Here is a 57,671-nt window from a genome sequence, read left to right as displayed (position 1 = left end):
TCATTACCCGTTGTTAGGTTATTATGACTTGAAGCAATTCCGGTGGGGACGGCTCTACCGGCGGCCCGAGCGGATCTCCGACCTCACTTACGACAACGACGATATTTTCTACCTGTTTCTGTTTCGGGTCCAGGCGTTTGCCGGAATCAGTTATGATCATCTGGTGGCAGACGGCGATGATAACAAAACAGAGTTCATAAATTTCGGAAATCTCACACACAATGTAACGAACACCGTTGTGACGCGACGGGGCGCTTCCTTATGGTTAGGTACGGCGTTGCAGTTCCGCCATCAGGGGAAGGATCGGTTGCAGCTACGGTTGTACTACGTACAGGGTCTCCGCAAGCTGGTGAACATCGACCTGGAGTACGACTGGGAAGGGCAGACCTACCGGCCGCAACTGGGTGTGCGCGGCTCGGCGTTCGGCATCGACGTGTCGTATCCCATTCGGCTGGCGCGCTTCTACCGCGACGGCCGGCCCCGGTAGCAGGCGTCAGCCCACTTCCGTCAGAGATTCGTCTTTGAAGTTAAAGCCCCAGCCGGGGCGGTCGTGCGGCGTCGCCATGCCGTCTTGTATGACCAGCGGATGGTCGATCAGCGGATCGATCCAGTCGAACGACTCGGCACCGACGCCATTGGGAATGGTACAGAGGAGCGGCACGTCGTAATCCTTGTAGAAATGGGGGAGGACCGGCACCTGGAAACTCTGGGCCAGCGCCGCGCTTTGCCGCCACGCTTCCACGCCACCGATCCGCAGCAGGTCGGGCTGCCAGATGTCGAGGGCGTTGCGTTGCACCAGTTCACGGAGGGGGAGGGGGCTGAATTCGCGTTCGCCCATCGCCAGCGAGACGCCCGCCTGCGCCTTCAGCGTCTGGTACCCCTGAAAATTCGTGTGGTCGATCGGCTCTTCGAACCAGCGGATCTGCAGGGACTGGGCCGCCTGCGCCAGTTGTAACGCAGTGGACACGTCCATGCCCTGGTTGGCATCCATCATGATGTCGACCCGAGGTCCCACCGCTTCCCGTACCTTGCGCAACCGCTCCAGGTCTTCGCGCCAGTCGGGTTTGCCGACTTTGATCTTCACCGCCCGGAAGCCACGCTTTCGGTAGCCGGTCACTTCCTCCAGCAACTCTTTCTCTGAATACGAAAGCCAGCCGCCGCTGCCGTAAATTGGCACCCGGTGCGCGTGCGTGCCCAACACTTTCCAGATCGGTTGGCCGAGCGTTTTGCACCACGCATCCCACTGCGCCACGTTAAAGGCGGCCTGCGCCCACCGGTTGAGGCCCTCTTGTCCGAAGTATTCCGTGTCGTGGTTGACGGTCTGGAACAACCGGCCGGTTTCGTGGACGGGTGTGCCGACCACCCGCGCGCCAGCGTCGTGCAACGCCCCGACAATGGCGCGGGGACTGTATTGAAAACTCAGCAGGTACGCTTCGCCTACCACGCCTCGGTCGGTGTGCAGGCGCACGACCAGAAACGAAATTTCGGTCAGCGTATGCGTGGCGTCGGAAAGGGGTTTTTCCAGGCGGGTCTGGGCCCGGTAGAGGGCGAACGATTGGATACGGGACATGGAATTAGTCGAACAGTTGATCGAGGGTTTCGGGACGGAGCGTGGCGGAAGCGTTCGGAATGGCGGCGGAAGGATCGACGAAGCCCAGCACCAGACACAGCCCCTTACTTAGCGAGAGGGTGTGGGTGCCCGCCGGATAGGTATAGCCGTGGAGCTGCACCGGGGGCATGCCTTTCGCCTCCAGGGCATTGGCGAGCAGAAGTTCGGCCTGGCCGCGGTCGTTGGCGTTTGCGTTGGTTTCCAGGTCGGGCGGGTGCACAAACGCTTTGTCGTTCGTGTCGAAATAGCCGACCAGCACCCGCATCGGCCGGGTCGTTTTGAACCGCAGCGTCGTGCCTTGTTTCTGTTGAGTTGAGCGCGACCAACGCACACCCTGCAACGCCTGCAACGCCGGCGCCACCTGTTGAATCGGCACGGCCTCGTCCTGAAAAAGCGATTGCCCCGCCTGAAGCGGATAAAGAGCGCCGTCAGAAGACAGGAGCTGTACCTTGACGGGCGATAGCGCCACCGGTGCGTCTGCGGTAGCTTCCTCTTGGGAAGGCGCTTGCAACTGTGCTACGTTTCGCTTGAAGTTCGCCAGTTCTTGCTGGTAGTGGGGCAGAAGTTCCGCCCAGGTTTTGTTGCTCCCGTCTTCGCCGCTGATCGGAATGCGCCGCTGTGCGGTCTGCATGCTGTTGGCGTACAGGTAGGTGTCTTTCGTGAGCCGGACCACGTCCTCGTACGCGCGGACGCTCGCTTCCAGCAGCGGAATCGCCGCTTCCAGGCAGCGGAGTTCCCGCGTATGGCCGTATTCCAGCACCAGCATCGCTGCCTTGACTTTGGCGTCGAAAAAGCGGGCCAGTGCTTCGTAGCAATGCATGTCGTTTTGCAGCCGGGCAAATTCTTCTTTCTGTTTCGTCACGGCGGGGGCAGCTCGGTCGATGGCCGCCACGGCCTGTTGCGCATGCGCCACCACTTCTTGCAGAATCTGCGGCGGCGTCTCGCCTACGTGGGGGGCGCCCTGCAATTCTTTCCGGACGTAGTCGGCCAACTTTTCGCCCTCCGGCCCGTCGGAGCTGTAGAGCAGTTCCCAGACGCGCCAGCGTTCCGGATTGACCAGTTGACTCATCGTCATGCCCAGCAGCAGGGTCTGGCGGTTGCCGTTCGTGATGCCGAACCGCCGCAGTAGCTTCGGCGCAATCTCCCCCGATTCCTCGTAGGCCGTCAGGATGTCATGCCCTTCCGGACCGCAGCCGTACAGCGTGCCCAGCTTGTCGCTCCAGTAGGCGATTTCCTGCGGCCGGTCACGGTGCACGTCCCAGGCGTAGCGCGCCCACGCTTCGTACCAGATCCAGTCACGGTCCAGTTGCCGCAGGCGCGGCGTGGCGGCATCGGCGGTGTAGGGCCAGTCCCAGTAGGAGGCCTGCGGGTAGAGGTGGAGGCCGTTCGCGCCGTGGACCTCGTGCATGGCTCGGACACTCTTCTGGATAAAATCGGGCGAGCCGTAGCGAAACGGTTCCAGGTTGGCCAGGATGTGGACGTTCTCGATGTGGGTCGAGCCCAGCTCGCTCAGCGCCCGGTGCACTTCCGCCCAGGGGCCGCGCGGCTGGTAAGTCGTCAGCGCTTCGCCGTTGTATTTGTGCATCGTGTACAGGTTTTTGTACAGCGGCAGCGCGGCTTCCATCACCGTTTCGGGATCGGTGTCGTGGCCGCGCAACACGATGGGCGGTTCGGTCGTCGTGCCCAGCGCCTGCAACCCATCCTGTACACCCGGAATGATCGTTTTCGTGAACCATTCCACGTCGTCGTCCCACGACATCGCCTCACCGAGGGTCATCAGCAGGCCGACGTTCGGGTATTTCTCGACAAAGGCGGCGATGGATTTGCGGGTGTAGTCGGCGATGACCGGCACGATGCGCCGCTCCCGGTCTTGTGTCTCCAACTGGTGATGCTCAGCGAAGGGCTTGGACACCAGAATGTTGTAGAACATCTGGATCACCCAGATGCCCCGCTTGTCGGCCTCTTCGGTCAGAAACCGAAACATCTCTTCGTTCTTCTGAAACGTCGCGTCGTCTACCTCCACGGCGTAAGGATAGTCCGCCAGCCGTACGAGCGAGGCGAACGGGTGGCCGTTCCACAGGTACAGCGAATTCATCCGGTTTGCGACCAACTGATCCAGGTACTGAATCCAGAGGGCTTTGTCGTAAAACCAGGGAAACGTCTCCGGCGTGTAGGGATATTCGTAGACCTTGCGGCCCGGCAGGTAGGTCGTCTTCTGCAAGCCGATGCACGCCCCGCGTAGCACCATTTCGGGTTGGTCCGTCACGTCCAATGTCTCCGGCAGGCCACCCGCCTGTTCGATCCGGTCGGCCAGTTCCAGGCAACCGTACAGCGTGCCCGAGGCGTCGGCTCCGGCGACCACCACCAGTCCGTCGGTGGCGTGCAGCACAAAGCCTTCCTTACCGGGTTTTGGGAATAGATTCGGTTGTGATGCCTGGAGCGCAGCGATACGGGGATCGTCCCAGGAACCGACTACGACACGGATTCCCTTTCGGGACAATTTCGCGTCGTGGCGGGGCTGTATCTTCAGGTCGGCCGCTTCGAGCGCGCGGGTGAGGCGGTCCAGCCCGAACTGCACACGGGGTGCGGGCGACGCCGGGGCGTACAGGCGAACGGTCGATTGGGCCTGAGTGGGGAAACCGGTCAGCATCCCGACCAGCAGAAAGACGAGCCCGATACGGAGGGAGAAACGATTCATGGCGAAAGACATTCAGTAGGAGAGTAGGGCGAAGGGGCGGCGTTATACTTGCCGATGGTATAAAAAATGGGGCCGGCAAAAACAGGTTTCTGCAACGGCCCCACGATCACGTAACCTATACGCGTGCGTTTATCCGGCGCTCTGGTTGTCCGGATTCTGAATCAGCTCGGCGTTGGAGTTCAGGTCGAACGTCGGGATTTTCCAGAGGAAATCTTTTTTCGGCACAAACTGCAGCGGAGTGTACAGAAACAGTTCGTTTGCCACGCCGTATTCCACTTCGGCCTTTACGCCATCGGCAATGCGGCCCGTGCGGATGCCGTCGTAGTACAACTGCCCTTCGCCGATAAATTCCCAGCCACGCTCCTGGTAGACCCACGCCGCGAACTCCTCTTGCGAGAGGCCGCTCTCCAGGTCGTCCAACTGGGCGCGGGTGCGCACCTGGTTGAGCTTTTCGTACGCGTCGGCCGTGGGGCCGTTCAGTTCGTTTTCGGCTTCGGCGTAGTTCAGCAGCACTTCCGCGTAGCGCATCACGTAAATGTTGGCGGCGGGTTCTTTGATGGTGGCTGATTCGGACGTGCGGTCAAAGTACTTCAGGTTGCCGGGGCAGGCCGAGTTCCAACCTTCCGAACCGGGGTAGGTGCCTTTGTCGGCTTCGACCCAGCGAATCGTGTTGCCGTTCGAAAGCGCCACTTCGGTCAGGAAGGTCCCTTCTTTCCGGGCGTCCTGGTCGCTGTACGAGTTGTAGGCCGTAAACGAAGGACCGTAGCGGTGGTACATGTACGAGCCCAGGTTTTCGTCCACTACGTTGATGCCCCCGTCGATGTGCAGCGTATTCGATTCGTTTTTGATGTGGGCCATCTGAATCTCAAAGATCGATTCCACGCCGTTTTTGGCGCTTGTGTTCCACCAGAACCAGAGGTTCTTGAAGTCTTCTTCCAGCGCGTATTCGCTGGAGGCGATCACCATGCCCGAATACTTCTTGCTCTCTTCGAAGTCGGCGCGGTTGCCCGTCATGCTGCCCCGGTACAGGTACACTTTGCCGAGCATCGCCTGCGCGGCGCCCTGGCTGGCACGCCACACATCATTGGCCGCATAGGTCGACCTGACCGGCAAATTTTCGGCCGCGTAGTGCAGGTCGGCAATCAGGTATTCATACACGTCGTCGACCGGCTTGCGCGGAATTTCCAGGCCGTCCAGCCCCTGCGTGAACGATTGCGGAATGGGCACGTCGCCGTAGAGCCGCACGAGGTGGAAGTAGGTCAGTCCGCGCAGGAAACGTGCTTCGGCAAACATGCGGGCTTTCAGCGTGGCGTCCATCTCGATCGATTCGCCCCGGCCCAGCACGACGTTGGCCGCGTTGATGATCTCGTAGCTGTCCTGCCACTTGTCGATGGTGTTGCTCGGGTTGTTCACATCACTCCACACGTTGTACAGGTGCGGGTTGTCTTTCGTGCGGTTGGGAGCGCCGAACTCAGAGAGGCACTCCAGCTTCAGAAAGTAGCCGCGTGCGTCGCGTCCGTAATGCTGCTGATAGCGGTCGTACACGCCGATCAGCGCTTTGTCCAGATCGTCGGCATTGCGGTAAAAGGTCTCGGGCGAAATGAACGTAAAGGTGTCTTCCGTCAGGTCGGTGCATTGCATCTGCAAGCCCCCGGCCAGGAGCAGAAACGCGAGGTATTTGAAGGAATGAAATTTCATGATCATGAGGTGGTGATGGTTAGAAACTGGCGTTGATGCCGAACATCAGGGTCTTGGCAAGCGGGTAGCGGTAGTCGCCGTTTTCGGGATTGTAGCCCCGGAAATTGGCGTGCGACAGGTAGTTCTGCGCGTTCACGTAGAGGTTGATTTTCTTGAACCAGCTGACATTGAGCAGCTCGGGATTCAGGTCGTAGCTCAGCTTGATGTTCTTGACCAGGAAGAAGTTCCGGCCGCCGTTCGTACGGTTCGAGAGGTACACTTCCTTGGCACCGGGGCGCGGAAACGTGCCGTCCGGGTTGTCTTCCCGCCACATGCGGTCGTAGGCATATTTGCTCGGGATGTAGTTCCGGTTCTGGATCTGATACTCGCCGTAGGTGAGGTAGTCGGTGTCGTTCAGGGCAATGCCGGTCGCGCCCTGACCGTACAGTTCCAGCCGGAAGTTTTTGAAGCCGAAACGGGTCGACAGGCCGTAGTAGAAATTCGGAGCGGTGGTGCCGATCAGCACGTAGTCGTCTTCGTTGATCGCCCCGTCGCCGTTCTGGTCGACGTAACGCTCCCCGCCGGGCTGCGCGAACGGCTGGATCGACTTCAGCGCGTCGGCTTCGGCCTCGGTTCGGATGATGCCGCCCGATTCCCGTGCCCAGAGGCCGTTGACGGGCTGCCCGACGATCAGGTATTGCGCCAACCCCTGTTCTTCGCTGAGTTTGATGCGGTCAACGTCGCCGTACAGTTCCACCACGCGGTTGCGGTTGCGCGTCAGGTTACCGCTCACGTCCCAGGTAAACGCGCCTTCGATCACGCGGGCGTTCAGGCCCAGCTCGACGCCCGTATTTTCCACTTCACCCACGTTCTGCAACATGCTCCGATAGCCCGAGTTGGTCGGAATCGGCACGTTGTAGAGCAGGTCGGTGGTGTTGCGCTTGTAATAGTCGACCGAAAAGTCGAGGCGGTTGTTCAGAATGCCGACGTCCAGCCCTACGTCCAGTTGGGCGGTGCGTTCCCACTTCAGGTTCGGGTTGCCGAGCGATTCGAGGAAGCCCAGCAGCAGCTGGTCGTTGAACACGTAGTAGGTTTCGGACAGGCGCGAGAGCGACTGGTAGTTGCCAATCTCCTGGTTGCCCGTTACGCCGTAGCTGGTCCGCAGCTTCAGGTTCGACAGTACGTTGGAGTTTTTCAGGAAATTCTCCTCGATGATCCGCCAGCCCAAACCGACCGACGGGAAAAAGCCCCATTTGTTCTGCGCCCCGAAGCGCGAGGAGCCGTCGTAGCGTCCCGTCAGGGTCACCAGGTACTTGTCGCGGAAGGCGTACGAAGCGCGGCTGGTCCACGACATCAGTTTACTCGAATACTTGTCCGACACGGGCTGCGTCAGGTTGGTCGCCAGTGCAATGTTGTTCACTTCCGTTAGGTCGGTCGGGAAGCCGCTGCCGCCGATGCTCAGGTTCTGGTAGGTATACTGTTGGTAAGAATACACGCCGTTGACCGTCAGGCGGTGGTCGTTCCACTGGTTGTCGTAGGTCAGCACGTTTTCGTTGATCAGCGTCTGCGCCTGGTTGTAGCCCTGCGACCCGACGCCACTGGAGCTACGTCCGGCGCTGTGCAGCGAGCTGGCGTAGTAAAAATCTTTGCCGTCCGACAGGTCGGCGCCCAGGTTGGTGCGGAACGTGAAGTTTTTCAGGAACTTGAACTGGGCATAGACGTCGCCCAGCACCCGGTTGGTGGCGTTCCGCTCTACCTTCTCGTTCGCGTCGGCCACCGGGTTCCACAGCCCTTCCACAAACCCGGCGTGTTGCGGATCGTCGGCCGCGAAGTAGTAGCTGCCGTCCGGGTTACGGACCGGCATGGTCGGCCAGCCGAAGCGGAAGATGTTGCTCGGCGAGCCTTCGTTGATGTTGCGGATGGAGCGGTTGCCCTGCAGGTGCGTGCCCACCGTCAGCCAGTCGGTAAACTGGTGTTCCAGGTTGGTGCGGAGTGTAAAGCGCTCGAAGCCCGAGGCGTCCAGGAGACCTTTCTGCGAGAAATAGCCGCCCGACAGCATGTAGCGGGTCGTTTGGTTGCCCCCGTCGAAGGTCACGGTGTAGTCCTGCATGGGGGAGCTGTTCATGATGATGGCGTCCTGCCAGTCGGTGTCGTAGTTGGGTGCGGGGCTGTCGGGTGTATAGACCGGTGCGCCGTTCTGGTTGAGGTAGGCGGCGTTGACAAAGTCGATGAACTCGTCGCGGTTCAGCATCTTGACCAGACGGGCCGGCGACTGCACCCCGTAATAGGACGAAAAGGTCAGGTTGTTCTGTCCCGAAGAACCCTTCTTGGTCGTGACCATCACCACCCCGTTGGCGCCGCGCGAGCCGTAAATGGCTGTCGCCGAGGCATCCTTCAGAATCTCGATCGATTCGATGTCGTTGGAGTTCAGGTCGTTCAGGTTGCCGTTCACGAGCGGAAAGCCGTCCACCACAATGAGCGGATCATTCCCCGCGTTGATCGAACCGGCTCCCCGGATGCGGATGGTCGGCTGGGCACCCGGCTGGTTGGCGTTCGAAACCGACACCCCGGACGAGCGTCCCTGAATGGCCTGCAGCGCATTGGGCGCGGCCACCACGCTCAACTCGTCCTGTTTGACCTGGCTCACCGCGCCGGTCAGGTCGCTTTTGCGCTTGGTGCCGTAGCCGACCACCACCACTTCCGACAGGGCCTGGACGTTCTCTTCCAGCGTGAGGTTAATCACCGACTGGTTGCCCACTGCAATTTCCTGCGGGTTGTAACCCACCGCGCTGAACACCAGCGTCGCGTCGTCGCTCACCGAGAGCGTAAAGCTGCCCTGTACGTCGGTGATGGTGCCGTTGCTGGTGCCCTTCTCCACGATGTTGACCCCTGGAATCCCTTCGCCGGCGGCGTCGATCACCCGACCGGAAATGGTGCGGGCCAGGGCCTGCCGCCTCGCCCGCTGGTTGGCGAGTTGCCGTGACAGCGGGGCCGGTGCGGGGGTGGCGGGTTGCTGCGCCAGCAGCGGCTCCGGCGCTTGGAGTGGTTGATAGATAACGTAATTGTGGTCGTCGAGGCGCTGGATCAGCAGACCGGTCTGTTGGGTAATCCGCCGCAGCTGTGCATCCAGGGTGCCTTGCAGGGGCTGCGGAATCGTGACTTTCTGGTCCGATAGTTCGGACGCAAACATAAAATGGACGCTGTATTTGGACTTGAGTTCCTGCAACACGTCCGGCAGGGTGCGGGCCGCTTCGGAGGCGGTCGACGACTCCTGGGCGGGCTGACGCAGCGAGACGAGCTGCTGGGCGCGGGCTTCCGGCGTCGCTCCGTGGAGCAACAGGTAAACCCCCAGGGTCCCCAGAAGTTGGCGGGTAGAATACTGCATAGGGTAGGTGTTTGTGATTTGAGGTAGTAAAATGAGGGATAAGTAAGGTTAATGGGACTGCTTGCGGATCAGGACCTGGTTTTGCCGGTGGGTGATGTCCAGGTGATAGGCCAGCGCGAGGGCCTGCAAAATGGCGTCGGCGCTGTCCATTTCCAGGCTGCCCGACAGGCGCAGGTTGGCTACCGAGGTGTCGGCAATGGTGACCTGCAACCCGTAGGTTTCTTCCAGGATTTCGGCGATTTCGGCGATGGTTTTGTTGTCCAGAATCAGTTCGTCGTCGGTCCAGGCGGTGTAGGCGCGTGGGTCGATGCGTTCTTTTACCAGCCGATCGGTGTAGTCCACCAATTCGCCCGGTTGCATCAGCATGACTTCCTGTGGCGTGGTGAGCCGTACTTTACCCGATTCCAGGACCACCCGCGTACGCGCCTCGCGGGCCGCCACGTTGAAGCGGGTGCCCAGCACTTCGACCGCCAGCTTCGGCGTGTGTACCACCAGTTTCACCCGGCCGGTGTCCGACGTGAGTGGTCGCACTGAGAAATAAGCTTCGCCTTCCAGATACACGTCCCGCTGACCGGTCCACCGGGCGGGGTAGCGCAGTTCGGAATTGGCGTTCAGCATCACCTCCGAGCTATCGGGCAACAGGAGCGACAGCCGCTCGCCGTTGCCGGTCGTGAAGGTCCGTTCCCGGTTCATCCAAAACAGGTAGCAGAGGGTTGAAAGCAATACCGTAACCGAGGCCGCGGCCATCCACCGCACGGGCGAGCGGCGCAGCGGGACGAGGCGGGCAGGCGTGGCGTCCGCCGGGGAGGTTTGCGCCTGTTGAATCGTGTGCCACATCCGTTCCAGTTGCGCGTCCGAGGGCGATTGCTGGTTCTGTTGCATCCACACCAGAAATTGCCGGGCTTCCTCCACCTCCGGCTGCTGTTCGGGGTGCGCGCGGAGCCACTGTTGCCAGAAGGCATCCGATTCCGGGTCGGGCGACCTCACCCAGCGACAGAAGCGCTCGTCCTGAAGAAAATCTTTCGAAGTGAAGTGCTGGTACGGCATAGCGGTGGAGAAATCTGCGGTTCATCTCTCCATAGGAACGCGGCCCCCTGTTTTTGACAGCCCACCCGAAAAAAAATGAAAAAGTTGTAAAAAGGCGCCTCAACTCATCCACAAGGCTGCCAGCAGCAGCGTTTGCAGCATCCGGTTTTTCTTCAGCGTGGCCAAGGCCCGGTCCAACAGGCGGTAGACCGTCCGGGCGCTGACCGACAGGATGTCGGCGATTTCGTCGGGCGTCAGTTCGTCGTGAAAGCGGAGCAGGAGCGCTTCTTTCTGCTGACTGGGCAGTCGTTCGATGATGCGCCGCAGGTGCGCGCTTTGTTCCTGGCGTTGCTCCTGGTCCTGACGATCCGCCTCGCCCGCAAGGGAAAGCAGAAACTCGTAGGTCGCCTCTTCCGAGCCGTAGGTAATCAGCCGCCGCGGTCGCCGAAACCGGCGCATCACCTCGCGGCGCAGTGCTTTGAACAGGTAGTGTTTGACCGAAGCCGTTGGCCCCACCTGCGTCCGGTGCTGCCACAGGTAGATGAACAACTCCTGGATACAGTCTTCCACCCACTCGGGCTCGTGCGGCGCAAACCGCACCGCGTAGCTGTACAGCGTGGGCGCAAACCGACGGTACAACTGCTCGTACGCGGCGGCGTCTCCCTGGCGGAACTGTTCCCAAAGTGCTATGTCGGTGGCGTTCGTAGGCATGGCTTCCAGCAACCGGAACGACGCACGCCGGCGGGCGGGGCATCTGTAGTCGTGTGGGGCGCGGGGGAATCCGCTCCGGTTAGCTACATAGAAGCCCGACGCCCCCCATCCATACCCGATGCTTCGTCGAAAAGTGGCGGGTGGCTGCCCGTGTGCTAGAATTTTTCGGCCGGAGGGGTAGGTCGGGCCCGGAAAAGGGTCTTCTCTGTAAACTCACCTGCCCTATGCTCATTTGCATTCCGCTCGTTAGGCACCGCTGGATCGGATTTGTGGCCGCCGGTGCGATGCTGTTGTGCCTGACGCAGTGCACCACGCCCGCGCCAGACCAGACCACGGACACGGCCAAGCCCCGTATCCTGATCAGCACCGACATCGGGGGCACCGATCCGGACGATTTCCAGTCGATGATCCATTTCCTGATGTACGCCGACCGTTTTCAGACCGAAGGGCTGTTGTCGTCGCCGTACGGTCCTGGCCGGAAGGAGGCCATTCTGGCGATGATCGACCTCTACGCACAGGACCTGCCGCGCCTGCAAGCGCACGCGGACGGTTTCCCCGCGCCGGACTCGCTGCGGAGCGTTACGAAACAGGGCGCGGTCGACGCCGCTCCCTACCCGGGCTGGTCGGTGCCTACGGAAGGTTCCGAGTGGATTGTGCGCTGTGCGCGGAAAACGAGCGACCAACCGTTGTGGGTGCTGGTTTGGGGCGGGCTGGAAGATCTGGCGCAGGCCGTGCACGACGCCCCCGACATCAAAGAGCACATCCGCGTCTACTGGATCGGCGGGCCCAACAAAAAATGGAGCGTCAACAGTTACGCCTACCTGGCCGAGCATCATCCCGACCTGTGGTTCATCGAGGCCAACGCCACGTACCGAGGCTGGTTCATGGACGAGGGCGCGCCGACAGAATTGAGCAACGACGGGTACTACGACCACGCGATCCGGGCGCGGGGCCACCTGGGTCGCAATTTCAAACAACATTACGGCGGGTCGGTTAAAATGGGCGATACCCCTTCGCTGGCCTACGTCATGCACGGCGATCCCCACGACCCGACCGGCGAAAGCTGGGGCGGCAGTTTTACACCCATCACCCACAGCGCCCGGCGCATCTTCGACCGCCCGTCGACCGAGCGGGACACTGTGCCGGTCTACGCCACGCTGGAATGGCGCTTCCCGGGTCCCGACCTGCCCGTGCCGCCCGATTCCGCTTGTTTTACGCTGGAAGTGAACCAGCAGACCTGGCCGGGCTATGCCCTCGGTGGTGGGCAATACGCCGTGCGCTATTCGTCCAAGCAGGAGGAAACCAGTACGTATCGGATCAGCAGCAACCTGCCCGGCTTCCCCACACAAACGGGCGCGTACGTCAGCCAAAACCCGTGGCCCGGCGCGGTGCACGCGCAGGACTATCCCCTCGGAAACCAGTGGTACAGCGACCGAACCGAACCTGAAGCGTTCATGGCGAAGCAGCAGGGGGCTCGGACCGTAGCCCAATGGCGAACCGAATTTCTGGAGGATTGGGCCACACGGTGGCAGTGGCTGGCCGACGCACCGGAGGAGTAGATGAAACAGAGCGGCGTAAGGGAGGCGTCCACCCACGAAACACACGAGAAGCTGCCGCCGTCTCGACGTACCACTTTTACGAAGGCGTCGTCAAAAGAAAAGTGGTACGTTTATCTCGTCTATCGATACGCTTTCAAAAAGATTCTCTCAAATAAAAAAAGCGGCCTAGAAAGCCGCTTTTGTATCAATTTCCCTATCAAAAACTAAGAGGCTAGCTGACGTAGCCCCACTTTTTCATGATCATCAGGTCTTCCTTCACACTATCCAGAGGGTCCATGCCCTGGTACGATTCTTGTTCGATGATGAAGTGCTTCGTGCCGCCCATCTTTTTGCCCATCGCGGCGATCTCTTTCGTGCCGACAATGCCCTTGCCTAGGATGGTGCTTTCGTAACCGCTGTGCTCTTCCTGGCTGGCGATCTCGTCTTTCACGTGCATGGACGGGAAACGGTCTGGGTATTTGCTCAGGATGGCCTGCGGGTCGCCCCCGCCGCCGATCATGTTGCCGATGTCCAGCTGTTGGATGACCAGCTTCGGATCGGTATGTGTCAGGATGAGGTCGTAGAGCGTCTGGCCGTTGAGCGACTCACTAAACTCGAAGTCGTGGTTGTGGTAGCCGAATTTCATGCCCGACTTTTTACACAGTTCACCGCTTTTGTTGAACACCTCCATAAACTGCAACAGGCCGTCGTACGACTTCCGGAGCGACTCGTCGAGCCAGGGGCTGATCACGTACTCCTGCCCCAGGACGGCGGCGTCTTCCACGGTGTATTTCCAGGCGTCGGTGAAGTCTTTTTTCGCGGCATCCCAGTGCTCGCCGCGCATCACCGTGTGGCCACTGGGCATTTTCAGGCCCAAATCGTCCAGCACCTTTTTAAATTCTTTCGGCGCGTAGCCGTAAAATTTCCGGTCGATGTAGTTGGCGTGTTCTACGTGCTGGTAGCCCATGTCGGCCAGCTTGGTGAGCGTGGCGAGCGGGTCGGCCTTCATGGCGTCGCGAATCGAGTAGAGCTGTACGCCCACCAGTTCTTTGGGTTTGCGGGCGGCCAGCAGCTTCGGCGGCAGGAGGGTGGCCCCGGCCGCGGCAAGCGCGCTGGTTTTGAGAAAAGATCTGCGAGAAAGGTGCATAGGAGTAGAGGTATACGTTTGGAGTTTGATGCAGAAAACGGCACGAAAAAAGGGCGGAAGTTCGTGGGTGCTGACGCACCCAAGTCGCCATCGCCTTGCTGACCGCTCCGTGCGGAGGGAAGGTAGCAAAAAATGCGGAGTTGCGTGAGGGTTGCCGGCCCGGCCATGCGTTTGCCGGAGCCCTGCCACGATAACATGCTGAGGCTCAGATAGAAATTAACGTTAATTTGTTGCGTTTATATCCAATTATTCCTAGCTTTAAACGCAATTCAATCGCCTTTTTACTCAGCCCCCAAAAGGCAGTTGCGGTCAGGAATGCCCCCCGGGCATTCGGGAGCCGTCCGTTCAGTTTCCGTACAGTGTTCGTTCCGGTGCCGACCGATTCCTCTTCGGCCAGAAGCCACGCACCGATTTTCGTCTCAGCCTTCTTTTCCGTTTTGGCTTATGGATTCAGCTCCGTATTCTCCTCCGCCTGAGGACATGCCCGTTTCGCCGCCCGCAGAAGATCCCGCCCGGTTGGGATTTACCCGCCGGCGCATGACCCGCTGGTTCGATTTCCGGCAACTGACGCGCACCGGCATCCAGACCGTGGTGTCGGACCTGTTTGGCTCGTACGCCGACCGGCGCGAGTTGCAGGCGTGTTTGTCGGACCCCGTTACGTTTCAATGCAAAGAGGCCGAACAGGAAGAACTTTGGATCGACTACGTGTCGGACCTCGGCGACGGCTTCAATCCCACCTACGCCCTGGCGTACCTGTTGGGTCATGAGACCCTGACGGTGGGCGGCCACGACACCCGGCGGGGCGATGTGCTGGTGATGGGGGGCGATCAGGTGTATCCGACGCCGCAGGCCGATGCGTACAACGACCGGCTGGTGGGCCCCTTTCGGGCAGCCCGCTCCTACATCCCCGAAGGAAAAGCTCCGAAACTGTACGCCATTCCCGGCAACCACGACTGGTACGACGGCCTCGGGGCATTTCTGAAACAGTTCTGCCAGCAGCGGTGGATCGGCGGGTGGAAAACGGAACAAAAGCGCAGCTATTTTGCCGTGAAGCTGGCGCACGGCTGGTGGCTCTGGGGCATCGACATCCAACTGTCGGCCGATATCGACCAGCCGCAACTCGACTATTTTCGGTGGGTGGCCCGGGAAGAAGCGCACCGTGGCGACCGGGTGATCCTCTGTACTTCCGAACCCGCCTGGGTTTATGCACAATACAAGAAAAGCGACCGCCCCCTCAAAAACCTGGAATACTTCTGCCGGGAGTGCATCGAGCACGAGGCGTTCGGCCTGCGCCGGGTGGTAACCCTGACGGGCGACCTGCACCATTACGTCAGCTACACGAACGAAGACCAGTCGGAATGGATGATTACGGCCGGAGGCGGCGGCGCATTTATGCACCCCACGCACCATGTGCCGAAACGGGCCGTAGTGGCCGATGCGCACGATAAACAGGCCACGCGTGCGTTCACACAGCGTCAGTGCTACCCAAATGCGTCGCAAAGCCGAGGGCAAGCCTGGAAAAACCTGTTGTTTCCCGTCTACAATCCGTCGTTCGCGGGGCTGATGGCCGTGGTCTATCTGCTGTTTGCCTGGGCCCTACGGACAGAAAGCCAACTCGCCATTCTGGGACTGATGCTTCTGGTCGGGGCGGGCATCTTCGCCTTTGCCGACACCAGCATGAAGCGTGCCGGCGGCATGCAGGTGATGGGCGCGCTGCACGGCCTGGCGCAGGCGAGTCTGATGTACATCGCCGCCCGTACCATCTCGGACGAATTGGTCCGCGCCCTTGAAATTGAAGGGCTTCCGCTGGGCCCGTGGGCCATTGCCCTGGGCGTGGGCGTGTTGGGAGGCGGCCTCAGCGCCACGCTGATGGGGCTCTACCTGTTGTGCTGCACGCTGCTGTTGGGCTCCCACGAAACCGAAGCGTATTCCTCGTTTCGCGGGCAGGACTTCAAGAACTTCCTGCGATTGCACCTGACGGCCGATGGCCTGACGATCTACCCCGTGGGCATTCGGCGGGTACCGCGTCGCTGGACGTATCAGGCCCATGCTGCCCACGGCGCGCCCTGGTACCAACCGGCGGAGCCCCTGACGCCGGACCTCATCGAGCCGCCGATCCACATTCCCACCTCCCTAGTGTCTAAATCCCACCTCCATGAAACGATTAGCGAGTCCGCTTAGCGCCCTCAAACCGCACTACGACGTCGTCGTGATCGGGTCCGGGTACGGGGGCAGCATTGCCGCCTCCCGCATGGCCCGCGCCGGACGGCAGGTTTGTCTGCTGGAACGCGGCAAGGAATTTCTGCCCGGCGAGTTTCCCGACCAACAGTGGGAAGCCGCCACCGAAATGCAACTCGACCTGCCCGACAAACACATTGGTCCGCGCACGGGCCTCTACAATTTCCACGTCAATCCCGACATCAACGTACTGGTCGGGTGCGGGCTGGGCGGCACCTCGCTGATCAACGCCAACGTATCGCTCAAACCCGAGCGCTGGGTGCTGGAGGCCGACGAGTGGCCCGCCGCGCTGCGCCACGACCAGGCCCAGCTGGACCAGGGGTTTGCGCGCGCCACCGAAATGCTCAAACCGGTGCCGTTTCCCGAAACGCTGACCACTCCCGCGAAACTGGCCGCCCTGCAGGCGGGTGCGGCGGGGTTCGGCGATAATGTGTTCTACCGGCCTCCCATCAACGTGAACTTCGAAGACAAGGTGAACCACGTGGGCGTACACCAGGAGGCGTGTCCGGGCTGTGGCGATTGTGTCAGTGGCTGCAACACCGGCGCGAAGAACACCACCGCCATGACGTACCTGCCCGATGCGAAAAACTTCGGGGCGGAGATTTTTACCGAGGTGGGCGTACAGTGGATCGAGCAGGTGGGCGACCGCTGGCGCGTATTTTACGAGCACCGCAGCGGCCGCAAACGCTTCAACGCACCCGAACTGTTCGTCAGTGCCGACTTGGTGGTGCTGGCGGCGGGCGCGCTGGGCAGCACCGAAATTCTGTTGCGGTCGCGGGCCAGGGGCTTGCACGTCTCCCCGAGACTGGGCGAAAGCTTTACCGGCAACGGCGATTTTCTGGGGTTCGCCTTCAACAACGACATCGCCATCAATGGCGTGGGCACCGGCCTGAAAGAGGTCAACGACGCGGACCGGTGTGGGCCCTGCATCACGGGCATCATCGACCTACGCAAAGCGCCCGCGCAGCAGGTAGAAGGCATGGTGATTGAAGAAGGAGTGATTCCCAGCGCGTTGGCCAAGTTCGTGCCGCAGGCGCTGCTGGCCGCCGCCGATCTCACCGGCAAGGACACCGACCGGGATTTTGCCGACAACCTGAAAGAGTGGACCCGCCGCCTCGGGTCGATGGTGAAAGGCGCCTACGACGGGGCTGTGAAAAACACGATGACCTATCTGGTGATGACCCACGACAACGCCAAAGGGCGGATGGAATTGGAGAAAGACCGGCTGCACATCGCCTGGCCGGGGGCCGGCACGCAAAAGATTTTCGAGAAAGTCAGCGAAAACCTGCGGAAGGTCACGCAAAAACTGGGCGGGACGTACATCAAGAACCCGACCTGGAACAAGGTGATGAAACACAACCTGACCACCGTCCACCCGCTGGGCGGCTGTGCGATGGGCGAAACGGTGCAGACGGGCGTGGTCAACCACAAAGGGCAGGTCTTTTCGGGCAAAGGCGACACGGCGGTGTACGAAGGGCTGTATGTGACCTGCGGCGCCATCGTGCCGCGTACGCTGGGCGTCAACCCGCTGTTGACCATCTCGGCCCTGGCCGAGCGCATCTGCCACTACATGGCGGCCGACCGGGGCTGGAGCATCTCCTACGATTTCCCCGCTCTAGGACCGGAGCCCGAAGAAGAAACCCGTCCCGGCATCAAGTTTACGGAGCGGATGAACGGCTTCTTTTCCCTCTACGAAAAAGAAGATTACGCCCGTGGCGAGCGGGTGGGCAAAGAAGAAAACTCACCGTTCTCGTTCATCCTGACCATCGAATCGCCCGACCTGGAGAAGATGATGGAAGATCCGCAGCACGAGGCCGCCATGTTCGGTACGGTCGAAGCGCCGGCTTTGTCGCCAGATCCGCTGATCGCGACCGAAGGTACGTTCAACCTGTTTGTGGCCGACGAGGAGCACCAGGAAGGGCGCTACATGCGCTACCGCATGCAACTGACGTCGGAAGAGGGCCATACGTACTTCTTCGAAGGGCACAAGGTGATCCGCGACGACCGGGGCTTCGACCTGTGGAAAGACACCACCACGCTGTTTGTCACCCTGTACGAAGGCGCGGACGAGCGCGCCCCGGTGCTGGGCAAAGGCATCCTGCACATCGACCCGGACGACTTCCGACGGCAGATGACCACCATCAAAGTACTGAATACCTCCAAACGGCTGGAGCGCCTGGCGACACAGGCGCGTTTTGCCAAGTTCTTTGCGGCGAACCTGATTGACGTCTATGCATGATGAAAGCACTGGAGGTTGATGCCCCGTTCGAAAAAACGCGGTACAAAGAACGACGGGTGCCGTTTCGGGCGGGCGATGGGGTGCGGGGGCAACTGACGCAACTGCAGGGCCCGCAGAAGCCGAGTCGCGGCCCCGTGATGCTGGTCCACGGCGCGGGGGTGCGGAGTAACATTTTCCGGCCGCCGGTTCGCCAGACGCTGGTCGACATGCTGGTGGCGCACGGCTACGACGTGTGGCTGGAAGACTGGCGCGCCAGCATCAACCTCCTGCCCACGCCCTGGACGCTCGACGAAGCGGCCCGGTACGATCATCCCGCCGCCGTCAAAAAAATTGTGGAAGAGACCGGCTGGTCGGAGGTGAAGGCCATCATCCACTGCCAGGGCTCCACGTCGTTCACCATGTCGGCACTGGCGGGGTTGGTCCCGGAGGTCAAAACCATCGTGAGCAACGCCGTTTCGCTGCATCCGGTGGTGCCGCACTGGTCGTCGTTCAAAATCAACTGGGCCATTCCGCTGGTCAAGCAGTTTTCCGCGTACCTCAATCCGCAGTGGGGACGCCACGCGCCCACGCCGTTTGCCAAAGCCATCAACGGCCTGGTGAAACTCACCCACCACGAGTGCACCAACAACGTGTGCCGGCAGGTAAGCTTCACCTACGGCAGCGGCACGCCGGCCCTGTGGCGGCACGAGAACCTGAACGACGCAACCCACACGTGGCTGGAAGACGAGTTTGCGGCCGTGCCCATCCGGTTCTACGAACAGATGCGAGCGTGCCTCCGGGCCGGGCACCTGGTGTCGTTAGGTGACGTGGAAGGGCTGCCCCACGATTTTACAACCACGCCTTTGCAGACCGACGCGCGCTTTGCGCTGTTTGCCGGGGCGCATAACCGCTGTTTTCTGCCGGAGAGCCAGGCGCGCACGTTCCACTTCCTGAACCGCCTCCGACCCGACTACCATACGTTCCACCTACTGCCGGACTACAGCCACCTGGACGTGTTTATGGGCAAGCATGCCTGGCGAGACGTGTTCCCGCTCATGTTACAGGAACTGGAAAAATAGGGCGAACGCGCGCGTGACGCTCCGGTTTTCGCTTCTTTAATCTGTTTCTTTCTATGCCAACTACCACCCGCATCCAGGCCTACGAAGGGCGCTACGCCCTGGTCGATGGCATTCCGTACCACCTGCCCGTTTACGCCCGCAATTCGCCCGCGCTGATGGCCGGTTTTCCAATCGACGCTACCCGCGCCGCCGCCCTGTTGCCTGGCAACGAGCTGCACCCTGTTACCCTGTGGGACGGACGTGGGTTACTGCTGGTGACGGTGATCAACTACCTGATTACCAGCATCGGGCGCTACATCGAATTCAGCATTGCTATCGCCTGCACGCACGGCCCGCGCCCCGCGCCGCCGCTGTTGCCGGGGATGCTGATCAAGCGGTTCGGAACGGGGCAGTTCATTCTCGATCTGCCCGTCAGTACCGAAGTGTCGGTCAAGGGCGGGAAGGGCATCTGGGGCATGCCCAAGCACCAGGCCAACCTGGCGTACCACATCACCGATACGGAAGTGATCAGCCACTACGAAAAAGACGGCCAGTTTGCGGTTCGCATCGAAATCGACAAGCCCAAAAAGATCGTGGTGCCGGTCAACGTGGGGGCCACCAACTACTGCCAGTTTCGGAACATGCTGATGGCTTCGAACATCTACTTCCGGGGGCGGGCGGGCATCGGACTGTTGCACCGCGCCAACGCCCGGCTGTACGTCGGCGATCATCCCAACGTGGCTGCCCTCAAAACGCTGGACATCGATCCGCAGGCGCTGTTCACCCTGTTCATTCCGGCGGCCAACGGCGTGCTCGACGATTACTTTCAATGCTGGTTCCTGACCTACGACACTCCCCCCGCCACGATGCCCGAGGGGCTGGAGAGCGTCGTGGACCTGGGACGGAGCGAAACGTGGCTGGCCCCGCCGCGCGAAGAAGACTATGCGCACTATCAAATCTGACCCGGCATGAAAAATCCGCTGTTTCTGCTGAACGCCTGTTTCCTGTTCCTGTGCGTCTCGATGTATCTGGGCACGGGCTGGTCGCTGTGGCTGTTTTCGTTCCCGATTGCTCCGCAACTCACGCCCGACAATTATTACAACCAGTTTGTGCCGCAGGTGACGGCGGCGACCAACTTCTTCCGCATTCAGACCATGCTGATGCTGCTCAGCGCGGGCCTCATGGTCGTGGACGAGTGGCGCTCCTGGCGGCGGTGGTTTCCCATCGGCGTGTTGATCGGAGTAATGGCCGCCACGGCCCTGACCATTCTCTACATTTTCCCTTACAACGCCAGCATGGCGGCGGGCATTCAGGACCAGGCCACCCTCGACGACGTCCTGACCAAATGGATGCGGCTGAACCGGATTCGTGTGAGCTTGTGGACGTTCCAGTGGCTCTGCATGATGGCCTACTTTGCCGTGCTGGTGTACCCTAAACCCCTTACCCGATGAACTTCAAAACCCTTTCGTGGATCGTGCGCGCCATCGCCTGGATCACCCTGGCCAGCGGCCTGACGCAAGTGGTGGCCCCGAGTTTGGTGCTGCAACTGATCGGGGCGGTCACTACCCCGACCAGCGCCCATTTTTTCAGCCTCGTCGGAATGTTCATGGCCCTATTCGGCGGGTTGGTGCTGCACGCCCTGCGCCAACCGGAAACGGCCCGCGTGCCCCTGTTCTGGGCTAGTTGTCAGAAAGCCGGGGCAGTGCTGGGCGTCGCGCTGGGCGTATACAAAGGCATTTTCGGCGCGCTGGCGCTGGGTGTGGCGGGTTTCGATGCGCTGTCGGCGCTCGTCATGTTTTACTTCTGGTCGCTGCTGGCACATGAACGCAACGCAATCGCATAGGGTGTGGGGCAGTCCTCCGGCTGGTGACCAGGGTCCGCGACGGGCCCTGGTGCTGGCGGGAGGGGGCATGCGCGTGGCCTATCAGGCAGGCGTATTGCAGGCCCTGGACGAAGCCGGACTTTGTTTTCATCACGCCGACGGCACCTCGGGTGGCACGCTCAACCTGGCGATGCTGTTTTCGGGGCTGACGCCCACCGCCATGGCCGACCGCTGGCAGACGCTCCCGGTGCGGAAGTTTGTCTCGCTGCTGCCGTTGCCGGAGTATTTGCGCGGACCGAACGTCCCGGCCCTGGGCGATGCCGACGGAATCGAACGGCACGTCTTGCCGCACCTGGGGATCGACGTCGCGAAAATCCGGGCGGCGACCGGCATGGTGGGCACGTTCAACGTCTGCAACTACGGCCGCAAGACCAACGAAGCCATTCCGCACGCCGACGTCGAATTGCCGCTGCTGGTGGCGGGCGTTTCGCTGCCGATGCTGATGCCCGCCGTGACGTGGCGCGGCGCGTCCTACGTGGATGCTGTCTGGATCAAAGACGCCAACCTGATGGAAGCGGTGAAACGCGGCGCGGAAGAGATCTGGCTGGTCTGGTGCATCGGCAACCATCCGCAGTACCTCGACGGGCCCTTCAACCAGTACGTGCACATGATCGAGATGAGCGCCAACGGCGTGTTGTTCGAAGAATTTGACCGCATCCGCGACCTGAACGAACGCATTGCGCGGGGCGAACCGGCCTACGGGCAAACCCGGCCGATCCGCCTGCACGTCATCCGACCCGCCGTTCCTCTGCCGCTCGATCCGGATTTCTACGTCAACCGCATCGACGCGGCCACGCTCATCAGCCTGGGTTATGCCGACGCAAAAACGTACCTGGAGACGCGCTCGGAAGCGGGCATTGCCTGGACGCCGGAAGCTACCGCCATGCAGGCGTTGCGACCGGGCATTGCGTTCCGGGAAACGATGGAAGGCTGGTTTCACCTGGGAAGCACCGAGCCGCACGAAGGGGCTGCGCGGGGCAAAGCCGCCGGGACGAAGCTGGCACTCCACGCCGCGATTTACCTCCACGATCTGGACGCTTTTGTGGAAGACGCCGACCACGCAGGCCACCTGACGGGGCGCGTCGCGGTGCCGGGGTGGGGCGAGGCCCTGCCGGGGTGGCGGGGCAAGTTCAACCTGTTTACGCCGACGAACGACCCGACGCACAAACGCATGGTGTACGAGCTGGCCTTCGTCCACGACGGACAACCGTACTACCTGGCCGGGCACAAAGACGTGCGCGACGACCCCGGCTTCGATCTCCTGTCCGACACCACGACGCTGTACATCACGCTGCACCGCGGAACCGACGCCACCGGGCCGGTCGTCGGGGCGGGCATCCTGAAACTGTCGCTGGGCGAACTCACGCGTTTGCTGCGTTCGCTCCACGCCATCAACGGCGAACACCTGGGGCAATCGGCCGCGTTGCTGGCGCGCTTCGGGCAATTTTTCGCCGGCGCCCTCTGGGAACAGTACGTGGCCTGACCGTGAAGGGGGAAAGAGCGGAAACTGGTAAAAATCAAATTTTCTGCTCTACTTTACAGCCTTCTTCACACAATCTCTATCCAAATTTATGATCAACCGAAGAGTTTTCTTGAAAAACTCCCTCAAAACATCGGCCGTCCTGGGCATGGGGAGTTTAATCTTGCCGGCCTGTTCCGACGGCAGTAAATCCACCGACGCCACCGCCACCGATTCGACCACGGCCCCTGCCACTGCCGCGTCGAACGCCATGCCCGCTTCGCTGGCCGCCATTGGCTTGCAACTGTACACCGTCCGTGAGCAGATGGATCAGGATACCAAAGGCACCCTGCAAAAAGTCGCCGACATCGGCTACAAAAACATGGAGATCGCCGCCGGTAGCAAAGGTCACTATTACGGCATGAAGCCGGCCGAACTGGCGTCGATGATGAAAGACCTGGGCCTGACCCTCCGCAGCGGCCACGTGCTGGCGGGCGGACAAACGCAACAGGAAGCACCTCTTCCGGCCAGCATGCTGACCCTAACCAACGGCACCCAGCAACTGGTCGACATGGCCGCCGAAGCCGGGCAAGAGTACCTGGTGTGCGCCTACATGTTCCCGAGCGAGTACAACACGCTTGATGGCCTGAAGCGCACGATGGAGACGCTGAGCAAAGCCGGTGAGGCCTGCCAGAAGGCGGGTGTCCAGTTCTGTTACCACAACCACGACTTCGAATTCAGTCAGCAGTACGACGGCAAAACGATGTACGAGATGATGCTGGAACAACTGGACCCGGAGCAGGTCAAATACGAACTGGACCTCTACTGGGTGAGCAAAAGCAATCAGGACCCGGTGGCCTGGTTCGAGAAATACCCCGGTCGTTTCCCGCTCTGGCACGTGAAAGACATGGATAACACCGAAAAGAAATTCTTTACGGAAGTGGGCAACGGTACGATCGACTTCAAGCGGATCTTCGAAAACGCCGACAAGTCGGGCATGAAGTACTACTTCGTGGAGCAGGATCAGACGCCGGGCAATCCGCTGGAAAGCATCGCGACCAGCTACCAGAACCTGACGCAACTGCTGGCATAAGCGGCCCCATGCACCAAGGATGCCTGAACGTACCTGCGAAGGGAACGGTACCTTCAGGCACCCTTACCGCGTGCATCACCGGCCTAAAACGGTAGGTCTGTCGAAAAGTTTGATTTTTTTAGGCGAGAAAGGATATATGCTCGACTAAATTTGAATTGATCTTTTCAAAGGGGGAGGCGTAGTTCGTATCTTTAGACTTGGTTAGGGAACCTCCGTTTCGTCACCTAGATTCCTTTGCGCTTGTGTAAGTCACGTACTTTTACGGGAAAGTGCTTACCGTTCCTATGGCTGATGTTTGTGCTGTGGGGCGGGAAGATCGCGAGCAGCCAGGCGCAACCTACCGCCGTTACCTTTACGCATCTGTCGGTCGAACAGGGGCTGTCCAGCACTTCGGTTTACTGCCTGGCCCAAACGGACGAAGGGTTCCTGTGGGTGGGCACCCAAAACGGCCTGCACCGCTTCGACGGCTACGCCTTCGACCTCTTCGATTTTTTACCCGGCGACTCCACTTCTCTGTCGAACAACTGGGTCAAAGCCCTGGCGACCGACTCGGCCGGGCGACTCTGGGTGGCAACCAACTGGGGACTGAACCGCTACGACCGGCTGCACGAAAATTTCCGGGCCTACTTGGCCGATCACAACGATCCACATTCTCTGGGGGATAACAACCTCTGGTGCCTGTTCACCGACTCGCAGGGCGTCGTTTGGGTGGGAACCAACAACGGCCTCAGCCGCTACGACGCGCAGCGCGACCAGTTTACCACCTTTCGGATTCCGACCGACGAAGGCCCCGTTAGCAATGCCATCAACACCATTGTGGAAGACGACGAAGGGTATCTCTGGGTCGGGACGTGGGGCAGCGGCATCTACCGGTTCGACCGCCGGGAAGAATCGTTCGCTTCGTTTGTCACGCTAACGGGCCAGCAAACTGCCCGGCGGCAGTACGTCAAAGTGATGCGCTTCGACCGGGCGGGCGTGCTGTGGATCGGTACCCAGGGCAATGGCCTGCACCGCTACGACCCCCGTTCGCACCAGTACGACATTTACCGGCACGATCCGCAGGACCCGCATTCGCTGGGCGACAATGCCGTGTTGTCTCTGCAAATTGACCGGCAGCAAAACGTTTGGGTGGGGACCTACAACGGCGGCATTTCGTTGTGGAACGACGGACATTTTCTGCGCTACCAGTCGGATTACCTGGACCCGAAATCCTTGCAGGGAAGCTGGATTACCAGTCTGCTGGAAGACCGCTCGGGCATCATCTGGGCGGGTCACGACAACGGCCTCAGCAAGTTCGACCCGCGGGGGCAGCGCTTTTTGTTATACCAGAACAATCCGCTGGACAAAAACACCGTTCCCGAAGGCAACATCAACGTGATGTACGAGGGAAGCGATGGGCTGGTCTGGATCGGTACCTGGGGGGAGGGACTGTGCAGTTTCGATCCGAAAACGCAGAAATTTACGCGCTATCATCATCAGGACAGCCGCCAGGAGAGCCTGGCCGACAACCGCGTGTGGGGCATTCGCGAAGACGCCACGGGGAAGCTGTGGGTAGCCACCAGCAGCGGCCTGGAACTGCTCGACAAGCACACCGGCATTTTTCAGCACTTGGAAGCGCTGCCCGACGGCGACACGCTGGTATCGATCAACGAAGCGCCGTTCTCTTCGCTAACCCTGGGGCCGGACGGCAAGTTCTGGATCGGGACGTGGGGCAACGGCCTGTACGTGTACGACTCCGTGCAGCAGACCACCCGGCACCTGTACTACGATCCGGAGAATCCCAAATCGCTATCGCACGATCAGATCAAATCCATTTTTGTGGACCGGAGCGGCACCGGATGGGTGTGCACGTCGGAGGGCGGCCTGAACCGCGTACAGTTCGACGAGGCGGGCGAACTTCGGCTCACCCGCTTTATGTACAACTCGCGCAGCCCCGAAAGTCTGGGCAGCAACAGCCCCAACGTGGTGTTTGAAGACAGCCGCCAGCGCATTTGGATAGGTACCGACGGCAGTGGCCTGAGCTGGTTCGACGGAGAAACGGGCACTTTCCACCGGGTGCTGCCCCCGGGGGCTGGGGCGGCGCTCAACAGCGTGATGGGCATTTTGGAAGACCGGAACGGCAACCTCTGGCTCAGCACGAACCGGGGCATTGTGAAGTATCACCCCAATACCGAAGCCTTCAAGCAGTTCGACGTCACCGACGGCTTGCAGGGTACGGCCTTTATGGCAAGCCATTGCAAATTGCAAAACGGCATGATGATGTTCGGGGGGCACAATGGCTTCAACATGTTTATGCCCGAGCAGATTCAGGACAGTCCTTTTCAGGCCCCCGTGCTGATCAACGAATTCAAACTTTTTAACGAGTCGGTGGCCATCGGCGAAGGACGAACTGAGCGCGGCAAGCCCTTGCTGACGCAGCCGCTGTATCTGACGCCGGAACTGGTGCTTTCGTACCAGGACTACGTGCTGTCGTTCGGCTTTGCCGCGCTCGATTTTACGGCTCCGCATAAAAATTACTACGCGTACATGCTGGAGGGTTTCGACGACAAGTGGAACTACACCGATGCCAGCCAACGCTTGGCGACCTACACCAACCTGGAGCCCGGCGAGTATACTTTCCGCGTGCGGGGCACGAACAGCGACGGCGTCTGGAGTCAGCATACCGCCTCGCTGCACGTCGTCGTGACGCCGCCCTTCTGGCAAACGTGGTGGGCCTACGCACTTTACGTGGTGGTGGCGGTGCTGGTGCTCTGGCAGTGGCGGCAGTACGTGGTGCGGCGGGAGCGCCTGCGGAACGAGCTGCGCCTGAAACGCCTCGAATCGGAAAAACTGATGGAGGTCGACCACATGAAGACCCGCTTCTTCACCAACATCTCGCACGAGTTCCGCACGCCGCTGACGCTCATTCTGGGGCCGTTGCAAAAGAAGCTGGCGCAGATGACTCCCGACCATGCCGACCGGAACGAAGTGCAGATGATGCACCGCAACGCCCAGCGGCTGCTGCAATTGATCAACCAACTCCTCGACATTTCCAAGCTGGAAGCCGGCAACGTCAAACTCGAACCGACCGAAGGCGATTTGCTCGGATTCCTGAAATCGATCGTCTATTCGTTCTCGTCCCTGGCCGAAGGGAAGCGCGTGGAGCTTTTGTTCGAGTCGACCCGCGAGCAACTGTACGCCTACTTCGACCGCGACAAGGTGGAGAAAATCGTGTCGAACCTCGTTTCCAACGCATTTAAATTCACGCCCGAAGGCGGACGGGTCGAAATCCGCGTGCGTACCGTAGGGCAAACCCTCAACGATCGGGAAATGGTCGAAATCGTGGTGGCCGATACGGGGATCGGCATTCCGGCCGACCGCGTCGAGAAGATTTTCGACCGTTTTTACCAGGTGGACGGCTCGCACACCCGCGAACAGGAGGGCACCGGCATCGGGTTAGCCCTCACCCGCGAACTGGTGGCCCTGCACGGGGGCGTGATTTCGGCCGATAGTGAACTGGGCAAGGGCTCGCGCTTCACGGTGCGGCTGCCGTTGCAACTGCAGGAGCGACTCCTGCCCGCCGAAGAGTCGATGGTGGCGCCGCCCCGGAAACCGAGCATCGTGTTTGAGACGGAAGACGCCTTCCCGACACCGCTGACCACCGACGACGAGCAAGTGCCTCTGCTCCTGATTGTGGAAGACAACACGGAGGTGCGGCGCTACATTCGCGAAAGCTTCGACACGCTCTACCGCGTGGAGGAGGCAGTGCACGGACAGGAAGGGCTCAACAAAGCCATTCAACTGGTGCCCGACCTGATCATTTCCGATCTGATGATGCCCCGGATGGACGGCATTGAGCTGTGTCGCCGTTTGAAAACCGACGAGCGAACCAGCCACATTCCGGTGGTGCTGCTGACCGCCCGTGCCTCGGTCGAAAGCCGCCTCGATGGCCTGGAAACCGGTGCCGACGACTACATCACCAAGCCCTTCCATCCGCAGGAACTGCGCGTGCGCGTGCGCAATCTGGTCGAGAGCCGCCGGAAGCTGCGCGAACGGTTCGGTAAGGAGGTGGTGAAGCGGGAAGTGAAACTGGAGCCTTCGGAGATTGCCGTGACTTCGTCGGACGAGCGTTTCCTGCAAAACGCCATTGGGGTGGTCGAAAAACACATGGGTAATCCGGACTTTGCGGTCGACACCTTCGAGCAGGAAATGGCGCTGAGCAAGATGCAGCTCTACCGCAAACTAAAAGCGCTTACCAACCAGTCGCCGAACGAGTTTATCCGTACGCTGCGGCTGAAGCGGGCCGCCACGTTGCTCGGCGCGCAAAGCGGCACCGTCTCCGAAATCGCCTACGAAGTAGGGTTCAACAACCTGTCCTACTTCTCCAAATGCTTTAAAGAACTCTTCGACGTTACGCCGTCCGAATACGCCAGCCAGTCCGATTCCAAAAGTGTGGTAGGATAGCCCGCGGCCGACGGAGCCAGTCGTGTGTCAGGCCCACGCGCCGCCCCGGCGTTTTCGGTATGCGCACGTTCGGCCTGGGGAAGGCAGAAACCGACCTGGCGTACATTCCTATCGCGGATCGGTTGACAATCAGCGGGTTAATTGCGTACTTACTTCGCGCTTAACCCGTCATGCATGTTCAGTCTCCACACGCTGGAAGTTGTCACCGGACTCATTTTTATCTACCTGTTGCTGAGCCTGCTGGCGACCAACCTTAACGAAATTATCACCAACGCCCTGAGTTTGCGTGGGAAAACCCTGCACCGGGCCATTTCGGTGATGCTGGACGATCCCGGCTTTTCGGAGCTGAGTGCCGCCTTCTATCGCCTTCCCCTCATCAAGCGGTTTGCCGACCGAGGCGACCGGGGCAAACCCGAGTACATCACAAAAAACAACTTTTCGCGTGCGCTCCTGCATCTGTTGCAGGAACGCGAACCCGGCAAAGACCTGCGTAAGGCCTTGCAGAACCTGCCCGACGGCGAAACAAAACAGTTGCTCCTGTCTTTCTATGAGGAGGTGCAGGGCGATTACGACGCGTTCCGGGCGTCGCTCGAAATCTGGTTCGACGAGATGATGGATCGCACTTCGGGTTGGTACAAACGCAAGGTGCAGGTGATCCTGTTCAGCATCGGGATGGGCATTGCCTTGGTGTTCAACGCCGATACGTTGCAAATGACCCGTACGCTTTCGTCCGATCCGGAGGCGTTGCGGCAGATCATGATCATGGCTGAAACGTTCCGGCAGGACCCGCCCCCCACGTTGCGCAAAGCCGCAGTGGACAGCACTAACCTGCTGGTTTACCAGAAAGCCCAGGAACTGCTGCACGAGCAGGTAGAACCCGTCCGCAACATGCTCGGTATGGGCTGGACCGCCGAGCGTTGGGCGTTTTGGCAGAAGGGCAAAATCGATAAAATCCTGTTGCAACTGCTGGGCTGGATGGTAACGGCCCTGGCCATTTCGCTGGGTGCACCCTTCTGGTTCGACCTTCTGAAACGCATCATGACGCTGCGCGGCTCCGGAACGCCCCCCGCCGAAAAACGCCCTCCCGACGTCGCCACGCCCGCGTCGCCCGCTTCCCGCCCCAAACGCTAGAGCGGGGCAAGCAAAGGCCCTAGGTGTAGGAGCCGGTATCCATTCAGTAGCTTCCTGTCATCTCGAACCGAAAAGCGGATGGTGCTTGGTCTGGAAGGGCTGTTGCAGAAGTCAAAAGATTGCGCACACGGCGGCGGATCGCTTTCTGCGCAACGATAACGGACTACGGTTTCATCCTTGGCATCCTACTGCCTCAAGAGAACGCCCGATCAGGCGCGACTTTCGATAGAAATATCTTCCCATGACGGAGCTGCACATGGAATGGGGTCAAGAAAGCTTTTTGTAACATAGAGCATTCTCTTTCACGTTTTGTCAGTCTATGAGTCAACTTTCCATTCCCAACCTCTCCGAACTGCTGGCGACGCTGGCCGGGCAAAAACTGGGTGATCAGGATGTACACTTGAACGTCCTCGACGGGCGGTACGCCCCGCCCATTCAATTGCAGGAAGAGAATACCACTTTTGCGCTGGGCATCGGCGGCAACTTCGAAATCAGGGTCTTCAACTCGGACGACGATGTGGACGAAGACGGCGTGCTGGTCGGAGCCGGGGCGGAAGGGCCACAGGCCGTGCTTCGCTTTCAGGGCGGGCGCGTCTGGTGCAAATACAGACTGCAAGTCGGGGCGGATCTGTCGCTGGGCAGCGTGTACAAACGGCTGGGCCTGCAACTGACGGGCAACCAGGCGGTGGTGTTCAGCACCTACCGCGTCCATGCTCCACACGAGCGCGTTAGTGAAGTCATTGCGCAGGATCTGGCGCAGTTGCCGCTGGTGTTCAGCCTGCCGCCCGAGAATCGGTTCCAGCCGCAGGAAGCCATCGCGTTGCAGGTGCAGAATTCGCTGGCGGTGCAGGCCACGGTCCAGTGGGTCGACCTGCTGGCGGGGGCGTTTCCGCTCATTCAGCGGACGCTGGCGCTGCAAAAGGTGACGGGCGTGGTGCTGGGCAGTAACCTTTCGGCCAGTTTTAGCCTGAGTCTGGCGGACCAGTTTCGGCTGGTGGTGGTGCGCGACCGTGCCACGACCTACCGCGTATCGTACCAGAAGGCGCGCTCCCGGAGTGTGGGGGGCACGGTGCAGGCCGGTGTGCAGGTGGCGCTGAGTACGCTCGACGTGTTGACGGGCCTGGTGAACGAACTGATGACGCAACTGACGGGACTAGGCCGGCAGAAACTCGAGCAGGTGGTAGGCGTCGACGGCGTGCAGAAGCTCGGCGACGTAGACCGGAAGCTGGTACAACAGGCTGCCGACCGTCTTTTTCCCGAAGGTTGGAACGAGAACCTGCAACAGTTGCAGCATCGCTGGCAGGAGACCCACGCCCAACTGAAGGGGATTCTGACCAAAGCTGCCATTGCCCGCGCACAGGCCGGTTTTTCGTACGAATACAGCCGGGTACGCACCAACGAGCTGGTGCTGGACCTGAGCATGCCCCGCCCGACGCTCGACAAGCATTTTGCTGCGTTGCGCAATTTCCAGGCCGATGCCTTGCTGCACAGCCGCGATCCGTTTCAGGTGCATACCTTTCTGAAACAAAATACCCTGGAGATCAAACAGGCGTGGGGTTTTTCGCTGGGGCTGGGACCGTGGACGGTGAGCGGCAAAGACCAGAAGCAATTTCGGGCGATAGAGCAACTGAACGAACGGGACCAGAAAAAAGTGAGCGTGCTGGGTGTGCGGGTGTACGAGGCGGGCAGCGGCGGCTGGAAACGGGGCGAAACGACGCGCTACGGCGTCGATTTCAACGCGGCGATGGACGCGTTTGTCGACTCCCCGCGCGCGTCCGATTTCCGGTACGGCCTGTTTTTGTCGTGGGAAGAAGAACACCGCACTGTGCGCAAACCACTCTCTGAAGAGACCCTGTCGGAATGGATCGACCTGGCGACGCTGTGGCGGGCCATGGCCCCAAGTGCCACGGAGGGCCTGGTTCAGACGTTGCAAACGACGCTGGCCGGGGCCGAAGAGGTACGGTTTAGTTGTCAGCTCAAAATCGAGCCCGAACAGTTCGAACGCTTGCTGCCGGAGCTGACCCAACCCCAACCGGACGCTTGGTACCGGGCGCTCGGCGCAGCGCTCCCGTACTGGCACGACTACCCCGGCCGCACCACCGTGGCCGAACGGGAGCGTCTGTATGCCAACCTTTGGAAATACTACGCGGAGCATCCGCAAACCTCGCCGCAGCATCTGGCCCGCATCGCCGCCGACACGCTGCAAAAAGCGGGTTTCCAGGCGTTAGCGCAGCGCGAAGGCGAGTACGCCCGCAACCGCAACGCCGCCGGAGAGCCGTACTTGTTCGGAGGCATTGCGCGCCTCCATCCGCAGGTGTTCCGCGACTGGGAACAGTTCAACCTGGGCTTGCAGGAATTGCAGACGGGCATCGCGCAACGTCGCCCTTACGAGAGTGTGTTGCGGCGCAGTTTCGAGAAGATGGAGGAGTTTTGGGAACAGGCGCTGTACGTCCGAACGCTGGGTTTCTATCTGCTCGAACGCGCTGAAACCCTGCCGTTCTACGCGCTGTTGCAGCGCACCGTGCAAATTACCTATCGCCAGGGCGGTGCCGAAAAAACGTGGCTGTACGGAGCGTAACCTAACCCGAATGCTGAGCCATCTTTGCGCCGAAGGAGCTAAGGGCTTTCTGAAATCTGCAACCGGTCTTGTGGGATCAAGAGAAGGGTAAACCGTTGTGATTATGCGGTGTAATTGTATTTTTGTGCAAACAAAAGGTTGTTTGGTTTAGATTAACGAGCGGAAAATAATAACTTGCCTAAGAGGAGTTACGAAAGGGTGACGCCGCAACCAACAGACCGAGCCATGATGTGGGCATCGCTCCGTCTCTCCCGGTTCGCACAGGCCATCAACACTGCGCACCCCGTTTAGAGACCATACATCAAGGGTTATGTTTATGCGAGAACAAGTCCGATTGGAAGAGCTGCTGGCTTACAAAATACTGGATACCTCTCCTGAGAAAGAGTTGGACGAACTGGCGGAGATTGCGTCTGCGGTTTGTGGTACGCCCATTTCCTTGATTTCCTTTCTGGACGATACCCGGCAGTGGTTCAAAGCCCGGAGAGGCATCGACGTTTCCGAAACACCCCGGTCGGTGTCGTTTTGCCAACATGCCCTGCACCAGGCGAAAGAGGTCTTGGTCATCGACGACCCGCTCAACGACGAACGTTTCAAAGCCAATCCGTTTGTGCAGGGCGCGCCTTACATCCGCTTTTACGCGGGTGCGCCGTTGGAAACGCCGAACGGAAATGTGCTCGGAACTTTGTGTGTGATCGATACAAAACCACGCAAGATTACCGGCGATCAGAAAAAGGCCCTCATGCTTCTGGCCAAAAAAGCGATGGACCACCTGGAAACCCGGCGATTGTTGATCGAACAGGCCAACAAAATCGAGTCAAACGCGGCCCGCCTCCGCAAACTGACCGACTGCGCACCGGGAGCCATTTACCAGTTCGAAATGCGGCCGGACGGTTCCATGGCGTTTCCGTTCATCAGCAAGGGCATGGCGGCGCTGCACCCGCACCTGGACCTCGACGAACTGAAAGCCAACCCCGGCGTGGCGTTTGCTTCCATGCACCCCGACGACATCGTGCCGGTGCAGGAGAGCATCCAGGAGTCGTTCCGAAACCTGACCCGCTGGAACATGGAATACCGGGTGATCACCACCGACGGACAAACGCTCTGGCACTGGGCCAACGCCAACCCGGAGCGGAAACCCGACGGGACGGTCGTTTGGTACGGCACGTTTCAGGACATTACGGAACGGAAAGAATACATTAAAACGCTGGAACAGATCCTGTTCGACATCTCGCACAAAATGCGCGGACCAGTGGCCACCATGTTGGGACTGATGGACGTCATCAACCAGTGTGCGTTGGATGAGCACAACCTGCGCGAGTACGCCGGCTACATCAAACGGGTGTCGGAAGAGATGGACAGCCGGTTGCGGAAACTACACGAGGCGTATTACCAGATCAACCTGAAAAACCAGGGCCTGACCGAAGTGTAAGGCCCGCCGCCCTGGACGGTGACCTGACGATTGACTCTTGCAGTAGGGTGACTATCGGTCGTGCAGCCCCTTTCCCCGGAGAATGTGCGAACGGTATTTTTCGACCCGTGCGGCCCGGGTTTTCGCTTGTTTCGGTTGAGCGAAGTGGAGCAGGTAGCCGCGTTGCCGCCCGGGCGTCAGGCGTTCGAAGGCGGCTTGTAACGCCGGATCCTGATCCAGCTGCTGTTGAAACTCGGCCGGCACGGCAAACTCCGACGTCTTTTTCATTACGACTTTCAGGCCCGCTCGTTCCACCTCGATGGCTTCGTAAACATAGGCGCGGAGGGTGGCTTCCCGGGCCGTGACTTCCCGCGCGTGCGTGAACCGGATCTGGCGCCCGGCCTGTACGTTTTCGGTTTGCTGGACGAGCAGACCTTCCGGATCGTGCAACAGCGCTCCCTGAAAAAAGTTAAGCGCAAAGTAGTCCTTAAACGCATGGATCATCACCAGATTCCGACTCTGAAACGTGTAGCACGGCACGCCCCACTTCAGCGTTTCGGTCAGCCCGCAGTCGAGCAGGAGGGCGCGCAACTGCGCTAACGCCGCCGACCAAGCGTGGATTTTGCAGTCGGGCGTGCCGCCAAGGGGACACCGCCCGCAGCCTTCGGCAAGGTAGTGATCGACTTTCGGATTCATGCCTGTCGGGGTTGAAGATGGACCGACGCAACCTTCCGGTTCGCGGGCCGGAAGTACCACGAAACCACGGTCAGCACCAGCAGCAACAGCGAAGGCGCCAGGGCCGCGAACGAATCGCCCGCCGCAATTCTGGAAAACGTCGCCCCTGACATCGCGAAGAAAAAGCCCGCGTAGGCCCACTCTTTGAGTAGAGGAAACTTCGGCAGCAGCACCGCCACGACGCCCAGAATTTTCCAGAAGCCGAGCAAGGTCAGGAAATAGGGGGGATAGCCCAACTGCGTGATGTTTTCAACTTCTGCCGGCTGGTGGAGGATCTGAACCGCGCCGGTCGACCCCATTCCCAGGGCCAGCCAGAGCGTGGCAATCCAATAGATGATCTGATTTCGCTTCGCCATGTGACTAGGAGGGATGAGGGTAAAGGTCAGTAGCTCAATGAGTTGCTCACGACTTCCTGCAGCCGATCGTGGGCCATGTTGAGGCCGTACGCAAAGGGAAGGCGCAGCAGTTGATCGCGGTCGGCGACGGATCTGAACACGATGTGCATACGGAGTTGGCTGCTGTCGTCGGTGAGGCGCTCAAACTCCAGAAATTCGAGTTGCGGGGGAAAACCGGCATTCGACATTTCGAACGTGCGGACGATTTGCTGGTTCGGGACAAACGTATGGACGACGCCGTGCGCCTGAAACACTACATTCCCCTGCGCATCGGTGGTTTCGAACCGCCAGCCGCCGTGGGGCTTGTTATCCAGTTTCAGCACCTTCGTGCTCATCCATTGCTCGACCAGGTCGGGCTCGGCATACGCCTTGAACAACAGGTCGACCGGCAACGCAAACACGCGGGTGATTTCAAGTTCCTGCTTGCCTTCTTCGGCCGTGAGGTGGGTTTTTCGTTCCATGGCTAGGGTTGGGAGGGGTAAGATTTCATCAGCGATTCCAGTTTGTTGAACCGGTCGTCCCACAATTGCCGGAAGGGTTCGAGGAAATCTGCGATCTCCTTCATCTTCAGTGGGTTGAGGTGGTAGTACATCTCCCGGCCACTTGGTTCCTGGGCCAGTAGCTCGCACTCGGTGAGGATTTGCAGGTGCTTCGACACGGTGGGGCGGGCCGTGTCGAAGTGAGTGGCGATGGTGCCCGCCGTCATGGATTGCGAAGCGACCAGTAGCAGGATGGCACGGCGGGTCGGGTCGGCGATAGCTTGGAAAACGTCTCGTCTCAGGCGCATTGTGTAGTTATTTGACTACAAATATATGCGTAGTTATTTGGCTACGCAATGGTTGGAAGGAAATCCCACTGGATTTTCCGGAAAGGTGGTTGGCGGTGGGGAATGGGGCACCAGTTGCGTGTGAAACCATGCTTCGGCCTGCGCTAATAGGCTATTTACACGAGACCGTTGTCAGAAGTAACAGAAAGAATACTGATCCGCATAGTGTGTAAAGCGACAAAAGGTTTTACGCTGTGCGGGGGGCTTTGCTAGCGTAAGGATCTCAACGACAAAAGGCTAAGATGGTACAAGGGCAGGTGGAAAGGTAAAAGTTTCGTTGCCTAACGCTCTACCGCTACAAAGGGGTTGAAGATAGGTACAGACAAGTTAACTGTGAGGCCTTTCGATTGCGCACTTTCATGTTGTTTTTGCTAAAAACCACCCCTGCAATAGCTCCTAAGTCATGCTGCATTACGGAAATGGCACATGGCTATAGAAATAATATTTTGCACAAAAATAATGATAGAAATATCTTACCGAACATTTCAAAGAAACATTATGAATAATTTTACGAAACTAGCTGGCTACGCTTTGGTATTTATCGGAACGTTCAGTCTAACGGCTTTCTCCTGTGAGGATCTGACGGACGATCTAACCATTAAAGTACCTACTGAGATTGTAAAAACTATCAGAGTTTCATCGGAAGATGCCGGGACGTTCTCTGTGGAAGAAATTATCGACCTGGCCTCCGAAGAGTATAAGGCAAACAAAGAGAACATCAAAGATGCCACAATAGAGAAAATTACGTTCGAGGTAATGGATAATCTTTCGGGTGAGAGTGCAACCCCTACCAATACAGAAATTACGATCTATAATGACGTGCACTATCGACTTTCTTTCAAGCCTTCCGCTGGAACACTGCAAGAGCAATTAGATCAGTTTGTCGTAGTCCAAGATAAGGCGTTGAAAGATTATATTCATACAAACTTTATGGAAGATCCCAGTAATTCAGGCAATCCGGTACTACATATTGTCTTTGATGGAACTGTAGACAAACCTATGGATTATACGGTTACTTTTACCGCCAAGTGTACATTTGAGGCAACCGCTAAATAACCTTAACTAAAAAAGCATGTAAACCTGTTTGCTTCAGCAGACAGGTTTTTTTGTGCCCTTTCCGCTGTGAACGGTAGTATCAATTTGATAGTAGGTCCAAAAGAGTTGTTGGCTACAGCCTTAAGCTTGAACGCCGCTGTGCCCAATTGCGTCACTTCGTCATAGGTAGGATTGTGTCTGGCGACAGGTACGACCGTAGCGCTTCGCCAATACCAACTTGGTTCGACCTACTACCCACGCAGCGATGGCCTACTGTGGGTCATTTTTTTCACTCTACCCCATCCCTCCCTGGCAAAAAGTGCTGGAGCAAGGCAGAGTCTCTAAAGTCCGAAGCGTCACCTGGGGACATAGGGGAACGGTAGGCAGTTCTGTCGTTGAAAACCGCGCTGGTGCGTTCCTGCGCTTCGTGGGGGCGGGCGTTTGCAAATCCCCGGGCTTGCCGTACTTTTGAACACAGGCTGATGGGCTTGGGGGAACCGTTCGGCGGCCCCTTGAAGACCGATCAGCCTTTTTGCGCACCACCACGTTTTTCAAATCCCGTCAACCCCCACGCATTCGTCTTCGTTTCCCACTGATCTGGTGTAATTTACGCGTATGGCCATTAAAGTAGCGCTCCGTCATAAAACTGTTTATAAGTACGACCGGCTGACCACCCTCAGTCCCCACGTGTTTCGCCTGCGGCCCGCTCCGCACTCGCGCACGCCCATCGAATCGTACACGTTCAAGCTTTCGCCGTCCAACCATTTCATCAACTGGCAGCAGGACCCCTTCGGTAATTACCAGGCGCGGGTGGTGTTCCCGGAGCAGACGCGGGAACTGAGCATCGACGTGGAAGTGGTGGCGCGGCTGGAGGTGATCAACCCCTTCGATTTTTTCGTGGAGGAGTATGCCGAACAGTATCCGTTCCGCTACGAGAAGCAACTGCGCAAAGAGCTGGTGCCTTACCTGGAAATCAACGAAGAGGGGCAGCGCCTGAGTGCCCTGGCGAAAGAGATGCGGCCGCAGCACGACGACCGTCCGGCCATCGTCGATTTTCTGGTGAAGCTCAACCAGAAGGTAAACCAACTGGTGGGATATACTATCCGGATGGAACCGGGTGTGCAGGCCTGCGAAGAGACGCTGACCAGGCGCATGGGGTCGTGTCGCGATTCGGCGTGGCTCCTTGTGCAACTGCTGCGGCACCTGGGCATTGCGGCGCGCTTTGTGTCGGGCTACCTGGTGCAGCTCACCGCCGACGTGAAGTCGCTCGACGGGCCTTCGGGACCGGAGGCCGACTTTACCGACCTCCACGCCTGGGCGGAGGCCTACATTCCGGGAGCGGGCTGGATCGGGCTGGACGCCACGTCGGGTCTGTTTGCGGGCGAGGGACACATTCCGCTGTCGTGCACGCCGCACTACAAAAGCGCTGCGCCCGTAACGGGCCTGACCAGCATCGCCGAAGTGGAGTTTGAGTTCGAAAACTCGGTCCGGCGCATTTTCGAAGATCCGCGCGTCACCAAACCCTACACCGAACAGCAGTGGGCGAAGGTGCTGGCCGTGGGCGAAAAGGTGGAGCAGGACCTGATTGACGGCGACGTACGGATGACGATGGGCGGAGAGCCTACCTTCGTCTCGGTCGACGACATGGAAGCGCCCGAATGGAACACCCGCGCCGACGGCCCCCACAAGCGCAAACTGGCCTACGATCTGTTGCTGCGCCTCAAAGAAAAATTCGGACACCAGGGCCTGCCCCACTACGGGCAGGGCAAGTGGTATCCGGGCGAGCCGTTCCCGCGCTGGCAATACTCGCTCTACTGGCGGAAAGACGGCGTACCCATGTGGCACGACATGCGTCTGCTGGCCTCGCCTTACGAGGACCAGGGCCACACCACCCACGATGCCGAGCGGTTCATGCAGGAACTGGCACGCCACCTGGGGGTCAGCGCTGCCTATGCTCTGCCTGCCTACGAAGATCCGGTCTACTGGCTGTTAAAAGAGTCGGAAGTGCCGGTCAACCTCGATCCCCTCGACGTGGACCTGAGCGACCCGGTCGAGCGCCGCAAACTGGCCGAAAACCTGGCGCATGGCCTCAACCAGCCGGTGGGCTACGTGCTGCCGCTGACCTGGAGCTACGACTTCCAGACCTGGGCGAGCGGACGCTGGCAGTTCCGGCGGAAACACCTGCTCCTGATTCCGGGCAACTCGCCGGTCGGGTTGCGATTGCCGCTCGAGTCGCTGGCCTACGTACCTGACGAATTGGTGGACGATCCGGTCGAGCGCAGCCTGTTCGAAGACTTGCCCGAGTTTGAGGCCTCGTACCAACCGGCCATCGATGCGCGCTACGGAAGCGAGCACGAAGCGCAGTTGCGCCCCCGGACGTGGGTGGACGACTCCGAGGAAAAAACCGACAAGCGCCGGTCGAACGGTGCTCCCGAGAAGAAAAAGCCACTCTATGCCATCAACGTGGTGCGCACGGCCCTGGGCATCGAATGCCGCAACGGCGTGCTGTTCCTCTTTCTGCCCCCGGTCGATTACTTCGAGCATTACCTGGACCTGATCGCTTCGATCGAAGCTACCGCCGCCAGGCTGAACCTGCCGGTCTGCATCGAAGGGTATGCGCCGCCGTCCGATTACCGCATTCAGAAGCTGATGATTACGCCCGACCCCGGCGTGGTCGAGGTCAACATCCACCCGCAAAGCAGCTGGCAGGAGTTGGTGCAGACCACCGATACGCTCTACGAAGAGGCGTTTCAGGCCCGCCTGGGCACCGAGAAATTCATGGTCGACGGTCGCCATACGGGCACCGGCGGCGGCAACCACGTCACCATCGGCGGGGCTACGCCGTCGGACAGCCCGCTGCTGCGCCGCCCGGATGTGCTGCGGAGCCTGATTACTTACTGGCAGCACCACCCCGCGCTGTCGTACCTGTTTTCCGGCGCGTTTGTGGGACCGACCAGCCAGGCGCCCCGCGTGGACGAGGGCCGCGACGAGCGCCTCTACGAACTGGAAATTGCGTTCGAACAGATTCCCGACGGGGGAGAGGTGCCGTTCTGGATCGTGGACCGCGTGTTCCGAAATCTGCTGACCGACATTACGGGCAATACCCACCGCACCGAATTCTGCATCGACAAGCTGTACTCGCCCGATTCGTCGGCGGGGCGGCTGGGGCTGCTCGAGTTCCGCGGGTTCGACATGCCCCCGCACAAGCACATGAGCCTCGTGCAAATGCTGCTGATCCGCGCGCTGGTGGCTAAGTTCTGGAAGCAACCCTACAAGCACAAGCTGATCCGCTGGGGAACCGAGTTGCACGACCGCTTCATGCTGCCGCACTTTACCTACCTCGACATGCTCGACGTGGTGCAGGACCTCAAAGAGGCCGGCTACGACTTCGACATCAGTTGGTTCGATCCGTTCATGGAGTTCCGTTTCCCGCGTTTCGGGACCGTTACGATGGACAACATTCAACTCGAACTGCGCTTCGGCATTGAGCCGTGGCACGTGCTGGGCGAGGAGATCACCAACACCGGCACGGCCCGCTTTGTCGATTCGTCGGTCGAGCGCGTACAGGTCAAAGTCAACGGGTTTGTCGAGCATCGCCACATCCTGCTCTGCAACGGTTGCCGGGTACCGCTCCGGGCCACGGGCACCAAGGGCGAATACGTGGCGGGCGTGCGCTACAAAGCCTGGAATCCGCCGTCGGCGCTGCACCCGACCATCGGGGTCGATACGCCGCTCGTGTTCGACGTGGTCGATTCCTGGAACAACAAAGTGCTGGGCGGCTGCACCTATTTTGTGTCGCATCCCGGTGGCCGCAATTACGATACCTACCCGATCAACGCCTACGAGGCGGAGTCGCGTCGCATCAGTCGTTTCTGGGATTTTGGTCACACGCCCGAGGCCATCGCGAATGTGCAGGTGGCGTTCAACAACACCGCGCAACCCTCCCGGTTTATGGCCGAAACCAAACGCGACGTCCGCTACGATGCGCCTATCGAACTGGTGAATACCGAATTTCCCAGTACCTTAGACCTTCGACGTTTTTGGAGAAGAAGAACATGAGTTTGATCGAGCAGGAATCGCCTTCCCTGGCTGAACTGTACCGAAGTCTGGTGGTATCGTACGACGAAACTCTGGAGAAATCCGGGGAGTTTAAGCCGGCGTGGGCGCAACTGCTCACCAACCTGCAACGCCTGGGCCTGCCGCAACTGGAGGCGCGTCACCAGGAAATTATTCGGCAACTGAAGGAAAACGGCGTTACCTACAACGTATACGACGACCCGCAGGGACTGAGCCGCGCGTGGCAGATCGACCCCATTCCGCTGCTGATCGAAGAGCAGGAGTGGCAAACGATTTCGGCCGGCCTGAAACAGCGCGCCGAACTGCTCAACCTGATGCTCCTCGACCTGTTCGGCGAGCGACGACTGATCCGCGACAAGGTGCTGCCGCCGGAACTGATCTACCGCCACAGCGGCTTTCTGCGCGAATGTCAGCAGCTGCGCATTCCCGGCGACTACCAGCTGGTGATCCACGCGGCCGATCTGGCGCGCGGGCCGGACGGGCGCATCTGGGTCCTGAGCGACCGGACGCAGGCCCCATCGGGGATGGGCTACGCGCTGGAAAACCGCAGCGTGGTGAGCAACATCCTGCCCGACCTCTACGAGCACATCCACGTGCTGCCCGTTGCCGAATTTCTGTCGCACTTTCACGAGTCGATCCTGAAAATTCTGCCCCACGCCAAAGAAGATCCGTTCATCGTCTACCTGACGCCGGGGCCCAACAACGAAACTTACTTCGAGCATTCGTACCTCTCGTCGTACCTGGGCTACACGCTGGTGCAGGGCAGCGATCTGGTGGCGCGCGACGGTTACGTGTGGCTGCGCTGCATCGACCGGCTGCAAAAAGTGGACGTGATCATCCGCCGCATCGACGACCTCTACTGCGATCCGCTGGAGTTCAACGAAACCAGCATGCTGGGCGTAGCCGGGCTGATCGACGTGATGCGCCGCGGTAACGTGACGGTGGTCAACCCGCCCGGTTGCAGCCTGTTGGAAAACCGGGGGCTGTTTGCGTTCATGAACGCCGCCTCCCAATACCTGTTGCAGGAAGATCTGAAACTGCCCACGATGGCCACGTGGTGGTGTGGCCAGCCGAAAGAGCTCAGCTTCGTGCTCGACAACCTCGACAAGCTGGTGATCAAGAAGATCGACCGATCCGACCATTTCAAGCGCGTTTACGGCAAAGAACTTTCGAAAAAGGCGCTCGACGAACTGAAACGGCAGATCAAAGCCACGCCGTTCGAGTTCGTGGGGCACGAAGACGTCAGCTTTTCGGCGGTCCCGTCTCTGACGGAAAACGGCATCGATTCGCGGATGGCGGCGGTGCGCTGCTTTGCGATGGCCGGCAAAGGAGGGTATCAGGTGATGCCGGGAGGGCTGTCGCGTCGGTCGGTCGACAAGGAAAGCTTTTCGGTTTCGAACCGCTACGGTGGCATTTCGAAAGACACGTGGGTGGTATCGGGGCACGATCCGGAGCGGCATTCGCTGTCGCTGTCGACCAGCATGTTCAGCAACAAAGAAGTGTCGTTGCCGAGCCGCAGTGCCGAAAACCTGTTCTGGCTGGCCCGCATGACCGACCGGGGCATTGCCACGGCCAACTTCATCCACATTGTGCTGGAGGTGATGAACGAATATTCGCGGACGGCGGTCGCCGAAGAAGATCCCGCGTTGCAGGAATTGCTGAAAGCCCTGACGCACCTGACGGGCAGCTACCCCGGTTTTCTGGACGATGACGACGAAGCGCCGGTGCTCCATCCGCTCGACGAAATCCGGGCGCTGGTCGGCGACCCCCGCAAGCTGGGTTCGATCACCTTCAGCCTGGGCGCGTTGTTCAATTCCGCCATTTCGGTGCGCGATCACCTCTCGCTGGAATCGTGGCGGGTGATGGACCTGATCAAAGAGGCGCAGGAGCAGTTGCAGGTAGCCATCGATGCGGAATCGCTGATTTTCAACATCCAGCAGAAATTACGCGAGATCATCACGCTGCTGTTCACCTTCTACGGGACAGTGACCGAAACCATGCCGCAGCACGCCGGGAAACTGCTGTTTAAAATCGGGAAAATCATCGAGCGGATTCTCAACTCCATCGCCATTATCCGGTCGGTCCTGACGTTCCAGCAGCCGGGCACGGCGCAGCACACCCTGTTCGAAGCGGCGCTTGTGTATCACAACAGCCTGACCAACTACCGTCTACGCTACCGCTCGTCGATGGAACTCCGGTACGTGCTCGACACGCTACTGTTCTCCTCGTCGTTGCCGTATTCGCTGTCGTACCAGCTTCAGAAACTCAGCAAGCACCTGGACGCGCTGCCCAGCCCGCTGAAAAAAGGCCGCCTGAACGCTGCCCAGAAGCTGGTGCTGTCGTCCATCACGACGCTCCAGTTGTCGGACCTGGAAAACCTGACGGAGAAAAACCGGGAGACGGGCTTTTACGAAAACCTCGACGCGATGCTGCACACGCTCGGCGAAAGCATTTCGCAGCTGTCGATCACGTTGACGGAGATGTATTTCAACCACACCCTCGAACAACACTCTTTTTCGCAGTTGTTCAACGACCCACCGCGGAAATGAAATACGAACTGACCCACAAGACGATCTACCGCTACCACGCCAAAACCAGCACGTGCCAGAGCCGGGCCTGGCTGATTCCGAAGGTATTGGAGACGCAGCAGCCCGAAGAAATCGAGATCGAGATTACGCCCACGCCCCGTGAGCTGATCTATGCCGACGACTTTTTCGGCAACAAAACGTTTTATTTTGCGCTGAACACGCCCCACCACGAAATGACGGTGACGGTACGCAGCCTCATCGACAAGCAACCGGCCGATACGGAAGCGCAGCTTTTCGACGACGCGTACAGTTGGGAAGAAGCGCGGGAGCGGATCTACCAGCACGAATCGTACGGCCTGGACCTCTGCCCGTTTATTCTGCCGTCGCCGTTCGTACGCTGGAACGCGGACATGGCCGCCTACGCTGCGCAGGTGTTCCGCAAAGACCGCAGCCTGTTCGACGCGACCCGGGCGCTGGTTGCCCGCATTTTCAAGGATTTCAAGTTTGTGTCTGGTGCTACCACCCTCCACACCCCCGTCGAAACGGTGTTCAAAGAGCGAAAGGGCGTCTGTCAGGACTTTTCTCACCTCGCCATTGCCTGTCTGCGGAGCCTCGGCCTGCCTGCCCGCTACGTAAGCGGCTACCTGGAAACGCTGCCGCCCCCCGGCAAGAAGAAACTGCAGGGTGCTGACGCCTCTCACGCGTGGATTTCGGTCTACATGCCCGACCGCGGCTGGGTTGACTTCGACCCGACAAACAACCTGATCCCGAACGAGCGCCACCTCGTGCTGGCCTGGGGCCGCGACTACGGCGACGTAACGCCCATCAAGGGCATTTTCCAGAGCAGCGGCAAACAAACGCTCAAGGTCGAAGTCGACGTGATTCCCCTCAAAGAATCCGCTCACTTTGACGCACACGGCAGGGCCGAACCAACGTAAGGAGCTGGGGGATGAAGATGGGCTGCTCCGACTCCTCAAAAGAAATTTAGTACGCTGGTATGGACCCTTGACGATGAACGGGGGGCGGTGCAGAGATAAGAAGAATGGAAGATGGATGAGCGGAGTCCGCAAAAGGATTTTAGGTTCTCGATAAGCGGAAGCACCATCGGTTTTTGAATGCCACCGATGTGGTGAGCCGCTACTTCAAAAAAGAAGATTTTCCGTTTCAGATTCCCTTCAACTGCGTTGTGAAGAGTGATGCGCACGAAAACAGCCACTCATTCCCCAACCGCTTCTTCACTCAATCGCTTCCTCACTCCTTCACCACCTGCACGCCCAAAATCTGAATGGCGGCAGGGGAGAGGCGCGCCAGGGTTTCTGGCCGAATGTACCGTTGCTGGTCGATTTGTTGGGGCTGGTCACCGCGGCAGAAGTAGCTGTGAATGGCCCGTCGTGCCGCTGCCGTCTGGTTTGTGGTGCCGCCGTGCCACGTGTGCGAGTTGAAGATAAACACCGATCCGGCGGGTGCTTCGATCAACACTTCGTCGGGATGCGGTTGCATCGGATCGGCGAGGATCTCCTGCGGCAGTTCCCCCGACCGGTGCGTACCCGGGACGAGCCGCGTGGCCCCGTTTTCCCGCGTAAAGTCGTCCAGCAGCCAGATCGAGTTGCACACCTTGAAGTCGTGAGGAGCGACCACCTCGTGCCAGTCAACGTGGAGTTTCTGGAGACCCATCCCCGGTTTGGCCGCCCGGTAGTTGAGCGATGAAAGTTTAAGATAAGGCCCCAGCACGTGCGCCACCGCCGCCAGCACACGCGGATGCGTGTAAAACAGATCGAAGGTTGCACCTTTGTTGACCAGATCGGCCAGCCGGTCGGCCCCCGCCTCTTTCGGATGGCGGATGTAAGGCGAGTCCATCAGTTCGGCCCCCGCGCGTTCGCCTTCGCGGGCCAGTAGCGTCGCCAGCGTTTGGCGAATCGCCTCCAGTTGCTCATCCGACAAAAGCTTGCCCAGCCCGAGGTAGCCGTGTTGGTCCAGAAAAGCCTTTTCTTCTTCCGTCAGGGTATCGGCGCGGACGCCCAGTTGCGCCAGGGTGTTTTCGTGCATGGGACATGAAGGGTTGTGCGAGGAAAGAGCACGTGTCGCGAAATCTATACTGAGCAGCGCGCTCGAGGCGCATTTTCCAGGAAGGTTTCATTGGACCCTCTGGTGACTCGCAAGATTTCTCTTGACTCATCGGCGAGGTGATGAGTGGAAAATCGCTTCCGTCGCTCCTCCAGTGCTTCCTCGGTCAAGCCGGGCTGAAACGCCCGCGTGTAGGTGCCACCGTCTTCGTCCGTGAAGGTAGAAGCGCGAAGCCTGGCGATGATTTTGAGATTGGTCAATAGGGATCAGATACGTTGCGCCAGAAGTACTACGTTTACGAAAGCAGCGAATGGCGAAACGTGCTGTTTCTCGTGGGGCTCTAACAAAGTCGCACTACTTCATACTGACCTTCTGTTCGCCGCCTTTCAACTTCTTTTCTTCGCCGTTCCAGACCAGCACACCGGTGACGCCTTCGGGGAGCGAAACGGTGCCTGTCAGGCGTCCCTGCGCATCTTTTTGAAACTGAACCGCGACTTCGCCCTGCGGATGGGGCACGACGCCTTCCACCTGCCGGAGCGGTCCCAGCGCCGGGGCAATGCGGACGGTCCGGAATCCCGGCGACGTGGAACGGATGCCACAAACGGTGGCGAGCAGATCGAAGTTGGGTGAGGCGCTCCAGGCGTGGCAGTCGGAGCGGGTCGGGTCGGGTTGTTCGGCGAAAGTGGTGAGGCCCAGCTCCAGCATCGCACGCCAGGGGGCGAGTTGCTCCACGTACAGGTCGCCAAGCCCCGCTTTGTAGAGGGCTTGCATCAGGTAAAAGCGGTAGTAGAACGTGGTCTGCGTCAGTTCGGCGTCTTCGAGCAGGCGGCGCATCACGCGGGGTTGGTCCTCCAGCGGAATCACGTTTGTCAGGACGCCCATGGCGTTGGTGTGTTGCGAGTAGGCTTCGTGTTCGGGCGTATCGGCCAGCAGACCCCGGTTGTTGCTGTAACAGCGTCGGTAGATCGTGTTTTTGAGATTGATGGCCTCCCGTCCGTAGCGTTCGGCCTCTTCCGCCAGTCCGAAGTCGGCCATGATGCCGGCGGCGTATTGCAGCGCGTAGAGGTACTGCAACGAAATCAGCGCGGAGCCGCCTTCGTCCACCCCCGGTGGAATGCCGTGCGGAAAGGCCCAGTCGGCGAAATTCCACCACGGCAGCGGTCCCAGCATGCCGGTCCGGTCGACGCGTCGGCCGTACCAGTCCAGCACCGTACGAATGCCCGGCAGCAGCGAGCGCACCAGGTCGGAGTCGTTACGGTGGCGGTGGTAGTCGTGGATCATCGCGATCCAGAACAGCGAGAACGGCGGAATGAGCTGGCGCAGGTGCGACGGGTAGCGACTCTGCGTGATGCCTTCCGGAATCCGCGAATGATCCAACTGAAGAAGCGCCTGTCGCATCAGCCGGGCGTCGCCCGCCACGTAGAGTGAGATCAGCGCCTGAATGCGTGTGTCGCCCACATATTGCAATTGTTCGTAGTAGGGACAATCGAAATACGTTTCTCCGGCGCAGAGGCGGGCCGTTCGCCACCCTACCGACCAGATGGCGTCGAGCGAAGCATCATCGCTGGCAAACCGGGCGCGCTCCTCGAGCGGGTAGGCCGTGAACACGTTGTAGTAATCCTGAAGGGTCAGCGGGGCGTTCCCGGTCGTGATGTCGAGCTGTACGTAGCGGAACGTCCGGACCCACAGCGGTTTGAACAGGCGGTCGGGGCCGCCGTCGGGCAAAAACGAGTCGTGGTAGCCGAAAATTTTCCGGCCCTCCGTCGCGTCTCGATTGCCCTTTTGCAACCGGTCGTCGAATAAGGCTTCGGCGTAAGTTACCCGCACCCGGCTGCCCTGCCCGCCGCTAACCCGCAATTCCGGATAGCCTACCGTCAGCACCTCATTGTCCAGCAGCAGCGAAGCCTGCGTATTCGGCGGGATGGTGATCGGTTGGTTGCCCGCCAGAAACGCTGGAGCGACGGTGAGGCCCTCGGTCCGCTCCACACGGGGCAAGCGCATGGGCGTTTCTTCCAACGGCGGAATGGCGCGGGGCACGAGCAGCCACTTCGCATCGGTGACGAACCCCGGTCCAATCCCCTGCTGAATCCGCCGGGCGTCGGCCCACGCGGCATCATCGAAGTCCGGCCGTTGCCAGCCCCAGGGGTACCGTGCCCCCGCCACCGAATCGGCTACGCCGATGGCCACGTACGCGTGCAGGGCGGGCGTCGTGATCGGAATCGGCTGGTAGGCCTCGTTCTGAAGCGTTTTCCAGCCTGGCGTCCCTGTGTTGATCGTGGTGTGATAGGCCGTATCGGCCGCTTGTAGAATAAACCCCGTCTGTACCGAATGTTGCGCTACCGGCCGGTCAGGTCCGAAATTTACCAGCTCTACGGCAATCACATTTTTTCCTCGTTGCAGGTGCGGCGCGAGGTCGAGCGAATCGTACGGCCAGTGAAATGCATCGTCGCGTGCCGGGCCGAAGCCCACGTAGTGGCCGTTCACGTAGAGCCGGTAGCGGTTGTCGCCCGATACATACACCGGCAGCGAGGCCGGCACCGAGGACAACCCGAACGATTTCCGCAGGTGATACACCCCGTAGGCGTACGGGTCGATGTCGGGCGGGGCAATCCATTGTGCGTACCAACTGTGCCAGTTCCAGCGGTCGTCGGTCCGGTAAGGGCGTTCCTGGGCCTGCAGGGTAGAGAGCGAAACGAAGAAGAGGAGGAGGAAAACGAGGCGTTTGCAGATCATACGCCAAAGTAAATAATCCTGCTTGAATTGCGTTACTCTCTGAAAATGAACCGGTTTCATTGTTTTCTTACATCGGCGGCCGGTGGCTGACGGCAACGGTTGTCCCACCTGCTGATTTTAGTAATTTCACGCGCCATGTCCGTAGTCGTTGATCAACTGGTAAAAACATACGGCAGCCAGCACGCTGTCGATCACATTTCGTTTCGGGTCGAAACCGGCGATATCCTGGGATTCCTGGGACCGAACGGGGCGGGGAAATCTACGACCATGAAAATCGCCACCTGTTACCTGCCGCCGACGAGCGGCCTCGTGACGCTGAACGGTTTCAACGTGGAGACGCAGCCCACAGAAGTGCGGCGACAGGTCGGCTATCTGCCCGAACACAACCCGCTGTACCTCGACCTCTACGTGCACGAGTACCTCCGCTTTGTGGCGGGGATTTATGGCCTCCGCGGCCAAACCGCGAAGAAACGGGCCGCCGACATGGTGGAACTCACCGGACTGGGACGCGAACAGCACAAGAAGATCGGCGCGCTTTCGAAGGGCTACCGGCAGCGGGTGGGGTTGGCACAGGCGCTGATCCACGATCCGTCGGTGCTGATTCTCGACGAGCCCACGACGGGCCTCGACCCCAACCAGATCCTGGAAATCCGGAACCTGATCCGCGAAGTGGGCAAAGAAAAGACGGTCATCTTCTCCACCCACATCCTGCCCGAAGTGCAGGCGCTCTGCAACCGCGTCGTCATCATCAACCGCGGCAAGCTGGTTGCCGACTCGCCCGTCGAGGCGCTGCGCGGCGGCTCTACCATCCAGGTCGAGTTTGAACAGGCCATCGACGAGACGGTCCTGGCGCAACTCCCCGGCATCCGCGACGTACGCGTGCTGCCCCGCCATCGCTACGAACTGCTGACCGAAGCAAATCAGGACCTGCGGGGGGCGGTGTTCCGCCTGGCCGCCGAACGAAGCTGGCCGCTGGTGGGGCTTCAGCGTCAGGAAAACTCGATGGAAGAGGTGTTCCGGGAACTCACTGCTCAAACGCCGGCGGCTCAACCGCAGGCAGAGTAATGGAAGCGGAGGACGAAGTTTCATCTCGCTTTGTCATCTCGAAGACAGTCGCCGTGGCACGGGAGAGATCTTCTATCGGTGGGTTTAGATTTCTCGCTAATGCTCGAAATGACAAAATAATGGAGAAGTGAGTCAAGAGATAGGAATGAATGAGCACAATTATTTTGTGTACATCACGACAAATCCGGGAAGGACAGTGCTTTATACAGGGGTAACAAATGATCTGGCCACACGCATGAAGCAGCATTCGAGACTAGGGGAAACTCTAAATCTTTTGCCGGACGGTATCATTGCTGCCACCTGATTTATTGGGAGCGTTTCGATTCCATATACGATGCAATGGAGCGAGAGAAAGAGATCAAGAAAGGGAATCGGAAGAAGAAAGAAACGCTCATCGCGAGTTTAAATCTGGAATGGAGCTTTCTAAACGATGAAGTTGAGTAATGAAAAAACCACTTCTGTCATCTCGAACGGAGCGAAGCAAAGTGAGAGATCTTGTTCCAAAAGTCAGAAGATCTGGCACCGGCCACCCGGCTCCCGTTGGTCGAAATGACAATGATGTGAAAAAAAAAATAGGACTGGTGAGACGCTATGCTATCGGTATTTGCTAAGGAGGTCAATAGTTTTCTGAATTCGCTGATCGCCTACATCGTGATTGCGGTGTTTCTGGTGGGCATCGGCATGTTCACGTGGGTGATTCCCGAGACGAGCATCCTGGAGTGGGGCTTTGCCGACCTGGATACGCTCTTCTCCATGGCCCCGTACGTGTTCCTGTTCCTGATTCCGGCCGTCACGATGCGCTCCTTTGCGGAGGAACGAAAGGCCGGCACGATGGAGCTGCTCCTCACCAAACCCCTGACTGACTGGCAGATCATCCTGGGGAAATACTTCGCGTGTCTGGTGCTGGTCGTGCTGGCACTGTTGCCCACGCTGGTGTACTACTACACCGTCTGGGAACTGGGCAACCCGCAGGGCAACGTCGATTCGGCGGCGGTGATCGGCTCCTACCTGGGGCTGTTGTTATTGGGGGCGGTGTTCACGGCCATCGGCTTGTTTGCCTCATCGCTGTCCGACAACCAGATCGTCTCGTTCGTGCTGGCGGTGTTTCTCTGTTTCGTGATTTACGAAGGATTTGCCGCGCTGGCGTCGATCAACGTGTGGGGACAGGCCGCGCGCCTCATCGACCAACTCGGCATCGCCTACCACTACGCCACCATCAGCAAGGGCCTGATCGACTCGCGCGACGTGCTCTATTTTGTCAGCGTCATCGCTGTGATGCTGTCCTCCACGCACCTCGTACTGGGGAGTAGGAAGTGGTAACTAGTTCAGAGATTACAATGCAACCAGGTGACATTATCTCATACCTCGAAATGTGTACAGCAGAAGGGCATTCTTTACAGAGAGGAATGAATTTCCGGGTTGGAGGAAAGACAAGTGTTATTCTGATTTCTTTGCGCAAAGGTGCTCCTTATGCAGACCGAGTGGAAGAAGACGGCAAGGTGCTCATTTATGAAGGACATGATGTGCCAAGTAATTTGGCAGATACTCCCAAGAAAGTAAATCAGGAAATGTATACACCTTCCGGTTTGTTAACTCAAAACGGAAAGTTTTACAGAGCTGCTAAAGACTTCAAAGAAGGAAATTCTGTAACTGAATTTGTAAAGGGGTATGAGAAGATTAAAGACGGAATTTGGGTTTATAGTGGAGTTTTTCAACTAGTCGATGCATGGATTGAGGAGATTGATAAGAGAAATGTATTCAAGTTTAAGTTAGTGACAACCGATAAAACCATTCAATTAAAAGAAGAGCGAGCAAAGGAATTAAAATATGTTGAGCATAATCGGATGATTCCTACTTCCGTGAAGCTGGAAGTATGGAAAAGAGACAAAGGAAAATGTGTTCAATGTGGTAGTACTAATAATTTGCATTTTGACCATATACTCCCCTTTTCTAAAGGAGGAACTTCATTAAAAGCTGAAAATATACAACTGCTTTGCGCTCGGCACAATCTTCAGAAAAGCGATAGAATTATGTAACAACGGAATTAATTCCGTTGCTAGCAAAATATGAAACATGCCAAAAACCGCTCGAAACTACCGTGATGGATTGCAGTACGCCGTGGCGCTGGTCGTCATCGTGCTGCTGAACATCATTGGCACGCAGGTGTTCTTCCGGCTGGACCTGACGGAAGACCAACGCTACACGCTGAACCCGGCAACCGAGACGCTGCTGGAGGAAATGGACCGCCCCGTGCTGGTGGACATTTACCTGGAAGGCGAATTTCCGGCGGGCTTCGCGCGGTTGCAGAAGGCAATTCGGGAGAAGCTGGACGAGTTCCGGGTCTACGCGGGCGACAACGTGCAGTACCGGTTCGTGGACCCCAATGCCATTGCCGATGCCAAGGAACGGGCGGCGTTTTACCGCGAATTGCAGGAGAAGGGCGTGATCCCAACCAACCTGGTGGACCGCGAAGGGGCAGGACGGAGCGAGAAGGTGATCTGGCCAGGAGCGATTGTCCGCGTGGGCGACCGGGAAGAACCGGTGATTTTTTTGCAGGGCGACCAGCGCGCCTCGAACGCGTCACCGGAAGCCCGTCTGAACCAGTCGGTGGAAGGGGTGGAGTACCGCCTCGCGTCGGCCATCCAGCGGGCGACCCTGACGCAGCGGCGGAAGATCGGCCTGATCCGGAAGCATGGTGAATTGGACGATTACGAGACCTACAGCCTGACGCAGGACCTCCAGCGCATCTACGACGTGCAGAAGGTGGACCTCGACCAGCAGGTGAGCCTGGAGGGGTTCGACGCCATCATCGTCGCGAAGCCCGATTCGGCCTTTAGCGAACCCGACAAGTTCAAGATCGACCAGTTTGTGGTGAACGGAGGCCGGGCATTGTTCTTCGTCGATCCGCTGGCAATCGAGCTCGATAGCATCGGGCCGGATGGGACGGTGGCCTTTCCGCTGGAACTCAACCTGCTCGACCTGTTTTTCAAGTGGGGCGTGCGGATCAACCCCGACCTGATTCAGGACCTGAATGCCGCCTACATCCCGATGTTCGTCGGCTACATGGGCGACCAACCACAAATGCGCCCGATGCCGTGGTGGTTCTTCCCGCTGGCCAACCAGTTTGCCGACCACCCCATCACCAAAAACCTCGATGCGGTGTACCTCCGCTTTGTCAGTACCATCGACACGGTCAAGGCCGACGGCATCACCAAAACGCCCCTGATGTTCACCTCGCAGTACTCGCGGATTCGGCCGTCGCCCGCGCGGGTCAACTTCAACGAGGCCCGGTTGCAACCTCAGCGGGAGCAGTTCCAGGCGGGACCGCAGGCCGTCGCGTACCTGCTCGAAGGGCGCTTCCAATCCCTCTACACCAACCGCCTTTCGCCGGTCACGGTCAAGACGTTCGAGTTCCGGGAGCAGAACGAACCTTCCCAGGTGCTGATCGTCTCCGACGGCGATTTGCCCCGCAACGAAGTGAACCGCGACCGGACCGACGCATTTCCGCTTGGCTTCGACCGGGTGTCGGGCCTGACCTTTTCGAACCGCGATTTCATCATGAACGCGCTGGAATACATGCTGGACGAAGACGGCGTGGTGCTGGCGCGCAACAAAGAGATTGCCCTCCGCCCGCTGGATGCACCCCGCATCGAGCAGGAACGGGTGCAGTGGCAACTGCTCAACCTTGTGGCACCGCTGGCGCTGCTGGTGCTGTTTGGGGTGGGGCGCTATTTCTGGCGCAAACGCAAGTACGAGCGGAAAGCGCCGACGTTGACCCAGGCCTGAGCCCTGCACATCACCGATACGGGCGGCCGCTCTTCCGGAGCATTTTTCTGATCATTCTTTGTCGACCTGTGAGCGGCCTCGGTGTCGTACGCGGGTCTTGTGCCTCGCTTGGGAGGGAAGTAGGTGGTTCTTGATGAAATTTCAAGAAACCCGCGTTGTACTTTGTGTTTATTTGGTTTTAGGAGGATTTTGCTGGGTAAATGTTAACGACCTTCGGGCAGTATCTGTCCGAAAGTGTTTTTTATCTAGCGGTTGGCCTATACCTTAGCGCATCCACCATTTTTTTACTCCCAACAAATCAATTCTTCATGATGCAAAAAAAGCTACTAGTTCAGGTAGTAGGAGCCTTGTTGTTGCTGCTTCCTTGGGTGGGGCCCTTGCACGCGCAATCGCGTAGCGTCTCGGGAACCGTAACGGATGCCAGCACCCAGGACCCGCTGCCAGGGGTGTCGGTGCTGGTCAAAGGCACGACCATCGGTACCATCACCGACATCAACGGAAAGTACGTGCTTTCCGTACCACCCGACGTCAGTACGCTGACGTTCTCGTACGTGAGTTACGTAACAACCGAACAGGAAATCGGCGCGCGGTCGGTGATCGATGTCACGCTGGAAGAAGACACCAAGGTGTTGCAGGAAGTCGTCGTGACGTCGTTCGGACGGGAACAGAAACGTCGCGAACTGGGCTACGCCGTCCAGGAAGTGGAGGGCAAGCAGCTCGCCGAAACGGTGCGTCCCAACATGGTCGACGCCTTGCAGGGGCGGATCGCCGGCGTTCAGGTCGGTTCCACCAGTGGCTCGCCGGGGTCGTCGTCGTCCATCATCATCCGGGGGGGGACGTCGCTCGACGGCAACAACCAGCCGCTGTTTGTGGTGGACGGGATTCCGGTCGACAACACGACGCTGCGCGAAGGGTATCTGTTGAACGACGGGGCCAACCGGGGCGGCGATTACTCGAACCGCATTGCCGACCTGGACCCGAACGACATCGAGAGCGTAACGGTGCTGAAAGGCCCTTCGGCAGCCGCCCTCTACGGTATCGACGCGGCCAACGGGGCCATCGTGATCACCACGAAAAAAGGCAAAGCCGGGCAGATGGCGGTCAACTACAACAACAACTTCCGGTTCGAGCGCATCACCCGCTTCCCCGACCGCCTGGAAACCTACAATACCGGCGTGGGCGATTCGACCTACAACGGCACGCTGCAACGCTGGGGTGCGCCCATTCCGGCCGGGACGCAGACCTACGACAACCTGGAGAATTTTTTTCAGACGGGTTTTATGCAGACGCACAACCTGAGCGTGAGTGGGGGCAGTGAGCGGGTCAACTTCGTGTTGTCGGGGAACTTGCTCGACCAACAGGGCTCTATTCCCGAAACCGGCTACCAGCGGAAGTCGATCCGGGCCAACGTGGGCGCGCAGCTCAGCAGCAAACTCAACGTGACCACCTCGGCCAACTACCTGCGGACGGACGTGGAGCGGGCATCGAAAGGGGACGCCAGCCTGTTGCAGTACGCGCTGATCTGGCCGTCGACCGACGACATGCGCAACTGGCAAAACTCCAACGGAACGTTGCGGCGGGTCTACGAAGATGGCGACGATACGTTCGACAACCCGTACTTCTCGGTGAACAAAAACCAAGTGGGCGACGGCACCGACCGCCTGCTGCTGAACGGTAGTGTCTCGTACGATCCGCTGTCGTGGTTGAACCTGACGGGCCGCATCGGGGCCGACGTGTACAGCACTTTCGGCTACACATACCTCGATCCGCAGTCGTTCCAGTCGTTCCCGAACCGCAGCCAGGCTTCGGCTGTCAACGGCCTGATGTCGGAATACAACATCCAGAGCCATCTGGTCAACTCGTTTCTGATGCTGAACCTGCACAAGTCGTTCGGCGACGTCAGCACCAGCCTGACGCTGGGCAACAACCTGGAAAACCGCACCTACCGTGTCGATTCGTGGTATGCCGAAGACATCCAGGTGCCGGGGCTCTACAGCATCAACAACACCGACCAGAATACCCGCGAAATTGCCACCAAAGGCTACCGCCGGAAACTGGTCGGCCTGTTCGGCGAATTCAAGGCCGACTACCGCAATCTGCTGTTTCTGACGCTGACCGGCCGTAACGACTGGTCGAGCACCCTGCCGCCGCAGAACAACAGCTTCTTCTATCCGTCCGTGAGCCTCGGGTTCGTGTTCTCCGATGCGTTCCAAATCGGCGGACCCTTATCGTTCGGCAAAGTGCGGGCATCGTTTGCGCAGGTCGGGAAAGATGCTCCCGCGCACCAGACACAACCGGCACTCAGCGCCTTTACCCGTACCGGCGGTGGGTTCTACGTGGGCTTTTACGGCCCGAACAGCAACATCAAACCTGAGACGACCGTCTCGTACGAAGCCGGTCTGGAGCTGCGTTTCTTCCAGAATCGGCTGGGCATCGACGCGACGTACTACAACGTGTCGAGCCGCGACCAGATCGTTCAGCCCCGCCTGAGCTACGCTTCGGGCTATATTCTGCAACTGGTCAACGCCGGCGAGATTCAGAACCAGGGGGTGGAATTGCTGGTGACGGCGACGCCCGTCAAGAAAGGAACGTTCACCTGGGACGCGACGGCCAACTTTGCCCTGAACCGCAACAAAGTGGTGGCACTGCCGGGGAATTTCGAAGAGTTCTACCTGTCGGATACCTGGCTGAACGGCAACGCCCGCGCCGGGTACGTGCCGGGGCAGTCGTTCTACTCGATCACGGGTAATTCGTTCCAGCGCAACGAGAATGGCGAACTGCTGATCGGCGAAAACGGCTACCCGATCGAAGAGACCGGCTTTATCGAGATCGGCAACCGCCAGCCGGATTTCACGCTGGGCCTGACCAACCGCCTCAACTGGAAGGACTTCACGCTTTCGTTTCTCTTCGACATCCGGAAGGGCGGCGACGTGTTCAACGCTACGAATCGTCTGCTGACCTTCTACGGCCTGAGCGAGCGCACGGCCAACCGGGGCGAAATGGTGGTGTTCGACGGCGTGCTGGAAGACGGCAGCCGCAATACGCAGGAAGTGCCCCTCGACCAGACGTACTACCAGTCGAGCGCGCGGGGCTACAACGAGTCACTCTTCATCGAGAAAGACATCAACTGGCTGCGCCTCCGCGACGTGTCGCTGGCCTACCAACTGCCTTCGGCGCTATTCTCCAAGACGTTTGTCAAGAGCCTGAGCATCAACCTGACAGGTACGAACCTCTGGTTGTGGTCCAACTATTCGGGCGGCGATCCGGACGTCAACGGCCTGAACGCCTCCGCGCGGGGAAGCGGCGCCATCGGGTTCGACTACTTCTCGGTGCCTCCGCCCATTGCGTTTGCGGCCGGACTGCGTGCTTCTTTTTAACCTTACCAGATTTCGCATCTTATGAAAAAACGATATTCATTTTCTCTGATCGGGTTGTTGATCGCGGGCCTGACGGCGTGCGATGACTACCTCGACATCAACGACGATCCGTACCTGCCGCAGGTGGCCGAGCCGCACCTGTACCTGCCGCAGATTGCCTACGCCATGGCCGAAGGCGAAATGTTCGACAGCCGTTACGTGGGCGAGTACAGCCAGTACTGGAGTTACGTGAACCCGTATTACAACTACGACATGCACGGCAGCCGGGGCACGGCCGACAACCCGTCGGCCGCCGCGCAACGCTGGCGGAACCACTACTGGTCGATCGGCTCCAACGTCAACGAAGTGATGAAAGCCGCCGAAGAGCGCGGGTACGGTGCGTACGAAGGCATCGGCAAGGCCATCATGGCGTGGAGCTGGTTGCAGGCTACCGATACCTACGGACCGATGCCCTACCAGCAGGCGTGGGACAACACCCAAACCAAGTTTACCTACGACACGCAGGAGTACATTTACGGGGAGATCGACAAGCTGGCCGACGAAGCCCTGGTGGCGCTTGAAGCCGCCGATGCGACCGAGGACGTGAACTTGCCCGAGTGGGAACTGATCTACAACGGTGACCTGAGCAAGTGGCGCAAGATGGTTTACGCGGTAAAAGCCCGGCGGGCCAACCACCTTTCCAACAAGGCTCTGTACAATCCCGATCAGGTGATTCAGTACGTCGATAACGCGTTCGAGAGCAACGACGACAACCTGAACATCTATTTCGAAGGGAACAGCTCGGCAACGGCCAACTTCCTGGGGGCATCGCGGGCCAACTACAACAACTACCGGCAGGGGCGGGTGGTGATCGAACTACTCGACGGCACGCAGTTCAACGGCGTGGAAGACCCCCGCTTGCCGCTGATGTTCAACGCCAACCCGGACAGCGACTACCACGGCGTTTCGTTCCCGCTGGGCGATACGCTGGCCGGACAGATGACGGTCACGCCCGGGGGCGATACGGTGGCCAACGCCATTCCGCGGATGTACGGCAAGTACCTGTTCCTGGACGGCGCGCCTTATCCGCTGATGACTTACTTCGAGTTACAGTTCATCAAGGCAGAAGCGGCTTTCCACAAAGGCGATCTGGGAACGGCCCTGGCGGCGTTTCAGGAAGGAGTGCGTTCGCACATGGATTACGTGGGCGTCGATGCAGGAGCCGCCGCCGACTACCTGGCGAGCGATGCGTTGCCGCAAGCGAGCACGGACCTGACACTGGCGCACATCATGTCGCAGAAGTACATCGCCCTGTTTACGAACAACGAAACCTGGGCCGACCTGCGTCGCTACGATTACAGCGGCGACGTGTTCATGGGCTTTGCGCTGCCCGACACGCTGCGCCCCGAAAACATGGGCAAACCCGTAGAACGGTGCCTGCCTACCCAGTATTCGGAATACGACTGGAACCAGGAAAACATCGCCGCCGAGGGCGGACTGGAAAACGATTACCACACCAAACCGCTCTGGTTCACCGAACCGTAAGCGCCGTGGGGTGAATCCATTGCCGAACAGCCGACCCGAACGGGTCGGCTGTTTTGCTTTTTCACCGGAACGAGCCGTTCCAATGGCGTAGCTTTGGTGCGTTTTCCGCCGTAAATCACGTTTGGTTCATGCCCACTTCTAGGACGTCTACTGCTTCGCACCATCGGGTCGGGTTACTTTTTGCGCTGGCGACAGCCGTGACCTGGGGTCTGACGGGCGTGTGGGTC

Annotated in this window: 39 protein-coding genes (2 of these 39 cut by a window edge); 26 read left to right on the top strand and 13 right to left on the bottom strand. The window is 59.4% G+C overall.

Translation table 11 applies throughout. The features are described 5' to 3' along the window. Positions 1-487, top strand: the 3' portion of a protein-coding gene (locus tag BLR44_RS11385; protein ID WP_143017241.1) for a hypothetical protein. The gene continues 224 nt to the left of window position 1, outside the view; the window shows 487 of its 711 coding nt (coding positions 225-711); its start codon lies off the left edge, out of view; its stop codon occupies positions 485-487. 6 nt (positions 488-493) lie between these two features. Here BLR44_RS11385 and BLR44_RS11380 read toward each other — a convergent pair whose 3' ends face one another. The 6 genes from BLR44_RS11380 to BLR44_RS11355 all read right to left on the bottom strand — a co-directional run bounded on the left by BLR44_RS11380 (position 494) and on the right by BLR44_RS11355 (position 11,106). Then, the gene (locus BLR44_RS11380; protein ID WP_089681882.1) at positions 494-1,570 is read right to left on the bottom strand and encodes a mandelate racemase/muconate lactonizing enzyme family protein; all 1,077 of its coding nucleotides are present in this window, start codon (positions 1,568-1,570) and stop codon (positions 494-496) included. 4 nt (positions 1,571-1,574) lie between these two features. After that, positions 1,575-4,307: an alpha-d-galacturonidase gene (locus BLR44_RS11375; RefSeq protein WP_143017240.1), complete on the bottom strand. Its 2,733-nt coding sequence runs from the start codon at positions 4,305-4,307 to the stop codon at positions 1,575-1,577. Positions 4,308-4,436: 129 nt separating this feature from the next. Continuing rightward, positions 4,437-6,005: a RagB/SusD family nutrient uptake outer membrane protein gene (locus BLR44_RS11370; RefSeq protein WP_176956000.1), complete on the bottom strand. Its 1,569-nt coding sequence runs from the start codon at positions 6,003-6,005 to the stop codon at positions 4,437-4,439. 19 nt (positions 6,006-6,024) lie between these two features. After that, positions 6,025-9,369: a SusC/RagA family TonB-linked outer membrane protein gene (locus BLR44_RS11365; RefSeq protein WP_089681876.1), complete on the bottom strand. Its 3,345-nt coding sequence runs from the start codon at positions 9,367-9,369 to the stop codon at positions 6,025-6,027. A gap of 48 nt (positions 9,370-9,417) precedes the next feature. Next, positions 9,418-10,416 (bottom strand): FecR family protein, encoded by a 999-nt coding sequence (locus tag BLR44_RS11360; protein ID WP_089681874.1) that lies wholly within the window; start codon positions 10,414-10,416, stop codon positions 9,418-9,420. Positions 10,417-10,515: 99 nt separating this feature from the next. Continuing rightward, the gene (locus tag BLR44_RS11355) at positions 10,516-11,106 is read right to left on the bottom strand and encodes an RNA polymerase sigma factor (protein ID WP_089681872.1); all 591 of its coding nucleotides are present in this window, start codon (positions 11,104-11,106) and stop codon (positions 10,516-10,518) included. A 224-nt stretch (positions 11,107-11,330) separates the two neighbouring features. On the opposite strand from BLR44_RS11355, the gene BLR44_RS11350 reads away from it, so the two are divergent. Next, the gene (locus tag BLR44_RS11350) at positions 11,331-12,665 is read left to right on the top strand and encodes a nucleoside hydrolase-like domain-containing protein (RefSeq protein ID WP_245706035.1); all 1,335 of its coding nucleotides are present in this window, start codon (positions 11,331-11,333) and stop codon (positions 12,663-12,665) included. A 211-nt stretch (positions 12,666-12,876) separates the two neighbouring features. Here BLR44_RS11350 and BLR44_RS11345 read toward each other — a convergent pair whose 3' ends face one another. Continuing rightward, entirely contained in the window at positions 12,877-13,791 is a 915-nt protein-coding gene (locus tag BLR44_RS11345; protein ID WP_089681870.1) for a sugar phosphate isomerase/epimerase family protein, read from the bottom strand. A 444-nt stretch (positions 13,792-14,235) separates the two neighbouring features. On the opposite strand from BLR44_RS11345, the gene BLR44_RS11340 reads away from it, so the two are divergent. The 12 genes from BLR44_RS11340 (at position 14,236) to BLR44_RS11285 (ending at position 33,320) form a co-directional block, all read left to right on the top strand. Beyond that, complete coding sequence (locus tag BLR44_RS11340; protein ID WP_176955999.1) at positions 14,236-15,972, top strand: metallophosphoesterase; 1,737 nt, start codon at positions 14,236-14,238, stop codon at positions 15,970-15,972. Next, positions 15,947-18,268 (top strand): GMC family oxidoreductase N-terminal domain-containing protein, encoded by a 2,322-nt coding sequence (locus BLR44_RS11335; RefSeq protein WP_089681866.1) that lies wholly within the window; start codon positions 15,947-15,949, stop codon positions 18,266-18,268. Before BLR44_RS11340 ends, BLR44_RS11335 begins: the two co-directional genes overlap by 26 nt. After that, positions 18,265-19,326 (top strand): alpha/beta fold hydrolase, encoded by a 1,062-nt coding sequence (locus BLR44_RS11330; RefSeq protein ID WP_245706034.1) that lies wholly within the window; start codon positions 18,265-18,267, stop codon positions 19,324-19,326. Before BLR44_RS11335 ends, BLR44_RS11330 begins: the two co-directional genes overlap by 4 nt. A 53-nt stretch (positions 19,327-19,379) precedes the next feature. Further along, complete coding sequence (locus BLR44_RS11325; protein WP_089681862.1) at positions 19,380-20,267, top strand: acetoacetate decarboxylase family protein; 888 nt, start codon at positions 19,380-19,382, stop codon at positions 20,265-20,267. A gap of 6 nt (positions 20,268-20,273) precedes the next feature. Next, on the top strand, positions 20,274-20,756 hold the full coding sequence (locus BLR44_RS11320) for a hypothetical protein (protein WP_089681860.1): 483 nt from the start codon (positions 20,274-20,276) through the stop codon (positions 20,754-20,756). Further along, complete coding sequence (locus BLR44_RS11315) at positions 20,753-21,148, top strand: hypothetical protein (RefSeq protein WP_089681858.1); 396 nt, start codon at positions 20,753-20,755, stop codon at positions 21,146-21,148. Before BLR44_RS11320 ends, BLR44_RS11315 begins: the two co-directional genes overlap by 4 nt. Next, the gene (locus tag BLR44_RS11310; protein WP_089681856.1) at positions 21,126-22,670 is read left to right on the top strand and encodes a patatin-like phospholipase family protein; all 1,545 of its coding nucleotides are present in this window, start codon (positions 21,126-21,128) and stop codon (positions 22,668-22,670) included. Before BLR44_RS11315 ends, BLR44_RS11310 begins: the two co-directional genes overlap by 23 nt. A gap of 109 nt (positions 22,671-22,779) precedes the next feature. Next, positions 22,780-23,739, top strand: a complete 960-nt coding sequence (locus BLR44_RS11305) for a sugar phosphate isomerase/epimerase family protein (RefSeq protein ID WP_245706033.1) — start codon at positions 22,780-22,782, stop codon at positions 23,737-23,739. Between the two features lie 291 nt (positions 23,740-24,030). Beyond that, positions 24,031-28,182 carry a hybrid sensor histidine kinase/response regulator transcription factor gene (locus BLR44_RS11300; protein ID WP_089681853.1) on the top strand — a complete coding sequence of 1,384 codons (4,152 nt, stop codon included), beginning with the start codon at positions 24,031-24,033 and terminating at the stop codon, positions 28,180-28,182. A gap of 174 nt (positions 28,183-28,356) precedes the next feature. Beyond that, positions 28,357-29,313: a hypothetical protein gene (locus BLR44_RS11295; RefSeq protein WP_089681851.1), complete on the top strand. Its 957-nt coding sequence runs from the start codon at positions 28,357-28,359 to the stop codon at positions 29,311-29,313. 319 nt (positions 29,314-29,632) lie between these two features. Then, positions 29,633-31,891, top strand: a complete 2,259-nt coding sequence (locus BLR44_RS11290; protein ID WP_089681849.1) for a hypothetical protein — start codon at positions 29,633-29,635, stop codon at positions 31,889-31,891. A gap of 316 nt (positions 31,892-32,207) precedes the next feature. Then, positions 32,208-33,320 carry a GAF domain-containing protein gene (locus tag BLR44_RS11285; protein WP_176955998.1) on the top strand — a complete coding sequence of 371 codons (1,113 nt, stop codon included), beginning with the start codon at positions 32,208-32,210 and terminating at the stop codon, positions 33,318-33,320. A 51-nt stretch (positions 33,321-33,371) separates the two neighbouring features. On the opposite strand, the gene BLR44_RS11280 is transcribed toward BLR44_RS11285, so the two are convergent. Genes BLR44_RS11280 through BLR44_RS11265 form a run of 4 tightly spaced genes read right to left on the bottom strand, consistent with a single transcriptional unit; the run spans position 33,372 to position 35,216 of the window. After that, a complete protein-coding gene (locus BLR44_RS11280; protein WP_089681846.1) occupies positions 33,372-33,995 on the bottom strand; it encodes a YdeI/OmpD-associated family protein in 624 nt (207 codons plus the stop codon). Continuing rightward, positions 33,992-34,390: a DoxX family protein gene (locus BLR44_RS11275; RefSeq protein WP_089681844.1), complete on the bottom strand. Its 399-nt coding sequence runs from the start codon at positions 34,388-34,390 to the stop codon at positions 33,992-33,994. The genes BLR44_RS11280 and BLR44_RS11275 overlap by 4 nt, the downstream gene beginning before the upstream one ends. A 26-nt stretch (positions 34,391-34,416) precedes the next feature. Continuing rightward, a complete protein-coding gene (locus tag BLR44_RS11270; RefSeq protein WP_089681842.1) occupies positions 34,417-34,890 on the bottom strand; it encodes an SRPBCC domain-containing protein in 474 nt (157 codons plus the stop codon). Between the two features lie 2 nt (positions 34,891-34,892). Then, complete coding sequence (locus BLR44_RS11265; RefSeq protein WP_089681839.1) at positions 34,893-35,216, bottom strand: ArsR/SmtB family transcription factor; 324 nt, start codon at positions 35,214-35,216, stop codon at positions 34,893-34,895. A 537-nt stretch (positions 35,217-35,753) separates the two neighbouring features. Between BLR44_RS11265 and BLR44_RS11260 the strand changes: the two genes are divergently transcribed. The 4 genes from BLR44_RS11260 to BLR44_RS11245 all read left to right on the top strand — a co-directional run bounded on the left by BLR44_RS11260 (position 35,754) and on the right by BLR44_RS11245 (position 43,833). Beyond that, on the top strand, positions 35,754-36,311 hold the full coding sequence (locus BLR44_RS11260) for a hypothetical protein (protein WP_089681837.1): 558 nt from the start codon (positions 35,754-35,756) through the stop codon (positions 36,309-36,311). 594 nt (positions 36,312-36,905) lie between these two features. Further along, on the top strand, positions 36,906-40,349 hold the full coding sequence (locus BLR44_RS11255; RefSeq protein ID WP_089681835.1) for a transglutaminase family protein: 3,444 nt from the start codon (positions 36,906-36,908) through the stop codon (positions 40,347-40,349). After that, the gene (locus tag BLR44_RS11250; RefSeq protein WP_218127054.1) at positions 40,331-42,916 is read left to right on the top strand and encodes a circularly permuted type 2 ATP-grasp protein; all 2,586 of its coding nucleotides are present in this window, start codon (positions 40,331-40,333) and stop codon (positions 42,914-42,916) included. Before BLR44_RS11255 ends, BLR44_RS11250 begins: the two co-directional genes overlap by 19 nt. Beyond that, the gene (locus BLR44_RS11245; RefSeq protein ID WP_089681831.1) at positions 42,913-43,833 is read left to right on the top strand and encodes a transglutaminase family protein; all 921 of its coding nucleotides are present in this window, start codon (positions 42,913-42,915) and stop codon (positions 43,831-43,833) included. Before BLR44_RS11250 ends, BLR44_RS11245 begins: the two co-directional genes overlap by 4 nt. A 313-nt stretch (positions 43,834-44,146) precedes the next feature. On the opposite strand, the gene BLR44_RS11240 is transcribed toward BLR44_RS11245, so the two are convergent. Both BLR44_RS11240 and BLR44_RS11235 read right to left on the bottom strand, forming a co-directional pair. Further along, on the bottom strand, positions 44,147-44,941 hold the full coding sequence (locus tag BLR44_RS11240; protein WP_089681830.1) for a phytanoyl-CoA dioxygenase family protein: 795 nt from the start codon (positions 44,939-44,941) through the stop codon (positions 44,147-44,149). A 372-nt stretch (positions 44,942-45,313) separates the two neighbouring features. Beyond that, positions 45,314-47,692, bottom strand: coding sequence for an alpha-L-rhamnosidase-related protein (locus BLR44_RS11235; protein WP_089681828.1), 2,379 nt, complete (start codon positions 47,690-47,692; stop codon positions 45,314-45,316). A gap of 135 nt (positions 47,693-47,827) precedes the next feature. Here BLR44_RS11235 and gldA point away from each other — a divergent pair, with 135 nt between their 5' ends. From gldA to BLR44_RS11195, 8 genes are all read left to right on the top strand, one after another. Next, a complete protein-coding gene (gldA, locus tag BLR44_RS11230) occupies positions 47,828-48,757 on the top strand; it encodes a gliding motility-associated ABC transporter ATP-binding subunit GldA (protein WP_089682802.1) in 930 nt (309 codons plus the stop codon). Between the two features lie 145 nt (positions 48,758-48,902). After that, on the top strand, positions 48,903-49,061 hold the full coding sequence (locus BLR44_RS29305; protein WP_317042789.1) for a GIY-YIG nuclease family protein: 159 nt from the start codon (positions 48,903-48,905) through the stop codon (positions 49,059-49,061). Between the two features lie 287 nt (positions 49,062-49,348). Next, entirely contained in the window at positions 49,349-50,077 is a 729-nt protein-coding gene (gene gldF, locus BLR44_RS11220) for a gliding motility-associated ABC transporter permease subunit GldF (protein ID WP_089681826.1), read from the top strand. A 17-nt stretch (positions 50,078-50,094) separates the two neighbouring features. Continuing rightward, positions 50,095-50,793 carry an HNH endonuclease gene (locus BLR44_RS11215; protein WP_089681825.1) on the top strand — a complete coding sequence of 233 codons (699 nt, stop codon included), beginning with the start codon at positions 50,095-50,097 and terminating at the stop codon, positions 50,791-50,793. Between the two features lie 37 nt (positions 50,794-50,830). Beyond that, positions 50,831-52,543 carry a gliding motility-associated ABC transporter substrate-binding protein GldG gene (gldG, locus tag BLR44_RS11210; RefSeq protein ID WP_089681822.1) on the top strand — a complete coding sequence of 571 codons (1,713 nt, stop codon included), beginning with the start codon at positions 50,831-50,833 and terminating at the stop codon, positions 52,541-52,543. Positions 52,544-52,851: 308 nt separating this feature from the next. Further along, positions 52,852-55,920, top strand: coding sequence for a SusC/RagA family TonB-linked outer membrane protein (locus tag BLR44_RS11205; RefSeq protein ID WP_176955997.1), 3,069 nt, complete (start codon positions 52,852-52,854; stop codon positions 55,918-55,920). Between the two features lie 21 nt (positions 55,921-55,941). After that, positions 55,942-57,444 (top strand): SusD/RagB family nutrient-binding outer membrane lipoprotein, encoded by a 1,503-nt coding sequence (locus tag BLR44_RS11200; RefSeq protein WP_089681819.1) that lies wholly within the window; start codon positions 55,942-55,944, stop codon positions 57,442-57,444. A 128-nt stretch (positions 57,445-57,572) separates the two neighbouring features. Then, positions 57,573-57,671: the start of a DMT family transporter gene (locus tag BLR44_RS11195; protein WP_143017239.1), read on the top strand. Its footprint extends 813 nt past the window's final position; 99 of the gene's 912 nt are visible here — the first part of the coding sequence; it begins with the start codon at positions 57,573-57,575; its stop codon lies off the right edge, out of view.

Origin of the sequence: Catalinimonas alkaloidigena (genome assembly GCF_900100765.1) — a bacterium.
Classification (GTDB): domain Bacteria; phylum Bacteroidota; class Bacteroidia; order Cytophagales; family Flexibacteraceae; genus Mooreia; species Mooreia alkaloidigena.
Note: the sequence above shows the minus strand (reverse complement) of the source record. Positions and strands in the feature narration are given on the sequence as shown.

Excerpts from the sequence above, each read along its gene's own strand:
- BLR44_RS11315 (WP_089681858.1), top strand. The coding sequence starts at position 20,753 with ATGAACTTCAAAACCCTTTCGTGGATCGTGCGCGCCATCGCCTGGATC.
- BLR44_RS11265 (WP_089681839.1), bottom strand. The coding sequence starts at position 35,216 with ATGCGCCTGAGACGAGACGTTTTCCAAGCTATCGCCGACCCGACCCGC.
- BLR44_RS11325 (WP_089681862.1), top strand. The coding sequence starts at position 19,380 with ATGCCAACTACCACCCGCATCCAGGCCTACGAAGGGCGCTACGCCCTG.
- BLR44_RS11355 (WP_089681872.1), bottom strand. The coding sequence starts at position 11,106 with ATGCCTACGAACGCCACCGACATAGCACTTTGGGAACAGTTCCGCCAG.
- BLR44_RS11245 (WP_089681831.1), top strand. The coding sequence starts at position 42,913 with ATGAAATACGAACTGACCCACAAGACGATCTACCGCTACCACGCCAAA.
- BLR44_RS11330 (WP_245706034.1), top strand. The coding sequence starts at position 18,265 with ATGATGAAAGCACTGGAGGTTGATGCCCCGTTCGAAAAAACGCGGTAC.
- BLR44_RS11255 (WP_089681835.1), top strand. The coding sequence starts at position 36,906 with ATGGCCATTAAAGTAGCGCTCCGTCATAAAACTGTTTATAAGTACGAC.
- BLR44_RS11240 (WP_089681830.1), bottom strand. The coding sequence starts at position 44,941 with ATGCACGAAAACACCCTGGCGCAACTGGGCGTCCGCGCCGATACCCTG.
- BLR44_RS11295 (WP_089681851.1), top strand. The coding sequence starts at position 28,357 with ATGTTCAGTCTCCACACGCTGGAAGTTGTCACCGGACTCATTTTTATC.
- BLR44_RS11380 (WP_089681882.1), bottom strand. The coding sequence starts at position 1,570 with ATGTCCCGTATCCAATCGTTCGCCCTCTACCGGGCCCAGACCCGCCTG.
- BLR44_RS11300 (WP_089681853.1), top strand. The coding sequence starts at position 24,031 with ATGTTTGTGCTGTGGGGCGGGAAGATCGCGAGCAGCCAGGCGCAACCT.
- BLR44_RS11260 (WP_089681837.1), top strand. The coding sequence starts at position 35,754 with ATGAATAATTTTACGAAACTAGCTGGCTACGCTTTGGTATTTATCGGA.
- BLR44_RS11285 (WP_176955998.1), top strand. The coding sequence starts at position 32,208 with ATGCGAGAACAAGTCCGATTGGAAGAGCTGCTGGCTTACAAAATACTG.
- BLR44_RS11205 (WP_176955997.1), top strand. The coding sequence starts at position 52,852 with ATGATGCAAAAAAAGCTACTAGTTCAGGTAGTAGGAGCCTTGTTGTTG.
- BLR44_RS11335 (WP_089681866.1), top strand. The coding sequence starts at position 15,947 with ATGAAACGATTAGCGAGTCCGCTTAGCGCCCTCAAACCGCACTACGAC.
- BLR44_RS11290 (WP_089681849.1), top strand. The coding sequence starts at position 29,633 with ATGAGTCAACTTTCCATTCCCAACCTCTCCGAACTGCTGGCGACGCTG.
- BLR44_RS11340 (WP_176955999.1), top strand. The coding sequence starts at position 14,236 with ATGGATTCAGCTCCGTATTCTCCTCCGCCTGAGGACATGCCCGTTTCG.
- BLR44_RS11370 (WP_176956000.1), bottom strand. The coding sequence starts at position 6,005 with ATGAAATTTCATTCCTTCAAATACCTCGCGTTTCTGCTCCTGGCCGGG.
- BLR44_RS11235 (WP_089681828.1), bottom strand. The coding sequence starts at position 47,692 with ATGATCTGCAAACGCCTCGTTTTCCTCCTCCTCTTCTTCGTTTCGCTC.
- BLR44_RS11350 (WP_245706035.1), top strand. The coding sequence starts at position 11,331 with ATGCTCATTTGCATTCCGCTCGTTAGGCACCGCTGGATCGGATTTGTG.
- BLR44_RS11365 (WP_089681876.1), bottom strand. The coding sequence starts at position 9,369 with ATGCAGTATTCTACCCGCCAACTTCTGGGGACCCTGGGGGTTTACCTG.
- gldF (WP_089681826.1), top strand. The coding sequence starts at position 49,349 with ATGCTATCGGTATTTGCTAAGGAGGTCAATAGTTTTCTGAATTCGCTG.
- BLR44_RS11360 (WP_089681874.1), bottom strand. The coding sequence starts at position 10,416 with ATGCCGTACCAGCACTTCACTTCGAAAGATTTTCTTCAGGACGAGCGC.
- BLR44_RS11345 (WP_089681870.1), bottom strand. The coding sequence starts at position 13,791 with ATGCACCTTTCTCGCAGATCTTTTCTCAAAACCAGCGCGCTTGCCGCG.
- BLR44_RS11215 (WP_089681825.1), top strand. The coding sequence starts at position 50,095 with ATGCAACCAGGTGACATTATCTCATACCTCGAAATGTGTACAGCAGAA.
- BLR44_RS11375 (WP_143017240.1), bottom strand. The coding sequence starts at position 4,307 with ATGAATCGTTTCTCCCTCCGTATCGGGCTCGTCTTTCTGCTGGTCGGG.
- BLR44_RS11270 (WP_089681842.1), bottom strand. The coding sequence starts at position 34,890 with ATGGAACGAAAAACCCACCTCACGGCCGAAGAAGGCAAGCAGGAACTT.
- BLR44_RS11310 (WP_089681856.1), top strand. The coding sequence starts at position 21,126 with ATGAACGCAACGCAATCGCATAGGGTGTGGGGCAGTCCTCCGGCTGGT.
- BLR44_RS11275 (WP_089681844.1), bottom strand. The coding sequence starts at position 34,390 with ATGGCGAAGCGAAATCAGATCATCTATTGGATTGCCACGCTCTGGCTG.
- BLR44_RS29305 (WP_317042789.1), top strand. The coding sequence starts at position 48,903 with ATGAATGAGCACAATTATTTTGTGTACATCACGACAAATCCGGGAAGG.
- BLR44_RS11280 (WP_089681846.1), bottom strand. The coding sequence starts at position 33,995 with ATGAATCCGAAAGTCGATCACTACCTTGCCGAAGGCTGCGGGCGGTGT.
- BLR44_RS11200 (WP_089681819.1), top strand. The coding sequence starts at position 55,942 with ATGAAAAAACGATATTCATTTTCTCTGATCGGGTTGTTGATCGCGGGC.
- BLR44_RS11320 (WP_089681860.1), top strand. The coding sequence starts at position 20,274 with ATGAAAAATCCGCTGTTTCTGCTGAACGCCTGTTTCCTGTTCCTGTGC.
- gldA (WP_089682802.1), top strand. The coding sequence starts at position 47,828 with ATGTCCGTAGTCGTTGATCAACTGGTAAAAACATACGGCAGCCAGCAC.
- gldG (WP_089681822.1), top strand. The coding sequence starts at position 50,831 with ATGCCAAAAACCGCTCGAAACTACCGTGATGGATTGCAGTACGCCGTG.